The following is a 57053-nucleotide window of genomic DNA, read 5'->3' as shown; positions in this document are numbered from 1 at the left end:
GCAAATATTCTTCAGTTGTCATGGGAGTGCATGTACCTACGGTTGATTTCTGTAGATGCTCATCCTCATGACTTCAAATCCTTTGGTCAAACATTCACTGCAATTTCTAGAATACCAAGATGCTATATATTGACTTTTTTTGCAGGCACCGCCTGATCCGCTGAAAACCTAATTTCGGATAAAAATAAGCCTGAACAAGGGAAAACAGAAATACAACAAATCTTATTTCTGCCTGCGCACACATTTAACGAAAGCCAAATTGACATACTTTGGTCGTGCTCCCATAAGGTGTATTTGGGAGAACACAGCGCGTCTTGAGCAAAGTTATCAAACGGCAGACGATACCTCCCTATCAACTTATCAGTTAGGCAACCCCTCTTCCGAGTCGGTCCAACTTTGATACAAGATCCTCAGCCCGCAGGTGTGTGTATCGCCGCAACATTTGCATGGATTTGTGACCACTGATCGCAGCAACCTCCTGGTCTGAAAGGCCTTCTTCAACAAGTCGACTGATTGCCTCATGCCGTAGATCATGAAAATGTAGGTCCGCCATTCCGGAGTCGCGCTTGAGCTTCATCCAAGCTGGATTGAATTGGTAAGAGCGACGTTTACCGTCTCGCCCAGGCTCGCCATAGAACAGCAGATCGGTGTCGATAGGACGTACAGGGTTGGCCAACGCAACTCGCAACACTCGCACAGCCTCCTGGGTCAAGGGGACAGTCCGCGAACTTCCATTCTTTGTCTGCTGAAGACGGGCCACGCGGCGCACCAAGTCAACCTGGCTGCGGCGCAGGCTCACCAGTTCGGAAGCGCGCATTCCCGTTTCCAAGGCTAAGCGTACGATCCAACCGAGCATCGGATTTGAGTGGCCATCTGCTGCGCGAAGCAGGCGCTGCTCCTCGTGCGGAATCAAGCGGCGATCTCGCCCAGGGCCAGGTGGCGGGCGCCGAATGCCTAGCACCGGGCTGTGGATGAGCCCTAGGCCCCATTCCTTCAATGCCACCGTAAACATGTGTCCAAGCAACGCGAGTTCCAAGCGCACTGTGTTGTTACCGCGCGGCCGACGTTTACCCTGCGCATCCAGGTCTCCGGCCAAGCGCTCGTCGCGGAAGCGAGCAACGATCTCTGCGGTCACCGCCGCCAATGAATAACGGCCAAGATGTCTGATCAGAACTTCGGCACGGCGCACTTCACTGATCTGCGTGACAGGCCGCTTTCCTGGCGTGACTTCGGCCAGGTATCGCCGCATCGCAGCTTCAACGGTAGTGCGCTCGGAGCCGGCGCGGCGGATGTACACACCGCGCACCATCTCATCCTCGGTGCGCCTAGCCCAGTCCTCGGCATCACGCTTGGTGCGGAATGTCTTGATCGCAGGAGGCCATCCAGTCTTACGGATGACGGCCTTCCAAGAACCTGCGGGGGTTTTTACGAGTGTTGCCATAGGTTTCTACTTCCCGGACTGTACCGAAAATGTACCTTTGGCCTCTCTCTTAAGATGAGACGCGTCAGCAAATCATTGATTTTACTGGTGGGCCCACCAGGATTCGAACCTGGAACCAAAGGATTATGAGTTAGCGCTACTTAGCTTACAAATCAGCGACTAACGTCAATTATTTTTCCCGACGACTGGCGCCGGAGGCCTAGCGCGCTCTTGGGCGTCCTGCCAATTTTCCCGATCCTCGCGGTCACCGACCTCGCCCTAGATGGCTCAGAAACGCCGCCCAGTGGTGGCTACCTAGCTCCGATCCTGGCGCTCTGCCCACGCGCTATGCCCCCCCATGAGCGAGCTCCTATGAAAGCTGGATAAGGGTGCGAACGGTCTACCAGCGGCGCCGGCTTTGGAGCTCCCCGCACGACCACGTTCTGGGGCGCCACCATGAAGAAGCCCTGGCTTAACCCAGGGCTTCTTCATACACGTTTTGAGAATCGATGGCCTGCACAAAGCAGGAGCGGCATGGTGTTGTGCAATTGCTAGGCCGCGGCTGAGATGCCGACCTCAAGGTCAGCGCCAAGCGCTTGAATTGCGTCGGCCAGCGTATCGATTTTTGTGGTGTGGTGAAGATTGACCAGGCGGTTCACCGTTTGTGGGGTGGTTCCAAGTCTACGCGCGAGCTCGGCTGGCGTAGTTTTAGTCTCGATCATCCTATTCAGCAAAAGTGCTTTTGTTGCGATGCTGACAGGCAAGCTCACTAGAAACTCATCCTCAACGGGTGTTGATGGTGCCGGTACCGGCCGCCTGTCGTCGAAGTAAAAATCCATCGCGGTTACGAGACAGTCCAACGCAAGAGACTGAACCTCTTCAACAGTTGCGCCGCCAGTGATCGCCTCTGGGATGTCTCGAAACGTTAGTACGAAGTCGCCTTGTGTGCCCTCAATTCTTGCTGGAAATTTCATGGTGGGATCCCCTGCTGCCTACTCTCACTTTGTCGTTTGTCGTTTTGTCGTTTTGTCGTTTTGTCGTTTTGTCGTTTTGTCGTTTTCGTTTGGCTGTGAGGTGTTGCAAGCAGATCAGCTTCTTCACATGTCTGGTGTCGCGCCGACCACTTCAATAGTGACGATGCCGCCCCGACTAGCGGGGCGGTTCTTCCAGTTCCAACTGTTTCATGATGGCCTTCCTCGTCCGCTCGTTGATCTCTGCGGCGTGCCGGGGAAGTGTTGATTGCCGGCCCTTGAACGTCAGCTTTGTGTGCTTAGCACCCTCACTGAACTCAACACCTAGCTGTCTCAACCAACGCCGAAATTCTGATGTCTTCATGCCTCCCTGTTCCCTGGATCAGAGGATACAGCATACACAAAAACGTGTACCTGTAAACATTTTTGTGTATTTTCCACAGCTGGGTTTGTTAGTATTTTTGCTAACTTTTGATGCCGTCTCGACCTTTGAGACTTTGCCCCGCGAGAGTTCGCGCCATGTTGTCCCTCCCTCCACCCCATACCTACGCCCGCCTGCTCGGGCCGGCCGGTATTGATCCGGCGCCTTTGCGGCTGCCGGTCAGCGCGCTTCGTATCCAGCTCGGCTTCCCCTCGCCCGCCGAGGATTTCCAAGACGACGAGCTCGATCTGAACCAGGTACTGATCCGCAATCCGCCGGCTACGTTTCTGTATCGGGCCGAGGGCTGGAGCATGATCTTGGCCGGTGTCTGCGACGGGGACATCCTGGTCGTTGACCGCTCTGTGCGTCCGATCAACGGCGACATGGTGCTGGCCATCTGGGACGGCAATCAGCCGGTCTGCAAGATCCTGCAGGTCGCGTCTGACCACATCGAGCTGCATAGCCGCAGCCCGCATTGCGCGCCGATCGTCCTGGCGCCAGGCACAGAGGTTGAGGTGTTCGCGGTCGTGGGCGTGGTCCGCCAGGTCACGCGCGCTCATTCCCGCGCTGGCCGCTGATGTTCGCGTTAATCGACGGCAACAACTTCTACGCCAGCTGCGAGCGGGTGTTCCAGCCCGAGCTGCGCGGCAGGCCATTGGTCGTGCTGAGCAACAACGATGGCTGCGCCATTGCGCGATCGGACGAGGCCAAGGCGCTAGGCGTGACGATGGGACAGCCCATCCACAAGGTGCCCAAGCAGATCCGCCGGCGGCTGGCGTTGCGCTCCGCAAACTTCGGTCTGTACGGCGACATCGCCTCGCGCATCGGCGTGATCCTTCGCCAAGCCGCGCCGCGTGTGGAGGTGTACTCCATTGACGAGTCTTTCCTTGACCTGGCCGGGATCCGCGATCGCCGGCAGCTCGCGGTCGACCTACGCGAGCGCGTCTACCAATGGACAGGCATCCCGAACTGTATCGGCATCGCGCCCACTAAGACCCTGGCCAAGCTAGCCAACCGGGTCGCCAAAGAAGCGGCGCGTAAGCCGGGCAGCTACCCTGCCGGCCTGGCCGGCGTCTGTGACTTAGCCGCGCTCAGCGCCAGTGAGCTCGATGCCGTGCTGCGAACCACGTTAGTTGGCGACCTCTGGGGCGTTGGTAGGCGCTGGAGCGCCAGGCTGCAGGCACGCGGTGTGTATACGGCAGCGGATCTGCGGGATGCAGCTGCAGACGACCTGCTAGCGGAGTTCGGAGTGGTGATGGCGCGCACGCAGCGCGAGCTGCAGGGTCACGCCTGCCTCGAGCTTGAGGAGGTCGAGCCAGACCGGCAGCAAATCATGGTCAGCCGATCGTTCGGGACATGGGTAAGCGACCCGCAAGATATGTCAGAGGCGCTGGCCACCTTCGCCATGCGTGCCACCGAGAAGCTGCGCGCTCGCGGATTGACGTCGAGCGCGATTGGCATCTTTGCCGAAACGGATTCGTTCAAGCCGGGCGTACCGCAGCACAACCCATCAGGCACCGCCCCACTCGCCTCCGCCACTTCTGACAGCCGCATCGTACTCACGACTGTACGCCGGCTTTTCCAGGGCTTCATGCGAGAAGGCTTCGCCTACAAGAAGGCCGGCGTGTGCCTGATGGATCTAGCAAAGCCTGAAGACCTGCAGGGCGACCTATTCACTCCGGCTCGCATCGGCGACGAGAAGCTGATGAGCGCCTTGGACGCTATCAATCGACGCTTTGGGCGGGGTACGGCCGGCCTCGGTGCAAGCGGGTGGCAGAACTCTCCAGCATGGGCCTCGCGGCAAGAGCTCTTGTCGGGACGCTTCACTACCTCACTGGCAGATCTTCCGCGCGCCACGTGCTGACGGCGCGCCAGCAGGCCTGACTCAGGCAGCTCGGTCTAGTTCGAACTTCTGCGGCACCCTGCAGGCGTTGCCAATCACGCGAGGCGGGCGGTCAGTGCGCGAGTGCTCAAGCGTGGGCGCAAGGCGGTAGTTGGAGCCCCTTACAGGCCCCTGATGGGAAATTTCGGGATGACCATCGGAACAAGGTAATTTAGGTAATCCGCGCCAAGAAGCGCCACAATCTCCATATTTATCAATAACTTATTTAACAATAGCAAAGGTAATTAAAGGGTAATTGGGAGGTAATGGGATTACCTTTTGGGGAGGTAATCAACCTCCTAAAAAATACTCTTAAATTTCAATCACATAACTTTTTTATGGGAGGCTAATTACCTTAAATCACCCGAAAGGTAATCTGTAATTTCCCTGTTGCATCAATTGCTTAGACCCTGTTTCAGGTCGCCGATTACCGATTACCTGGTTCCGATGGTCATTTGCCGAAATGCACTGGGAGGCCCAGCCACGGAACGCATGGGCGCCCTGCCCGCAGAGCCCCCAAGGAGGCCCCCCTGAATCTCACGGATCCGTAGCTGCAGCGCGGCCTGGGCTGACCCCGCAGGGGTGCGGCGAAAACCATGCATGAAGACCGCAGGCGTGGCGGGTGACGATTGTGCGCGCCAAGAGCCAAGTGCCGAACTCTGACGAACGTGAGGGGACTCGCCGTAACCGAGACACTGTCGCCTTCTCCCGGTTGACAGGTCCGTCCCCGCATGGTCAGCGAAGGAAAGGCGAGTCAAAACTCGTGGCTACCTCTGAAAAATCGTGGTAAAGATGGCGTGTAGGCCGCAAGGGGGTGCCTACACCAAAACTAAACATCACGGAGCGACAAATGGTTAGCAATTGGATTGTGAAGTTAAGCACCCTATTCCTTCCTGTAGCAGCGGCATGCGCATTCGCATATACCCCAAACGCTGCAGCACAGAATTCTGAAGCAGCTATTACGTGTGAAGGTTGCGCCGTAGTCGCTATGGAAATAGCGGCACGTCGCTATGCGCAGGCACGTCCGTTACCCTCAACGACGGATATTTATGTCGTCAACTCGACTAACGACATCGCACTTAAGTGGAGGATGCAGAGAACTTGGGAAGGGGGATCACCTTGCTCTCCGAGTCCACAACCACGCCCTGAATGCATCCCTGTAATCTACAGCTCGTCACTGCCAGTAGAATCTAATGTGAGCGGCTTTATGGGAGCTATGCGTGTTGCTGCTGCCCAGCCTGAAGTGATTGCAGCGCCAGGCTTCCCAACGACGCCCTACGACGACATGTATAATCCCGGACGTCAAGTCGCCGTACATAACTGGCTTTATAGCCACCCAATCTATGGAGCTCTGCAGTATTCCATCAACGGAATTAATCCGGTTCTCGCGCGAGATATCAAGATCCCTATCATCGTTCGCTATGCAGATGGTGGTGTCGCTCGGTACTACTGGGATCGCGACACTCAAACCTTCAAGCCTATTCCCGGCTCATACAGGGATAACGCAAATAATCTCATCCCACAAAATAAAGACCAAATGGGCAAAAACCCTGGTGTCGCGACAGTTTATAACTTTGCGGGATCGAGCACTACTGATGTTGCAGCATTCGTCAATCAACTTTTCATCATCGGTGTAAACATGGAGAGAGGCGCACCGACTCGAAAAGTGACTGGCGTTGTATGTGTCGTTGGCACCGTTAATGGCCAGCCCGAATCAACCTGCAACTATAAGTATGACTAAGTTGAGGTCTTAAATGCAAAACCAGAGCCAGCCCAGCGGAATCGTTGCAGCGGTTTTTTTTATTTCTTTTTCCATCTGCATATATACCGGCACAATGGCGCCGCACCAAAATAGCTTCACGCCTATCGGTGCCGCCTTACAACCCTGGATGGTGGTTACCATTTTAATATCTGGCATAATTTGCATGCTAACTGTATTTTCTGCGTGGCGATGGCTTTACAATAAATTTTTTATTATAGCTACGCGTTCCAGAGCTAAGAAGCAACCTTAGGAATAGGCACCTGAAAGGCCTCCGGCAGACGCCGGAGGCCTTTTTACTGGCGAAATTTAGCTATTTATTGCCAAGCCTAGCATCAGCAACCTTTGCGTAATGGCTGGCCATCTCGATGCCCATCCAAGAATACCCCTCGTTTCCTGCGGCAACCAAGGTAGTTCCACTGCCTGCAAATGGATCAAGAATACGACCACCTGATTCACAGATCCGCACCAGCTGCCGCATCAGTTCGGTGGGCTTGCCGGTCAAGTGATGCTTATCCGCCTTGAGCACGGGGGTACACACTACACCAGGCAACACAGGCGCACGACGATCCAGCGGCATATTGCCGTTGCTGCCCCACACAATGTATTCGGCCTGGTTGCGGAAGCGGCCCAGCTGCGGCCGCACCCTCGGTCTTGTCCCAGACGGTGATGCCGCGCCAGGTAAAGCTCGCAACCTGTAGCGCATCGGTGGTCAGCGGCAGCTGCCGCCCATCGGCGAAAAGCAGCACCGGCGCGGCGTCCTTGAGCACGCGCGCGCACTCGGACAACCACAGGTGCATCCACTTCAGGTGCGAGCGCTGGTCGCGCTCGTCGCCAACGAAGTCGGCATGCCCACCATCCCGGCAATACCTTGTTGACGGCGGCCGGGCACGGGCAGCGGCGGTCAGGCCGCCACTCGCGTAAGGCGGACCAGTGATCAGTGCGTCGAACGAGTTGGCTTCAAGCGTGGGCAGGATGGTCAGGGCGTCGCCTTGGAGCAGCTGGTTTTCATGGTGAGAGCCTTCTTGGATTCGCTCGCGGCGATCAGAGGTGAGGCTCTCGGCCTTCAGGTGATTGAGCGTGCCGCAGCGCGGGCACTTGATCTGGATTTCATCGAAGGCGCCGGCCTTGCACAGCAGGCGGGCACATTCGCCACAACGGGGGTTCTTGAGCATTGCGTGGTCTTGCGGTGGGACGAGATTACGCGCTGCTCGTGGCGTAATTTGGTCAGGCTGGCACTGCTGGAACTGAGACATTGCTACATGGGACTACGGCACAATTCGCGCCGGCACGCGCTTATGTCGGCCAACACTGCCTTAAGGATCGCGGCACTCACCAATAGTTTCGGCACTGCCACAACTATGAAGTATGTTGCCTCAAGACTATTGCTACAGCGTTGCGGATTTTCCCGTTGACACGCTCCGAACGGCGGGGCGAGTATTCCAACGTCGCCGCACATTCGGCGACCGGGATTGGTCTCCCGAATCAAAAGGCGCACCAGCGCCCATAGATCGATGCACGGCGCTTTTTTATCGCCCGCATCGTCGCGGGTGCATGCCGGCCAGCTTTATGGCGGGCGGTGCGCGGGGGCCGCAAGGCCCACCGGTTCCTTTTGGCCGGCAGACCAACCGCGCACTGTCCGCCACCCCGATTGGTCTCGGCGTGGCGGATTCCAAAACACAAAAGGAGTCCAGCATGTCTTACAACACCCAAGTAGCGCCCGCGTCTGCGGCGCGCCAGATGCCCCAGAATGTGGGTCTGATCGCCAACACCCTCGAATGCAGCCATACCGCGTGGCTTAGCCTGAAGGCACGCCTCGGAAGTACAGGCAACACCACCCGAGCCATCACGATTGCCGACGCTGCTGCAGCGATCACTGCCGTCGATGCCTTAGATGCGCAGGTGCGGCGATGAGCACTAGCAAACAGTTCCACGTCTGCACAGACGTCACCCTCAGCTTCGAAATGATGCAGGGCTATGTGCTGGCCATGCTGCATTCCCACGCGCAACCCGGTCTGCCGCCGGTCCTGATCGCCTGCGAAGCCACCGGCTTTGATGACGTGTTGCCAGGCGGCGATGCGCAGAGCGTGGTGCTGGGCCGGTTGCATGTCTGCATGCATGAAGACCCGGCAGTTGATGTCCTCACTTGGCTGCGCAGGCAAGCGCACCGCAACGGAGCGGCACGATGAATACCGCACACGCAATTGCTTATCCATAAGACGCCAACTACGCGATCAGCGAAGAAGAAGACGTTTCCCGGTAGTTTCCGAACCACAAAAAAAGCACTTGGATGCGTGTCCAAGTGCTTTTTTCTATTGGTGGGCCCACCAGGATTCGAACCTGGAACCAAAGGATTATGAGTCCTCTGCTCTAACCGTTGAGCTATAGGCCCGGCAGGGTGGGTGGCGAGATGCGGGGCATGTCGGACCGTCCAGCTGAGGCGAAAGTTTACCTGTCTGCGCGCGTCGCTGTCTGCTGACATCCGGCGTCGATGAGGACAAGCGCCTGCACCCACCTGCGCTTGCCCGCACAAAAAAGCCCGGCGCAAGCCGGGCTCTTGAATCTGGACGCGGTCAGTGGGCGTTGCCCACCATTGGCAGTGCAAGATCCGGTAGCTACTGGCACCCAGCAATCAGCACCCCAGCACTCCCCGAATCCCCACTCCCCAATCTCAGCCTCTAAGCCACCTCAAGCTGCGCATCGACCAACTGCCGGCCCGCACGGAATCCCTGCGCGATGGCTTCCTGGTAGGTCTCCCAGCCCGCTTCCCGGCCACTGATGCGTGGCTGGCGTTTGCCGCCCAATGCATACACGTCGACCCACAGCGTCCACCTGGCGCCAGGGGACGCCTGCTCGGCGCGTACGCGAATCTCGTGCTCGCGGTATGTGGTGGTTTCAAACCGGCTTTGCCTGCTCATACGACGGCCTCGTTCCATTCGTCCATCAACTTAGAAGCCACGGCTAGAACGTCACGTGAGCCTGGAACAAACATCGGCTTCATGTTGCGCCGCTGTCTGGCTTCGTCGCCGAGGCGTGAACGTCAGCTGCGCCATCCCCGACGCATCTTGGTTCGGCAAACGTCCACCCAACAAGCATAGCCTGCGATACGTCCCACAACGCAACAGCCCCGCAAGTGCGGGGCTGTTGTGTGATCACTGCACCGGTACGACGACCGGATCAGTCGATGTCCAGGAACGAGCGCAGCTGCTCCGAACGGCTCGGGTGACGCAGCTTGCGCAACGCCTTGGCCTCTATCTGACGAATCCGCTCGCGGGTGACGTCGAACTGCTTGCCGACTTCTTCCAGCGTGTGATCGGTATTCATGTCGATACCGAAGCGCATCCGCAGCACCTTGGCCTCGCGCGGGGTCAGGCCTGCCAGCACGTCACGCACCGTCTCGGAGAGATTGATGTTGGTGGTATTGTCGATCGGGGACTCCACGTTGGTGTCCTCGATGAAGTCGCCCAGATGCGAATCCTCGTCGTCGCCGATCGGGGTTTCCATCGAGATCGGCTCCTTGGCGATCTTCATCACCTTGCGGATCTTGTCCTCGGGCATGTCCATTTCCTTGGCCAGCTCCTCCGGCGTGGCCTCGCGGCCGAACTGCTGGAGCATCTGGCGGGAAATGCGGTTCAACTTGTTGATCGTTTCGATCATGTGCACCGGAATACGGATGGTGCGCGCCTGATCGGCGATCGAACGGGTGATGGCCTGACGGATCCACCACGTTGCATACGTCGAGAACTTGTAACCGCGACGGTATTCGAACTTGTCCACAGCCTTCATCAGGCCGATGTTGCCTTCCTGGATCAGGTCGAGGAACTGCAGGCCACGGTTGGTGTACTTCTTGGCGATGGAGATGACCAGGCGCAGGTTGGCCTCGACCATTTCCTTCTTGGCCTTGCGTGCCTTGGCTTCGCCATAGGCCATCGCGCGGCTGATCTCCTTGATCTCGCCCAGGGTCAGGTAGTTGGCCTTCTCCATCTCGATCGAGCCCTGCTGCTCGGAGACGATCTGGTCCTTGACGTCGCGCAGCGCCGACGACCACTTCTGCTTGCGCTTGAGTGCGTCTTCCACCCATTCCAGGTTGGTCTGGTTGCCTTCCCAGGAGCGGATGAAATCCTTGCGCGGCATGCGTGCCACGGTGGTGGCCAGGTGCAGCACCTTGCGCTCGTGGTCCTTGATGCCGTTGACCACGCCACGCAGCTGGGTGACCAGCGCATCGGTCAGCGGCAGCGGCAGCTTGAGCGTGGTGAAGATGGCGGCCATGTCCTCGCGCGCCTTGACCACCAGCTTGTGCTCGGCGCCGTTCTTGGCATAGATCTTCTTGAACTTGGCGTATTCGTTGGCCAGGTTCTCCATGCGCGTGGCCACTTCCACCGGGTCCGGACCGGTCGGGCCGGCCTCTTCCTCGGCAGCGTCGTCATCGCCGTCTTCGTCGTCGTCTTCATCGACCGCGTCTTCGTCCACGGCGACGGGGCCGGCGGCGGCCAGCGCGGCAGCGGCGGCGTCGGCTTCCTCGATCAGGTCGTTGAAGCCGACCACGATCTCGGCCAGACGCTTCTTGCCTTCCTTGTGCGCTTCGTAATCGGCCAGCAGCATTTCGGTCGACAGCGGGAACACGCCCAGTGCTGCCTGGACCTGGCTCAGGCCTTCTTCGATACGCTTGGCGATGGCGATTTCGCCTTCGCGGGTCAGCAGCTCGACCGTGCCCATTTCGCGCATATACATGCGCACCGGGTCGGTGGTGCGGCCACCTTCGGTGTCGAGCGCGGTCAACGCGGCGGCGGCTTCTTCGGCGGCGGTGTCGTCAACCTCGCGGTTGCCGGTGTTGCCATCGTTGAGCAGCAGGGTTTCGGCATCGGGGGCAACTTCATGGACATCGATGCCCATGCCGTTGATCATGCTGATGATGTCTTCGATCTGCTCCGGGTCGACCAGGTCGTCGGGCAGGTGGTCATTGACTTCGGCGTAGGTCAGATAGCCCTGTTCCAGGCCCTTGCTGATCAGTAGCTTGATGTCGGATTGCTGGGCAGGACGTTCGTTGGCCATGAGTGCTCGCGCCACCGGCTTTGAGATTGGAAAGAGAACCTAGCATTATACCAGCGTGAAGCCCGGTCTGCCGGATTCAAGACAGGACCGCTGGTGGACGTGGGTTTCTAGGGTCTGAGAAGGAAAGTCACCGGGCCATCGTTGACCAGGTCGACAACCATATGGGCACCGAAGCGCCCGGTTTCCACCCCGCCGCGATGTTTTTGCCGGCAGATCGCCACCAATTGATTGAACGCCCGTTCAGCCTCCACAGGCGGCGCGGCCGTGCTGAAGCCGGGGCGATTGCCGGAACGGGTGTCCGCAGCCAGGGTGAACTGGCTGATCAGCAGCAGGCCGCCGCCGGTGTCGGCGAGTGAGTGGTTCATCTTGCCGGTGTCGTCGGCGAACACGCGGTAGCCGAGCAGGCGCTCGGCCAGGCGCCGGATCTGCGCGTCGCTGTCGCCGGGCTCGACCCCGACCAGCGCCAGCAGCCCGGGACCGATCTGCCCGACGGTCTGCGTATCGACCGTGACTGCGGCGCGGGTGACACGTTGGATCAGCGCAAGCATGGGCACTCTCAGGCAGCAAACCGTGCCGCGCAGCATGCCCAGCGCCGCCCGTGCTGTCACGCGCGGGCCTTGGCCGGCCGCGCTGTTTAGAATTGCGCAGATGAAACCCGATGTCCGTGCCCGCCTGCTCTACGCCACCGCCGCAACCGTGGGCCGCCTGCCGTGGCCGCTGCTCAAACGTGTGGCCGATGCGCTGGCCTGGAGCTGGCGCAAGCTCGATGCACGCGAGGCCCGCGTGACACGCCGCAACCTGGAGCTGGCGTACCCGGAACTGGATGCCGGCCAGCGCGCGCAGCTGCATGCGCAGGTGCTGCGGTCGACCGCGCGGCAGACGCTGGAAGTGCTGCGTACCTGGACCCGCCCGCCGGCCGAGAACCTGGCGCGGCTGCAGCGCAATGGCCAGGAACTCTACGACGCGGCGCTGGCCTCCGGGCGCGGCGTCATCGTGGCCGCGCCGCACTTCGGCAACTGGGAGCTGCTCAACCAGTGGCTGTCCGAACGCGGGCCGATCGCCATCGTGTACCGCCCGCCGGAATCGGACACGGTGGACGGCTTCCTGCAACTGGCCCGTGGCGGCGACAACGTGCGCCAGGTGCGCGCAGAAGGCCCGGCGGTGCGGCAGTTGTTCAAGGTGCTCAAGGACGGGGGTGCGGTCGGCATCCTGCCCGACCAGCAGCCGAAAATGGGCGATGGCGTGTTTGCGCCGTTCTTCGGCATCCCCGCCCTGACCATGACCCTGGTCAACCGGCTTGCCGAGCGCACCGGCGCGATCGTGCTGTATGGCTGGTGCGAACGCGCCGGCGGCGACCTGCAGTTTGCGTTGCATGTGCAGCCGGCCGACCCGGCAGTGGCCGACGCCGACCCGGTGCGCGCCGCCAGCGCGCTCAACGCAGGCATCGAACAGATCGCCCGGCGCGACCCGGCGCAATACCAATGGACCTACAAGCGCTACACGCTACGCCCGCCGGGCAGCGGCGAGGCCAATCCATATGCGACCGAGCGGCATCCGCACTGACCGCGGCGGGCTGCAGACAGATCCACTTGCGCAAAGCACCGCCGCCGTTGCGGCGTCGGCAACCACCGTCGCAGGCTCAATCGTCGTGCGGATCGGCCGGGGTGGCCAGGATGCGCTGATAGAACGCCAGGTCCAGCCAACGGCCGAACTTGAAACCGGCCTCGCGCACGGTGCCGGCGTGGGTGAAGCCGAATTGTTCGTGCAAGGCGATGCTGGCCTGATTGCTGGCATCGATACCGCCGACCAGCACATGCACGCCGCGCTGTTCTGCCGCCGCGATCACACCCTGCAACAGCAGGCGTCCCAGGCCCTTGCCGCGATGGTCGCGGTGCACGTAGACCGAATGCTCGACGCTGTACTTGAACGCCGGCCAGGCGCGGAAGGTGCCGTAGCTGGCAAAGCCCATCAGGCTGCCGTCGGCCGCTTCCACCCCGATCACCGGAAAGCCGCCTGCGCGCTTGGTGGCAAACCAGCCGATCATGCTTTCCGGCGGCCGCGGCCTGTAGTCGTACAACGCGGTGGAGGTGGCGATGGCGTCGTTGAAGATGTCCAGGATGGCGCTGGCGTGGCGGTCTTCGCTGCAGTCGATAAGAGACATGGGATCCGATACAGGCAGGGGGTCTTGGAATTAAAAGGCATTGCCCGGCGATGAACAACGCAGCCGGCATGCAACCAATCCCTGCCTGCCGTGCAACTCAAACGGCGGGCGCTGGATGCAGCGTTCCACCCGGCCGTGGCGACTGGCGATTGCGAACCACGCGACAATGGCTGCATGCGGCAGGCAGTGGCCGCGGCAGCGTCCGCCTTGAAGCGGGCGTGGCAATCCCCATCTGGAGTCGTGCATGAGCAGCCCCGTCCCCTCCCCCAGCGCACAGGCCTTCGGTGATCCGGCGGCGATCCGCTGCGAGCGCGCCGCCTCCGAGCTGCGCGCCGGCCGCCCGGTGCTGCTGACCGCGGCCAACGGGCAGGCACGCGCGGTACTGGCGTTGGACAGCAGCACCGCGCAGTCGTATGCGGCCTTCGCACGTGCGGCGCAGCGGCGGCACTATCTGTTCGTCACCCCGACCCGTGCCCAGGTGCTGGGCCTGAACGCCCCGCAGGGCGCACGCGTGGCGCTGGCCGAGCACGACTACGACCAGCTCGCGGCCCTGGCCTACCTGCGCGACACCCCGGTCCCGACGCAGTGGACCGCGGGCGATACGCTGGACGCAGGCGCGGTGGAGATCGCGCGGCTGGGACTGCTGCTGCCGGCGATGCTGGCGGTGGAGCTGCACGACGCGGATGACCAGGCCGCCTTCGCCGGCTGCCAGTCGCTGGCACTGGACGATCTGGCCAGCGGTTGCGCCACATCCGCCGCTGCCGGCTACGAGTTGGTCACCCGTACGCCGGTGCCGTTGCGCGGGCTGGGGATGAGCGAGTTCGTGGTGTTTCGCGGCGGGGTGGCGCAGCGCGACCAGGTGGCGATCGTGGTCGGCCAGCCCGACCTGTCGGCCGCAGTGCCGGTGCGCGTGCATTCCTCCTGCCTGACCGGCGATCTGTTCGGCTCGCTCAAATGCGATTGCGGCGACCAGCTGCGCCATGGCCTGGCCAAGCTGAAGGACCTCGGCGGCGGCGTGCTGCTGTACCTGGACCAGGAAGGCCGCGGCACCGGCATCGCCGCCAAGATGCGCGCGTACGGCTACCAGCATGCCGGCCTGGACACCATCGACGCCGACGCGCAACTGGGCTTTGGCCCGGACGAGCGCCGCTACGGCAGTGCGGTGGCGATGCTGCGCGGCCTGGGCATCGGCCGGATCCGGTTGCTGACCAACAATCCCGCCAAGGCCGAGCGCCTGCGCGCGGCCGGCATCGCGGTCGAAGACCGCATCCCGGTGACCGGCGACATCACTGCGGAAAACGAGCAGTACCTGCGCACCAAGGCCGCGCGCGCCGGGCATGCGCTGGATGTGGACGCGCTGATCCTGGCCGCGCAGTAAGCGCCGCCTGCGCCGGATGCGCCCGCCCTCGGCGCCCGGCTATGCTTGCGCACCGCTTCTGCAGGCCAGCCTTGTGCACGACGCTCCACCGCCGCACCCCGAGGTCATCGTCACCGCCGCGCCGGCAGAGGGTCCGGCCGTGGACCACACGCAGTGGCAACCGCTACCGCAGCGCGGGGCCTATGTGGCCGGCGTCAACGGCGCGCTGGGCGGCGGATGTGCCGGGCTGATCGCGGCCGGCGTGACCGCCACGGGGTTGCACGCCTGGCATCACTGGCCGCTGGTGCTGGGCCTGACCGCGGTTGCCGCGCTGCTGGGCGCGTGGTTCGCGGTCAAGCGGCATCGACTCACCCACTGGAAACTCGACCACCACGGGCTGGCGCTGCAACGCGGTCATCTCTGGCAGAGCGACACGCGCATTCCGATTTCGCGCGTGCAGCACGTGGACCTGCGCCGCGGCCCGATCGAACGCGCCACCGGGCTGACCACGCTGGTGGTGCATACCGCCGGCAGCAGGCTCAACGCGGTGGCGTTGTCCGGCCTGGATCAGGGCGATGCCGAACGCCTGCGCGACCGCCTCGCCCGCCAACTCGATCACGACGACGACGCGCTGTGAGTGCCATCGAACATCCCGGCCAGGACGAGCAGCGCCTGCATCCGTTGTCGTGGGTGTTCGTGCTGTTGCAGCAGATCCGCCAGTTCCTGATTCCGCTGGCGGCGTTGATCCTGTTCGGCAGCCGCGATGGCAGCCGCGACTCGGCCGACCACATCGCCACCGGCGTGGTGATGGCGGTGCTGGTGGCGATCTCGGTGCTGCGCTATTTCACCTACCGCTACCGCATCGGCATCGATGGCGTGGCGATCCGCAGCGGGCTGCTGGAACGCAGCCGGCGCGATATCCCGTTCGCGCGCATCCACAACGTGGTGGTGCATCAATCGCTGCTGCACCGGCTGGCCGGGGTGGCCGAAGTGCGGCTGGAATCGGCCGGTGGCCACAAGCCCGAAGCGGAAATGCGCGTGCTGCGGCTGGACCAGGCGCTGGCGCTGGAAGACCTGATCCGTCGCCGCACGCATGATGCCGACGCCAGTACGCCGCAGCCCGCGGCCGACAGCAACAGCTTGCTGCGCCTGCCGTTGGGCGAAGTGATCCGGCTGGGGCTGATCTCCAATCGCGGCATGGTGGTGGTGGCTGCCAGCTTCGGCGTGATCTACCAGATGATCCCGCGCCGCACGGTGTCCAACTTCGTCGAGCACAACGGCGAGCTGGCGTACCGCTATGTCAGCCAGGTCCATCCGGGGACGGCCGTCGCCGCGACCCTGGTGGTGCTCGGCACCCTGGCCGTGCTGATCGCGATGCGCGCCTTGTCGGTGGCCCTGGCGGTGGCGCAGTACCACGGCTTCCACCTCAGCCAATCCGAGCGCCGCCTGACCGTGGAGCGCGGCCTGCTGACGCGCATCCGCAGCAGCGTGGCGCTGCGGCGCATCCAGTCGTGGACGTTGTACGAAAGCCGCCTGCATCGCCTGTTCGGCCGTCGCCAGTTGCGGGTGGAGACCGCAGTGGCCGGCACCGCCGACAGCGAAGGCAGCGCATTGAAGGAGCTTGCGCCGATCGCCGAGCCGCAGCGCTGCGATGCCTTGTTGCAGCGCCTGCTGCCGGGGATTGCCTGGCCGCCTGCGCAGTGGCAGGCGATCGCCACGCATTGCTGGTGGCGATTGAGCCTGCCCACGCTGTTGGTGCTGCTGCCGCTGGTGGGCGGCCTGGCCTGGCAATTCGGCAACCAGGCGGCGTGGTTGCTGCTGTGGTTGCCGTGGAGTGCGTTCAAGGCGCATCGCCAGGTGCACCGCATGGGCTATGCGGTGGATGCGCGGTTTGTCGCCGTGCGCGGCGGCTGGTGGAAACGCTGGTGGCGGCTGGCCGAGCTGGACAAGCTGCAGGCGCTGCAACTGCAACGCTCGCCGCTGGATCGCCTGTCCGGCACCGCAACGCTGTGGCTGGACACCGCCGGCGCCAGCCCGACCGGCCCGGGGTTACGCCTGCGCTTTGTGCCGTTGGCGCAGGCGCAGGCGCTGCAGGCCCGGTTGGGTGCCGCGTTGACGCGGCGCAAGTTGCGTTGGTGAGTTGGGAATCGGGAATCGGGATTGGGCGAGGTGCTGATTGACAGCGGTATCTCGTCAACGCGCAACTAGCAGCGATCAGCGTTGTGCCGGGCCCCAGTATCCGAGTTCGCGGCGGATCTGCAGGCCGCGCCACACTGCGCCCAGCGGCTTGCGCCGCAGTGGACCGAGCTTGCCGGCGATGAAGTCCTCGGTCGCTGCAATCACCCGCTCCGACGATTGCCCGTCGCGGTACGGATGGATCGCGTCGGCATACCTGGCCAGCGCGCTGCGCAGCGCCGCATCCGGCGCCAACGCGCGCGCCAGCTGCTGCGGTAATTGCCCGGGCTGCTGGAAGTCCAGCATATGCGGCTGCGGCACGCGGTTGCGGAAGGTCACCACCGGTTTGTGCTGCACCACGAACTCGGACACGATCGATGAGGTATCCGACACCAGCACATCGGCCGCACGCTGCGCGGCCATGACCTGTTCGGGTTCGACAAAGCATGCATGCGGCCCGGCCAGCGCGCGATAGCGATCGAACAGCTCCGGCGCGCACTTCGGGTGCAGGGTCAGCAGCCAGTAATGCGCACCGCGCGCGATATCGGCGGCGATCTGCTCGTAGAGCGCGGGCGCGGCGCTCAAGCGCTCGGTAAACGTGGAGCCGAACAGGATCACCGGCCGCCCGTTGGCGGGCGCGCGCAGTGCCGCGCTGCGTCCGCCATCGTCGCGAAACACCGGGTCGAGCTTGGGCCAGCCGGTTTCGACCACCGCAAAATGCCCTTCGCGCGCGGCGAGTGCGCGAAACGGCGCCGTGGTGGCCGGGCCCTGGGTGCAATACAGATCGAACAGCCCACGCACGCGGAAGTGCCCACGGTTGTCTTCGCGTTTCTGCACGTTGAAACCATGGAACAGCTGCACCTTGGCGCCGGCAATGAACGGCGGCACCCAGTTGGCCGCGCTGAATACCGCCTGCGGGCGCAATGCCAGCGCCTCGCGCAGGCCGACCTGGCGCACATCCGGCAGCACCAGCCCGCGCGCGCCACCCTCGAACCAGGCCGACACGGCGTGCCCGCGGGCCTGTAATGCCTGCGCCAATGGCGCCAGAATAGGCAACGCGTAACGCTCCGTTGCGAACAGCAGGTATTGAGCCATCACATGTCCTCTTCGACCGCACCCGACGAACGGCCGCGCATCAGCGCCTGCATTATCGCGTTCAACGAGGCCGATCGCCTACGCGACTGCCTGCGCTCGCTGGCGTTCTGCGACGAGATCGTGGTGGTGGACTCCGGCTCCACCGATGCCACCGTGACGCTGGCCACCGCACATGGCGCACGCGTCCTGCAACGTACCTTCGATGGCTATCGCAGCCAGAAGGCGTTCTGCGTGGCGCAGGCCAGCCATGACTGGGTGCTGTGCCTGGATGCCGACGAACGCGTCAGCGATGGCTTGCGGGCATCGATCATTGCCGCGCGCGATGGCGGTTTTGCCGGTGCGGCCGGCTATCGCTTCGCACGGCTGTCGGATTATTTCGGCCGGTTCCTGCGCCATGGCAATGCCTATCCGGATCGGGTGCTGCGCCTGTTCGATCGACGCCGCGGCGGCTGGCGCGGCAAGCGCGAGATCCACGAAGCGGCCAGTGTCGACGGGGCGGTCATGACCCTGGCGGGCGACCTGATCCACTACCCCTACCGCTCGCTGGCGCAGCAACTGGCCAAGACCCAGCGCTACGCGCAGATGATGGCCGAACACGACTACGCGCGCGGCAAGCGTGCGACCTGGAGCAAGCTGGTGCTGGCACCGGCCTGGCGCTTCTGGCGCGGCTACCTGCTGCGTGGCGGGTTTCGCGATGGCTGGCACGGCTTGATCTACGCCTATGTCCGCGCCAACTACGTGCGCCAGAAGACCATCATGTTATGGCTGCTGCAGCACAACCAACCGGTGCAGGATCCGCCGCGCGTGGACGATCGCCGCGACGGCTGAACGCAGCGACCCGCATGCGACCGCCGCGACGGCTGCGCCCGCCGCCAGGTCGGCGCTTCGAGCCAACAGTCACCTATCCGATGATGGGGCCGAGCCCACCACCCACCGCAAGGCCGCTCGCTAGGCCTTGTCGGCCGCTCGCACCGAGTATGCCTGCGCCTGGCGCGCCGCCAGGCCGACCAGCACACCGACCATCGCCGTGTAGAAGCTGGCCGACACCTGGTGCGCAAACATCGACTGGGTCAGTCCGCACAGGGCATAGCTCACCACGATCATCACACCGGCCGCTGCCGGCCCGCGGAACTGGCGCTGGCCGCTGCGTCGATGCAGCCGCACGAAGATCCACAACGGCACGCCGTAGACCGCAAACAACAACAACAGCCCCGGTACTCCCTGGGTGGCGCCCCACTCGGCCAGATCGTTGTGCGCATGGCCCAGATGACAGCGCAGCAGCCAGGTGTCGCCGGCGCACACCGGCAGCTCGCGCATCGCATCGTCGAAGCGCCCGACGCCGATGCCGGTCAGCGGATGCGCGCGCAAGGTATCCCAGGCCACGTGCAGCCGTTCGATACGGGCACCGGCAGACGAGTCGCTGTCGCCGACCTCGTAGCGCTGCAGGTCGCTCTGCAACTCCCCCAGGCGCATCTGCTCGGTCAAGGCCGGCACGCTGAGCACCACGCCCACCGCCAGCACCGCACCGCCGACGAAGGTCAGCAAGCGCAGGCGTGCGCTCTGCCAGGGCGCGCCCCAGATCAGCACGCCCAGGGTCACCAGCAGCGACAACCACACCCCGCGACTGCCGCTGAGCACGATCACCACCACCGTGGCGATGGCCGCGCCCACCAGCCAGCGCACGTGGCCAACCGGACGGCAGAACACTGCCACCACCAGCAGCATCAGCGCGATATCGGCAAACACGATCGCATTGGTCCAGCCTTCGGCGCGGGGGGCCCCGTTCATCACCTGCAACATGGCGATCACCATTGCCGCGAACACGCCGGCCAACGCGCCGCGCCAGAGCCAGATCTGGCGCGGCTGCAGTGCGTACGCCCACACCGCCGCCCAGGGCAGCACCAGAAAGCGCGAGCGGTTGTCGACATCGCGCAGCCCGTGTTCGAACAGCACGATCGACAGCAGCGACATCGCGATCACCGCTGCGGCCAACCACCCCAGCGCGCGCAGCGACCAGGGGCGCATGGCAATGCCCGCGCGCAGGCTGCGCCAGCCCACCAGCGAGCCAAGCAGCAGGCACAGCCCGAAGGGCAGCAAGCCACTCGGCATGTTGACCACCAGCGCGGTCAACGCAAAGACACCCAGTTCGGCAATGCCCACACCTGCCGGTGATGCAATGGGGGCCGAGGAGGAAAGTGCAGCGGGCTGGGTGGGCAAGGAATTCATTCAGACATCGGTGGCGAATGGGGGTGAATCGGGCGGCACGCGTCAGCGACGCCGGCCAAGCTAACGATGTCCCGCATGAATCCATGCTAGACGACGGCCGGCGGCGGCGTTGACGCGCCGCCGATCGTGGCCGGAACCTGTGCTGCGCCGGCTCATTCGGTGTCCAGGTTGCCCTGCTCCTGCGCTTCCACTGCCCGCTGCTCGGCACTTGCCACGCAGCTGCCATGCACGGCATCGGCCGGTACCAGCCACCAGCGACGGCGGTTGGCCACGCCCACCATCTGGCTGCGGCTGCGGTCCACGCAGGCCAGCAGCGCGGTCTCCTGCGCCATCAGCCAGCGTTGCTCCGGGTCTTGTGCCTGCCAGGCCACCGCACGCTGCAGTTGCTGCTCCCACGGCACCTTGAAGCCGAAGGTCTGCGCGGGGCGGTCGGCCATCAGCAGGTTCTGCTCCTTCCAGGCCACCAGCCCGAGCTGCGCATCCGGGCCGATCCGGCGCCCGGCCTCGCGCATCACCGCGCCCGCCGAACTGGAATCGTTGAAGATCGGATAGCAGACCAACCCGAACGCCACCCACCACGCGCCCAGCAGCGATGCGGCGGCAAGCGCGGAACGGCGCACCCGCAGCAGCAACAGGCTGGCCACGCCCCACACGCCCACCGCCAGCAGCAGCCAGCCGAGCGGATCGGTGGCCTCGCTGCCGACTCCGCGGCTGTCCATGATCTTCTGCTCGAACCCCGGGTGCCCGATCAGCATCGCCGCACCGCCGGCAACGAAGGCCACCGTCAGCAGCACCACGAATCCGAACAGCAGCCGCTGCACCCCGGCACGGCGCAGCAGGCCTGCCGCCAGCGGCGCCAGGGCCAGGCAGAACATCGGCAGCGCCGGCAGGATGTACACATCGCGCTTGCCGCTGGGAATGGTGAAGAACACCAGCACCAGCAGCCACCAGGCCAGCGGCAACAGATAGCGCGCATCGCGTCGCTTGAGCCGGCGCCACCAGGCCGGGATCGCCCAGGGCAGCAACAGGATGGTCGGCAGCCACATCGTGGCCATGCCCTTGAAGTGGTACCAGACCGGCTGCGCGTGATCCCAGGAATTGGCATAACGCTTGGCGGTCTGGCGCAGCAGGATGTCGTTGAGATAGACGCGGTACTCGGGCTGGCCGGCAGTCAGCGCGGTCACCATCATCGGCACGAACCACAACAGGATCGCGATGAAGAAGAACAGCGGCCCCAGCCAGAAACGCCGATCGCGCACATGCACGCGCACGCCCGGCCAGCCGCGCGCCGCCGCAATGCCGGCCGGGATCAGCATCAGCAGGGCGATGATGCCGACCCCCTTGGTGATCACGCCCAGCCCGGCGGCGAACCAGCCCAGCGTCCACCAGCGCCAGGCCGGCCCCAGCAGCAGATGGCGCAGCAATCCGTAATTGGCCAGGGTGATCCAGAACACCACCAGCGGATCGATCTGTGCCTTCTTGGCCTGGAAGGTGAAGTGCAGCGTGAACAGCAGCATCCAGGCCGCATAGGCCCCCACGCGCCGCGTCCATAGCCGCCGCCCGAGGTCGTACACGCAGGCCAGCGTGCCCAGCGCCGCCAGCAGCGACGGCAGCAGGAACGCCACCCGCCAGTTGCCCAGCAGCGTGTAGAACAGCGCCTGCAGCCACATCAGCATCGGCGGCTTGTCCGAGTACAGCTCGTTGCCGCGATGCGGGAACAACCAATCGCCGCTCATCACCATCTGCTTGGCAACCAGCGCAAACCGCGGCTCGTCCGACGGCCAGGGGTCGCGCAGTCCCAGGCCGGCACCGATCACCAGCACAGCCGTGATGGCCAGCAGCCAGAAATCCTTGGAAGCACGAGTCTTGAGCATGACGGGTGGCGATGGGTGCGGAGGTGGAGCGCCGGGTTCGGCGCGCGGTCAGGACGCTTTTAGCAAAAGCGCGTAGAAAAAACCGTCGCAGTGCCGCTCGCCGGGGAAACGCTGCCGTCCGGCACCGGCCGCATGCCCGAATTGCGCACCCAGCGGCTGCGCCCGTGCGTCGGCAGTGCGTTGCAGGAAGGCATCCACCTGCATCTGGTTCTCGCGCGCAAGCAGGGAACAGGTGGTGTAGAGCAGCTGCCCGCCCGGTCGCAGCGTGCGCCAGCTGGCATCGAGCAGACGCGCCTGCAATGCGCACAAGGCGTCGATATCGTCGGCACGGCGATGCAGCAGCACGTCCGGCTGACGGCGCACCACGCCGGTGGCCGAACACGGCGCATCCAGCAGCACCGCATCGAACGGCTGGCCGTCCCACCATGCGTCGGTCTCGGCCGCATCGGCCGCGTGCAAGGTCACCTGCGCGCCCGGCACGGTGCGCTGCAGGGTCTGCTGCACCCGCTCCAGCCGGCGCGCATCCACATCCAGCGCGGTGAGCTGCAGGCCGGGGTGGCGCTCCAGCAGATGCGCGGCCTTGCCGCCGGGCGCGGCGCAGGCATCGAGCACACGCGCAGACGGCGCCAGCACCAACGCATCGGCGACCTGCTGCGCGGAGCCGTCCTGCACCGAGACATCGCCCTCGGCAAAGCCCGGCAACTGGCTCACCGGCACTGCGCCGTGCAGACGCACCGCATCCGGCAACACCGCGTCCGTTTCGGCGGCGATGCCCAGCGCGGCCAGGCCTGCGACATAGCCGGCCGGGTCGATCCGCGAGCGCTGCACGCGCAGCCACATCGGCGCCATCTGCGCGCTTGCCTCGAAAATGGTCTCGGCCTGGTCGCCCCAATCGGCGCGCAGTTGCTTGCGCAGCCAGGACGGCCAGCCCGCATCGGCGGATACCGCCGGAAACCCCTCGCGCTGGGCGCGCCGCAGGATCGCGTTGACCATGCCGGCCTGACGCGGCCGGCCCAACGCGCGGCACGCGTCCACGGTGGCCGACAAGGCCGCATGCGCGGGCAGCTGCAGCACGTCGAGCTGGGCGAAGCCGGCCATCAGCAGCGCCTTCAGTTCGGCATCGCGCGGCGGCAACGGGCGTTCCAGCCATTGCCGCAATGCCACGTCATAGGCCGGGCGGCGGCGCAGCACTGCAAAGCAGATCGCCTCCACCAGCGCGCGGTCGCGTGGATCATCAAGACCGGGCAGGGTCGCGGCCAATTCGGCCTTGAGCGAGCGGCCCTGGTCGAACACGGCCGTCAGCACCCGTGCCGCGGCCAGACGCGAGCCCACGCCCGCCATTGCGGTCTCTGCCGGCATCAGCGCAGCGCCGGCAGGTCGCGGCGTGCGTTGAGGTAGTCGGCAGCGGTGATCGCCTTGCCGCCCTCGCGCTGCAGCACGCGCACCCGCAGCGCGCCCTGCCCGCAGGCGATGTCGATGCCTTGCTTGCTGGCGGCGAGCAGGGTGCCCGGCGCCTGCTGATGCGCCAGGTCCAGCGCCACCGCGCCATGCAGGCGCACGCGCTCGCCGGCCAGCAGCGCTTCGGCCACCGGCCATGGATTGAACGCGCGCACGCGCCGCGCCAGTTCCTGCGCCGGCTGCGCCCAGTCCAGCCGCGCCTGCGCCTTGTCCAGCTTGTGCGCGTAGGTCACGCCCTCGTCCGGCTGCGGTTGCGCCACCGGACGGATGCCGGCACGCAGCAGGCCCAGGCCATCGGACAGCACCTGCGCGCCCAGCGCGGCCAGGCGGTCGTGCAGCTGCCCGCCGGTTTCCTGCTCGCCGATTGCGATGCGCTGCGACAGCAGCACCGGGCCGGTATCCAGCCCGGCTTCCATCTGCATCAGGCAGACGCCGGTTTCGGTATCGCCGGCCTCGATCGCGCGCTGGATCGGTGCGGCGCCACGCCAGCGCGGCAGCAACGAGGCATGCACGTTCCAGCAGCCGTGGGTCGGCGCGGCCAGCACCGCCTTGGGCAGGATCAGGCCGTAGGCCACCACCACCATCAGGTGGGCATTGAGCGCGCGCAGCGTGGCCAGTGCCTCGGGCGAACGTAATGTCTGTGGCTGCAACACCGGAATGCCGCGCGCAATCGCCTCCAGCTTGACCGGCGAGGGCGTCAACCCACGGCCCCGGCCGGCAGGCCGATCCGGCTGGGTATAGACCGCCACCACTTCATGCCGCTGCGCGGCGGCGCGCAACGAGGCGACGGCAAAATCCGGCGTACCGGCAAATACGATTCTCATAGGGTGGGGATTCGGGAGTGGGGATTGGGGAGTCGCAACGGCGGATTCGGCAATCGCTGAGAGAACCGGCTTTGCGAATCCCGACTCCCAAGTCCCAAATCCCGGCCGTCAGGCCACGTGTTTACGCTGCTTGGCCAGCTTCTTGCGCACCATCTCGCGCTTGAGCGGCGACAGGTAATCGACGAACAGCTTGCCGTCCAGATGGTCCATCTCGTGCTGGATGCACACCGCCAGCAGGCCATCGGTGCTCAGTTCCTGCGCCTTGCCCTGGCGGTCGAGATAGCACACGGTGATCGCATCGGCGCGGGCGACATCGGCATAGATGCCCGGTACCGACAGGCAACCTTCCTGATACACCTGCTCGCCCTGCCTGCTCACGATTTCTGGGTTGACGAACACCTGCGGGAGATTCTTCTCCTCGCTGACGTCGATCACCATGAAACGCTTGTGCACGTCCACCTGACTGGCGGCCAGGCCGATGCCGGGCGCCTCGTACATGGTCTGGAACATGTCGTCGAGCAGGGTCTGGAATGCCGGGCTGGTGAGCTCGGCAGCATCGACCGGCACGGCCTTGGTGCGCAGCCGCGGGTCGGGGAATTCGAGGATAGGGAGCAAAGCCATGGGATTACCCGTCTGGGAACACCGGCGCTGCGCCGGCAAGACGCTGTCATTCTAGCGCAATGCTTGCGTGACGCCCCGGTTTCTGGACTATAGTGCGCGGACCTGTTGGGGAATCAGGCAAGAAGGCACTCATGTTGAACCGACTTCGTACGGTCGTCGCTGCGGCGATGCTGACCGTCGCGACCTACGCTGCCGCGCAAGCGGTGGGCGAACATCCAGACACCTACGTGGTCCGCAAGGGCGATACCCTGTGGGACATTGCTGGACGTTTCCTGCAGAAGCCGTGGTTGTGGCCGGAAATCTGGCAGGCCAACCCGCAGATCCAGAATCCGCACCTGATCTACCCCGGCGACGTGATCAGCCTGGCCTACCTGGAGCGCGTCGCCAAGGGCACCGTCCAGCCCGGCCCGCGCCAGGAAGCGCCGATCAACGCGATTCCGCTGGCGGAGGTCGAGCCGTTCCTGAAGAACCTGCGCGTCACCGATGACTTCGACCAGCTGCCGTACGTGGTGGGCCTGGAAGGCGGCCGCGCGCGCGCCACCACCGGCCAGGTGGCCTATGTGGTCGGCCTGGACGATGCACAGCCGGGCCAGCGCTTTGCGGTGGTGCGCCCGACCGTGAAGTTCAGCCTGCCCAAGCACAACGAAGACCTCGATGCGGCCGGCAACATCACCGCGGGCGCCGGCAACATCTGGAAGAACTACATCGCGCCGAGCACGCGCCGCGAGTTCCTGGGCTACGAACTGGCGCAGGTCAACGTCGGCACCATCACGCGCAGCGCGGCGGGCGGCAATTCCAAGGCGGCCACCCTGCTGCTGCAGGACAGCGGCCGCGAAGTGCGCGCCGGCGATCGCATCGTTGCCGTCGAAGCGCAGCCGTACGACCTGCAGTTCATCCCGCATCCGCCGTCGGAACAGGCGCTGCAGACCGAATTGCGGGTGCTGGCCATCTCCGATGCCTTCATCGTCGGCGGTACCCGCGATGTGATCGCCATCTCCGGCGGCGCCCGCGAAGGCATCAACAACGGCACGGTGTTCTCGATCTGGCGCAAGGGCCGCACGGTCAGCGACCGCGTCAAGCATTCGCGCTTCTCGCGGACCGACGACGACTTCAGCGGCCCGGCCGGCTCCACCGTCGGCCTGCCCGACGAATACGCCTCGCACGCGATGGTGTTCCGCACCTTCGACAAGGTCAGCTATGCGCTGGTGATGGAAAGCGTCAAGCCGACCGGCCTGGGCTACTTCGTCAAGCATCCCGACGCGCAGTAAGCGAAAATTCCGATGCGGTAATGCGACGGCGCCCGAAGGCGCCGTCGTCGTTTGCGGTTCAGGCTTGAGGCATGGCTCTCACCACTCCCGACCTGCGCGCATTCCTGATCCTGCTCATGGCGGGTGGCCGCAGCCCGCCGCGCAGCGCACTGCTGCGCTGTCTTGGCAGCCCGGCAGAGATACTGGTCGCCGGGCACGAAGCCTGGCGTGCCGCCGGCTGCGACGATCTGCAAGCGGCTCGCCTGCAGGCGCCCGATGCGCGCGTCCTGGACGCCGCCCTGCACTGGTGCGAGCAGCCCGGCCATCACCTGATCGGCCTGAACGACCCCGACTACCCCGCCCTGCTGCGCCACATCGTCAACCCGCCGCTGGCCCTGTTCGTGGACGGCGACCCGAACGCGCTCTGGCACCCGGGCGTGGCCGTGGTCGGCAGCCGCTCCGCCACCGCCGGCGGCCGCGACCACACCCGTGCATTCGCCTCCAGCCTGGCCGGCGCCGGCCTGGCCATCGTCAGCGGCATGGCCGCCGGCGTGGATGCGATCGCACACGAGGCCGCGCTTGCCCGCAGCGACGCCATCACCGTGGCGGTGGTGGGCACCGGCACGGATGTGGCCTATCCCGCGCATCACCAGTGCCTGCGCGATCGCATCGCCGCGCGTGGTGCGGTGGTCAGCGAGTACCTGCCCGGCACCGGGGCGGTCGCGGGACACTTCCCGGCCCGCAACCGGATCATCGCCGGGCTGGCCCTGGGCACCCTGGTGGTGGAAGCAGCCATGCGCTCGGGTGCGCTGATCACCGCGCGACTGGCGGCGGAGGCCGGGCGCGAGGTGTTCGCCCTGCCCGGCTCGCTGCACAATCCGCTCGCGCGCGGCTGCCATCACCTGATCCGGCAGGGCGCCACCCTGGCGCAGGAGCCGGCCCAGATCATCGACGGCCTGCGCCTGCTGTCGGGCGAACTGGCAGACGCCTTGCGCCAGCGCCTGGCCGCCCCCACTGATCAGGCCAGGACACCACCGCAGGCCGGCACGGCGCGCTCGGATCCGGACTACCAGCGGTTGTGGCAGGCGCTGGGCCACGACCCAACCCCTATGGATTCCCTGGTCGAACGCACCGGATTGACGGCCGCCGCGCTGTCCTCCATGCTGCTCATCATGGAACTGGAGGGAGACGTGGTCGCCGAGCACGGTCGCTATACCCGCAATCCCTAGTTTCTTCACCTCCACAGCGTCGCGCGACGCAGGCCGAGGGGCAATGAAAGAGAGCATTCTTGATGTACTGCTGTACCTGTTCGAACATTATTTCAGCGAAGATGCGGACCTGGTCCGCGACCGTGACTCGCTTCAGAATGGCCTGATCCAGGCCGGTTTCAGTCCCGCAGAAATCAGCAAAGCCTTCGACTGGCTGGACGCGCTCTCCGAGCAGCGGCCCAGTGTCGCGCGCCCGCATGTCGATGGACCGGTACGCATCTATCACGGCCCGGAGCTGGACAAGCTCGATGTGGACTGCCGTGGATTTCTGCTGTTCCTGGAACAACACCGCATCCTGGACGCCGACCAGCGCGAGCTGGTGCTGGACCGCGCCATGGCGCTGGATCAGGACGAACTGGACCTGGACGACCTCAAATGGGTGGTCTTGATGGTGCTGTTCAACCAGCCGGGCGCCGAAGCGGCCTATGCCTGGATGGAAACGCAGATGTTCCTGGACGAGCCTGAACCCGTACACTGAAGCGGAAGCCGCAACGGAAGCGTGCGAGGGGACGGCAATGAGCAGTTGGTATTACGCCGAGGGCAACCGCCATCGGCGTGGCCCGGTGGCCGGCGAGGCCTTGCTGGCGCTGTATCGCGATCACGCGATCGCACTGGACACCCTGGTCTGGCGCGCAGGATTTGCCCGATGGGTACCGCTGTCAGCATGCGCCGACGAGCTCGGCCCCCCGATTTCCACCGCCATGCGCACCGCAGTGCTGCCGCCGCCGCTGCCGCCGGTTCCGCCTGCGGCTGTTCACGCCGCTGCCGCCAGTTCGTCCCCGTCGTCAGCGCAGCGCCTGCCCGGCAACGGGCCGGGTTGGCCGCTGGCGCTGGTGCTGGGCGCGGTGGTGGGCCTGTTCGTGCTGGTGGCGGTGATCGGCATCCTGGCTGCGATCGCGCTGCCGGCGTATCAGGACTACACCGCGCGTAGCAAGGTCACCCGGGCGATTACGGCACTGGCGCCCTTGAAGCCGCAGATCGCCGGGTTTCTCGCCCAGCAAGGCCGTTGCCCGGTCAATGGCGATGCCGGCTTCCTCGCGCCCGAGCGGTATGCAAACGAGGTGCTGACCAGCGTGCAGATCGGCCGTTTCGACACCACCGAATGCGGCGTCGAGGCACTGCTGCATGCGCCGACAATGACCAGGATCGACGGCAAGGCGCTGTGGCTGGATTTCGACGCGGATGCCGGCACCTGGCAGTGCAGCTCCGAGATCGACGACGACCAACTGCCGCCGGACTGCCGCGGCTAGTCAATCGCTTTACCCAAGGGGACTTCAATGACGCAGTGGTACTACGCCGACGCACAACGCGAGCGCCAGGGGCCGGTGGACACGGATACGCTTCGCGCGCGCCTGTCCGACGGCCTGATCGATGCATCCAGCCTGGTCTGGCGCGAAGGCTTGCCGCAGTGGGTGACACTTGGCGAGGTCGCGGCCGAGCTGGACGTCGCCACCGCGGTGCCGATGCCTCCCGCGCCGACCGCCGATGCGGACCTGGACGTTCCGCGCAGCGTGCCGCAGGCGACGGTTGACCCGGCCAGCGGCGCGGCGGGCGGTACGCCTGCCGCAGCCGCGTCATTTGCCGCCCCCACTGCAGACGCTGCGCCTGGGCAGACCGAACCCGGCCTTGCCGATCAGCATGCGGTGGCCGATCACCAGCAGCTTCCGGCGCGCGAGCACGCTGCACCGGCAGATGCTGCACCGGTCGATCCAGTGGCGTGGGCCACCACGCCGGCAGACGCGGCCACAACTCCAGCGGCCCCAGACCCGATCCTGACCACCACCGCTAACGCGCCTACGCCGGCCTCTACCTCGTCGCATCCATCCGCCGGCGTGCCGGTTCCGGATGCCTGGGGCTCTGCCGCCGCGCCTGCAGCCACCGTTGCCTTGCATGAGGCCCCGGTTGTCTACGCCGGACTGTGGCGGCGCGTGGCCGCCAGCATCCTGGACAGCCTGATCACCAGCTTTGCGGTGTACCTGATCGTGATTCCGTTCGTGTTCGTCGTGGCGCTGGCTACCACCCGGGGCGATTCCGGCTCGGCGCTGGACGACGGCAGCGCACTCGGCACCGCCATCCTGGTGCTGTCCTATGGCATCGGCTTGGCGATCCCGACGCTGTATTTCGCCTGGATGCAGTCCAGCCGGCATCAGGCCAGCCTGGGCAAGCTCGCCTGCGGCATCAAGCTGGTGCGTGCCGACAGCAACGGCGGCCGGGTCGGTTTCTGGCGCAACGTGCTGCGCTATCTGGCCTACATCCTGATCAGCGTGCTCACCCTGGGCATCGGCGCGATCGTGGCGGCGTTCATGGCCGGCATGACCGCGCGCAAGCAGGCCCCGCACGACAAGGTCTGCGACACCCTGGTGGTGGACCGCTGGGCCTTCACCGATCATCCGGAGCGGCAATCCAGGGGTCTGGATACGGTCACCATCGTGGTCCTGGCCATTTATGCGGTGCTGCTGGTGTTCTCGGTCGTGGCGCTGGCCTTCCTGCTGACCGCCATAGGAATGAGCCAGAACTAGCAGTTCGCGGCACTGGCCGCTTGACACGGCGGCGTCCGCCGTGATCTTTCTAATAAGAGAACTGAACGCCCGGGCTCGTTTCCCGGGCGTTGACGTGTGGGAAACAGGCGATCTGCTTCCCTCCACCGGCCAATTAGGCCACGCTACCCGCCCCCCGGGCCCTGCCCAAAGAATTCGCCACCATGCCCAAGCACCTGCTCATCGTCGAATCGCCTGCCAAGGCCAAGACGATCAATAAATACCTCGGCAAGGACTTCACCGTCCTGGCCTCGTATGGGCACGTGCGCGATCTCGTCCCCAAGGAGGGCGCGGTCGATCCGGACAATGGCTTTGCGATGCGCTACGACCTGATCGAGAAGAACGAGAAGCATGTCGAAGCCATTGCGCGCGCCGCCAAGAGCGCCGACGACATCTATCTGGCCACCGACCCGGACCGCGAGGGCGAGGCGATCAGCTGGCACATCGCCGAGATCCTGAAAGAGCGCGGGCTGCTCAAGGACAAGACGATGCAGCGGGTGGTGTTCACCGAAATCACCCCGCGCGCGATCAAGGAAGCCATGCTCAAGCCGCGCGCGATCGCGGCCGATCTGGTCGATGCGCAGCAGGCCCGCCGCGCGCTCGACTATCTGGTCGGCTTCAACCTGTCGCCGGTGCTGTGGCGCAAGGTGCAGCGCGGGCTGTCGGCCGGCCGCGTGCAGTCGCCGGCGCTGCGCATGATCGTGGAGCGCGAGGAAGAGATCGAAGCCTTCATCGCGCGCGAATACTGGTCCATCGATGCGCATTGCCGGCATCCGTCGCAGCCGTTCAATGCGCGCCTGATCAAGCTGGACGGGCAGAAGTTCGAGCAGTTCACCGTCACCGACGGCGATACCGCCGAAGCGGCGCGGCTGCGCATCCAGCAGGCCGCCCAAGGCGTGCTGCATGTCACCGATGTGGCCAGCAAGGAGCGCAAGCGCCGCCCTGCCCCGCCATTCACCACCTCCACGCTGCAACAGGAAGCCTCGCGCAAGCTCGGCTTCACCACCCGCAAGACCATGCAGGTGGCGCAGAAACTGTATGAAGGCGTGGCGCTGGGCGACGAAGGCTCGGTCGGTCTGATCAGCTATATGCGTACCGACTCGGTGAACCTGTCGCAGGACGCGCTGGCGGAAATCCGCGATGTGATCGCGCGCGATTTCGGCACCGCCTCGTTGCCGGACCAGCCCAACGCCTACACCACCAAATCCAAGAACGCGCAGGAAGCGCATGAGGCGGTGCGTCCGACCTCGGCGCTGCGCACCCCGGCGCAGGTGGCGCGCTTCCTGTCCGACGACGAGCGTCGCCTGTACGAGTTGATCTGGCGCCGCGCAGTGGCCTGCCAGATGATCCCGGCCACGCTCAACACCGTCAGCGTCGATCTGTCGGCCGGCAGCGAGCACGTGTTCCGCGCCAGCGGCACCACCGTGGTGGTGGCAGGCTTCCTGGCGGTCTACGAAGAAGGCAAGGACACCAAGAGCAGCGAAGACGAGGACGAAGGCCGCAAGCTGCCGCTGATGAAGGCCGGCGACAACATCCCGCTGGACCGCATCGTCACCGACCAGCACTTCACCCAGCCGCCGCCGCGCTTCACCGAAGCGGCGCTGGTCAAGGCGCTGGAGGAATACGGCATCGGCCGGCCGTCGACCTACGCCTCGATCATCCAGACCCTGCAGTTCCGCAAGTACGTGGAAATGGAAGGCCGCAGCTTCCGTCCCACCGACGTGGGCCGCGCCGTGTCCAAGTTCCTGTCCGGGCATTTCACCCGCTACGTGGATTACGACTTCACCGCCAAGCTCGAAGACGACCTGGATGCGGTCTCGCGCGGCGAGGAAGAGTGGATCCCGTTGATGGAGAAGTTCTGGGGCCCGTTCAAGGAACTGGTCGAGGACAAGAAGGATTCGCTGGACAAGACCGACGCCGGCAGCGTGCGCGTGCTGGGCACCGACCCGGTCAGCGGCAAGGAAGTCAGCGCGCGCATCGGCCGGTTCGGCCCGATGGTGCAGATCGGCACCGTCGAAGACGAGGAGAAACCCACCTTCGCCTCGCTGCGGCCGGGCCAGAGCATCTATTCGATCTCCATCGAGGACGCGCTGGAACTGTTCAAGATGCCGCGCGCGCTGGGCCAGGACAAGGACCAGGACGTCAGCGTCGGCATCGGCCGCTTCGGCCCGTTTGCGCGCCGCGGCAGCGTCTATGCCTCGCTGAAGAAGGAAGACGACCCGTACACCATCGACCTGGCGCGCGCGGTGTTCCTGATCGAGGAGAAGGAAGAGATCGCGCGCAACCGCGTGATCAAGGACTTCGAAGGCAGCGACATCCAGGTGCTCAATGGCCGCTTCGGCCCGTACATCAGCGATGGCAAGCTCAATGGCAAGATCCCCAAGGATCGCGAGCCGGCCACGCTGACGTTCGAAGAAGTGCAGCAGTTGCTGGCCGATACCGGCAAGCCGGTGCGCAAGGGCTTCGGCGCCAAGAAGGCCACGCTCAAGAAGAACGCGGTGAAGGATTCGGCCAAGGAGGCCAAGGACGCCGCCAAGAAGACCGCGGTCAAGAAAACCGCCACCAAGACGGCGGCGAAGAAGGCGCCGGCCGAGAAGGCCGCTGCCAAGAAGGCCACAAAGCGCGTGGTCAAGAAGACCGTGAGCAAGGCCGCAGGCTAAGGGCGCCGCATGCAGCACATGCTCAGCCTGGACAGCGCCGTCGCCACCCTGACCCAGGGCGGCGTGATCGCCTATCCCACCGAAGCGGTGTGGGGACTGGGCTGCGACCCGCGCCAGCAGGCCGCGGTGCTGCGGCTGCTGGAGATCAAGCGTCGTCCGGTCGACAAGGGCGTGATCGTGGTCGCTGCCAGCGTGGATGTGCTGCACCCGTGGGTGGACATGGACGCGCTGGCGCCGGCCCGCAGGCAGGAGGTGCTGGCCAGCTGGCCGGGCCCGCATACATGGATCCTGCCGATCACCGCCCAGCCGCCACGCTGGGTCACGGGCATGCACGACGGGCTGGCGGTGCGCATCAGCGCACACCCTCTGGTCGCCGCGCTCTGTGCGGCCTGGGGCGGCCCGTTGGTCTCCACCAGCGCCAACCTGGCCGGCGAACCACCCGCGCGCAGCCGCCAGGCGCTGGACCCGGCCCTGCTGGCCAGCATCGACGGGGTGGTGGATGGCGAGGTGGGCGCGTTGGCGCAACCGACCCAGATCCGCGATGCCCGCAGCGGACAGATCCTGCGCGACTGAGCAGTGACCACGCGCCGCCTGTCGGCGCGCTTGCCTGCACACCGCCTCCCCCTTTGCCCATAGGCCGGCAGACGCGCACACTGCGGCCATGCGTACCGTCCTGACCCTTCTGTTGCTGGCCACCTCGCTGCCTGCGTCGGCGGCCAGCACCGCCAGCAAACCGGATCCGAATGTGCGGATCTACCGCTGCGTCAGCAGCACCGGCACCGTCGCCCTGCAGGATGCGCCGTGCAGCAGCGGGCGCCAGCAGGTAATGGACCTGCAGCGCCCGCAGGATCCACCGCCGCGACCGCAGCGCGCCGACGCCGCCCCGGCCGCCGTCGCCACGCAGCCGGCGCGCGAGGTGCGCATCATCACCGTGCAGCCGCCGCAGCCGATGTACGAGTGCACCACCGAAGAGGGCGAGCGCTATACCAGCGACAGCCCGGAAGGCAATCCGCGCTGGGTGCCGACCTGGGGCCCGGCCTATGTGGGCAATGGCATTGGCCCGCCGGTCAGCGGCGGCGGCATCCAGCGTCCGCCGATCTCGGTCAGCCCACGCCCGGCGGGTGCGGTGCAGGGAAGCTCCGGACGGGGGGGAAGCCTGCGCGGCAGCGCAAGCTTCGGAGGCGGCGGCTACCACGGCGGCACGGTGATCGTGCCCTACGGCAACGTGCAGATCCGCGACGAATGCCATGCCCTGCCCGAACAGGAAGTCTGCGCGCGCCTGGCCGACCGTCGCTGGGAACTGATCCGCCGCTACAACAACGCCCTGCAGAGCGAACGCCAGGATCTGAGCCGCGAGCAGCGCGGCATCGACGCGCGCCTGCAGCGCGACTGCGGCGGCGCATGAGGCGCTGGCTGTGGGTGGCACTGCTGGCGAGCGCCGAGTTGGCCAACGCACAGGAAGTGGCGATCTACCGTTGCACCGATCCGGCCGGCGCGCTCACCGTGCAGAACATGCCGTGCCCGAAAGGCATGCAGCAGCAGAAGAAGCTGATGACGGTACCGGCCGCAGTGCCGTTCACGCAGGGTGGATCGGGCGCAGCGGCGCCGGCGCGTACAGCGCCCGCTGCGCAGCCGCAGGCCACCCCAAAGACCGAGGCCCCTGCCTCCGCCCCGGCTGCGACGCCAGCACCGGTGGCAGCGACGCCACCTGCCGCGCCCTCGACATCCACGCTGCCACCGCCGCCCCTGTTCGAATGCACCGCGCACGACAACGGGCGCTATTTCACCGAAGACCGCGAGCCGGCCACGCGCTGCCTGCCGATGCAGACCACCAACCTGGCCGGCGGGCCGGCGACCGGCGGCGGCAGCGCCTGCGAGGTGGTCACCGACCGCTGCGCGCCGGTGCCGGACCAGCGCCTGTGCGAGGCCTGGCGCCAGCGTGCCGAGCAGGCCGAATCCACCTGGCGTTTCTCCGACGAGGCACAATCGGCCGAGCGCAAGCAGCGCTACGTGCAGATGCGCCGAGTGCTGGACGAAAGCCGCTGCGCGCATCCATCCGCCACGCCGTGATGCCGGCAGCGGCGCTCCGGCGCAGGTCAGTCGGTGTACCGGCACCGCGCTGACCGGGCTGATTCTTCAAGCCACCGGCAGCCGTCACCATCACCAGTTGGCAGGCGCGGTGCATTGCGCCGCGGCGCACGCGGGCAACCTCGCTGTCGCCAGCCTAGCGTGCAGGCGCAGCTGGCAAGAATCTAGAGGAGTGGCGCGCCGATGGGCCGGCGCATGTCTGCGCATCTTCCGATGCCATGCATGGGCACTGTCCGCGTGACCATGCATGCATGGCGTGTCAGAACCCGTAGCGCAGGAAGCCACCATCCACTGCGATGCATTCGCCGGTGATGTAGCTGGCTGCCGGCAGGCAGAGGAAGCCGACGGCGGCGGCCACTTCTTCCGGTTCGCCGATGCGGCGCATCGGGGTGCGTTCGATGACCTGCTCGTAGTAATCCGGGTCCGACAACGGCCCGGAGGTGCGACGGGTGCGGATGTACCACGGCGCCACCGCGTTGACGCGGATGCCGTCTTCGGCCCATTCCACCGCCAGGTTGCGGGTCATCTGCTGCAACGCGGCCTTGGTCATGCCGTACGGCGCGCCGCTGCGCACATGGGTGATGCCGGAGACGCTGCCGACGTTGACGATCGCCGATGCTGCGTGGCGGGTCAGCAACGGGTGCGCATAACGCGACAACTCGAACGCGGCGAACACGTTGGTTTCGAAGATGCCGCGCCATTGGTCCTCGGTGTAATCGATCGCCGCGCGGGTGATGTTGCCGCCGGCATTGTTGATCAACAGATGCAGGCCATCGGCGTGGTCTTCCACCCAGTCCAGAATCGCGCGACGCTCTTCATCGTCGGCCACATCGGCGGCCAGCCCATGCAGCTCGCGCTCGGGAAATTCCTCGGCCAACTCGTCGCGTGCCTGCGCCAGGGCATCGGCATCGCGCGCCACCATCAGCAGATCCGCGCCGAAGCCCAGCAATTCGCGCGCGATGGCAAAGCCAATGCCGGCGCTGGCACCGGTGATGAGCGCGGTCTGTCCATCCAGCCGCCAACGATGGGTTGTCACGTGGGTGATCCTCTTTCAAGACGCAGGAAACGGCCGCCGCAGCGCAGTTGACGCGCTACGATGGCCCCGGCGTTAGGATACCGCCACCCCGAGCGAGGTCACGACGATGAAACGGCATTGGATTCTTGCCACCAGCCTGATGCTGCTGCTGGGCGCGTGTCAGCGACCGCAACCTGCGCCTACCGAGCAGAAGCCCGAGCCACAGGCCACTGCCCTGCGCGACCACATCCAGCAGCCGTTGAACAAGGCACATGCGGTGCAGGCAGCAAGCGACCAGGCCGCAGACGATCAACGCAAGGCGATCGACGCGGCCACGCAGTAACCGAAGCCTGCTGCCTGACACGCGCGCGTTTGTGTCCAGGCAGCAATGCACGTGCGCGCAGGCGATTGCGCGCCAGGCGAGCAGTGCATCTGTGCGCACGGCCAACACGCATAAGTTCGCTCGACCGTGGCGCCATGGTTCTGCCATCTGTTTTTTGCGTCGTTGGCGCGCCCGCATCGCGGCGTCGCCTGAGCGCTGACACGACAACGCCGGCACGTGGCCGGCGTTGTCGATCCCTCACCCTGGCATCGTGCCGCGTCAGAACCCGCAGAAGCAGTACGCCAGCGACTTGACCGGGGTGCCGCCCGCCTTGCTGTCGTGCACGGCGTCTTCGACGAAGCGCAGCTGCGTGTCCACTTCCGGCAGCGAGCGCGCCAGCAATGCACGTGCCATGCCCGAATCGCCCAGCATCCAGGCACCCATGCGGCTGCCGGCAAATCCGCTCATGAACTGCGAGAACGGCGTGGCCGGCTTTTCCACGTAGCGCACGCGGAACTTGCCGCGGCTCAGCTTGGCGCGGTTGGCCGCATCGGCCACCGCTTCGGACATGCCGCCGAACGCGTCCACCAGACCATGCTGCCTGGCCTGCGCACCGCTCCACACACGGCCGCGTGCGACCTTGTCGATGGCGTCCACCGACTGGTGGCGCGCCTGCGCCACCTTGCCGGTGAAGTCGGCGTAGCCCTTGTTGATCACCGCCTGGATCACCTGGCCGGCGGCCGGGTCCAGCGGACGGGTGATGTCGAAGGCGCCGGCAAACCGCGTGGTGCCCACGCCATCGGTGTGCACGCCGATCTTGTCCAGCGCGCGGGTCAGGTTGGGCACCATGCCGAAGATGCCGATCGAGCCGCTGATGGTCGACGGATCGGCATAGATGCGATCGGCGTTCATGCTGATCCAGTAGCCGCCCGAGGCGGCCAGATCGCCCATCGACACCACCACCGGCTTGCCGGACTGCTTGAGCGCGACCACCTCGCGGCGGATCTGCTCGGAGGCAAACACCTCGCCGCCGGGCGAATCCACGCGTAGCACCACCGCCTTGACCTCGTCGTCGTCGCGCGCCTGGCGCAGCAACGCGGCGGTGGACTCGCCACCGATGCGGCCGGCCGGCTGCTCGCCGCCGCTGATCTCGCCGGCGGCCACCACCACGGCCACCTGCGGGCGGCTGTCCATCGCCGAACGCTGCGCCTGCAGCTGGCTCAGATAGTCGTTGAAGCCGATGTTGCGGAAGCCGCTGTCGGCATCGCTGTCGGCCACGCCGCGCTTGGTCAGCAGCGCATCGACTTCCTCACGGGTCTTGAGCCCGTCGACCAGCTTCTGCTGCAGCGCGAACTTGGCCAGGTCGCCACCGGCGGCGGTCACGCCCTCGGGCAGGGTGTCGATGCCGGCGCTCAGCTGCGCCGGGCTGAGCTTGCGTGCGGTGCCGACATCGGCCAGGTAGCGCTGCCAGACGTCGTTCATCCAGAACAGGTCGGCTTCCTTGGCGTCGGCCGACGCGGCATCGAGAATGTACGGCTCGGCGGCGGACTTGTACTCGCCCACACGGAACAGATGCACGTCCACGCCGAGCTTGTCCTGCAGGCCTTCGCGGAAGTACTGCCGGTAGCGGCCAAGTCCTTCCAGCAGCACGCTGCCCATCGGGTCGAGATAGACCTCGTTGGCCTGCGCGGCCAGCAGGTACTGGCCCTGGCTCATGCTCTCGCTGAAGGCGACGATCTGCTTGCCGGAGGTGCGCAGCTTCTGCAGCGCCGCGGCCACTTCGCGCTGTGAGGCGAAACCGGCCGGCTGGAACTTGTCCAGGTTCAACACCACCCGCTCGATCTTGCGGTCCTTGCCGGCCGCCTCGATCACCCGCACCAGATCGCGCAGCTGCACTTCCTCGGCGCTCTTGTCGCCGACCGCCTTGGCCAGCGAGCGGCTCACCGGATCGGCGCTGAACTGCTCGACCAGCGTGCCCTCGGGGTTGATCACCAGGGTGGTGCGCTCGGCCAGCGGCTTGGTGCCGTCGCCCCGCGCGATCGCCACCACGAACAGCAGCAGCATCAGGAACAGAAAACCGAAGAACACCAGGTTGAAGATCAGGCGCCGGGTGAAATTCATCACATCCCAAAGGCCGACGAAGAAACTGGCGATGGGACTGCGACGCACGGGGTGGTTCATGGAAAACTCCGTCGAAAGACGCTGCATGCAATTCAATGGTGTCCAGCATACCGGCTGCGTGGCGCGCGCGGCATGCGCTGGAAGTCAGGGGGTCGTGCCGGCAGTCAGTCGCCGGCTGGTCTGCCGGAAGCGCAAGCCCATCAGGACCGACGCCACGGTCAGGCCCAGGATCAGGCCGATCCACATGCCTTGCGGGCCCCAGCCCAGCCCCAGGCCGAGCCCGGCGCCGATCGGCATGCCGACACCCCAGTACGAGAACATCGCCAGGAACATCGGCACGCGGGTGTCCTTGAGCCCGCGCAGCGCGCCGCTGGACAGCACCTGGATGCCATCGGGAAACTGGAACGTGGCGGCAAACAGCAGCAGCACCGACGCCAGCGCCGCCACCGCCACGTCATCGGTATAGACGCTCACGATGGCATCGTGGCCCAGCAACAGCACGCTGGCCGACAAGGCCTGGGTGCCCAGCACGATGGCGTAGCCGGCCCAGGCCGCGCGCCGCATGCCGAGCGGATCGCCGCGCCCGACCGCATGCCCGACCCGCACGGTGGTGGCCTCGGCCACGCCCATCGGAATCATGAAACACAGCTGCGCGACGTTGATCGCAATCTGGTGCGCGGCCGCTTCGGTGGAGCCGAGCCGGCCGATCAACAGGGCGGTGACGATGAACAGGCCGCCCTCCATCAGCACGGTGATGCCGATCGGCAGACCGGTGCGCAACAGGTCGCCAATCGCACGCCAGCGCGGCCCCTCGAGATGGGCGAACAACTGCAGATGCGCAAAGCGGCGCGAGCGCCACAGATACAGCGCAAACACGCTGGCCTGCACCCACATGGTGATCGCCGAGGCCATGCCCAGGCCTTGCGCACCGTGCTCGGCGAAGCCGAATCTGCCATAGGTCAATGCATAGCCCAGCGGCGCCAGCACCAGCAGGCCGCCAAAGCCCAGCAGCATGGTCGGCAGGGTCCAGTGCATGCCCTCGCTGAGGTAGCGCATGCAGAAGTAGAACGTCAGCGCCGGCCCGCCCCAGCGCACCGCGTGCAGGAAGTCGGTCGCGCCCGGCACGATGTCCGGCGCAATCCCGAAGGTGGGCAGCAGCGGCGGCACCGCGCTCAGGAACGCGAACATCACCGCACCCAGTCCCAGCGACAGCCACAGGGCCTGGCGGAACAGCGGGCCGATCTCGTGCTCGCGGCCGGCACCGCGCAGCTGCGAGACCGAGGCGGTCAACGAGATCAGCGTGCCGATCGGCACCAGCATCGGCAGCCACAGCAGCGAGGTGCCGATGGTGACCGCCGCCAGCGTGGCGGTGCCGTGGTGGCCGGCGATGACGTTGTCGACAAACCCGATCAGGCCGGTGGAGACGTGGCCGAGCACCAGCGGCAATGCGAGCAGGCCGGTGGTGCGCACTTCCGCGGCGAAGCGCGGCGCCGCGGAGGTGGGTGCAGAAGAGACAGACATGAAAACCGATCGCTGCGCGGACTACGGCCGTGCCGGGAGGCGCTGGCACCGGGTCGCGTGGGGCCGCTATCTTACCCGGACTTCCGGGATGGGCAGTTGGGTCGCCGGAGAGACCACGCCAGGCCGGGAACACGCGGTGCGGCAGATGCGCCACGTCAGGCGGCCGTGATGGCTGGTCCCCGGGCCCGGATGCCTGGGGAACGAGCGGAGTCGATGTCCTGCGGCGTGACGATCGCGCCCTGGGCAACTGCACTGCCGAAGACGGCAGCCCTGCATGCCCTCCACGCCGTGTCCGCCTCGGTGCGCGGCATCAAGGATGGACACCGGGCACGCGTGGAGACGACGCCAGCGCGGGGGCCGGTGCACCGGCGCCGTCCCGCCGCTGCCGCTTAGCGCGCCAGCTGGCGCTTCAACCAGGCGCTGCGCGTTGCCGGTGCCTGCGCAAGCAGGGCGTCGCGCAGGGCATCGCGCTCCTGCGGCGGCGTGCGTTGTGCCAGCACCGCCAACTGCTCCAGCTGCCCGGCATCCAGGCTGCGCAGCGCCGCCAGCAACGTGTCGCGCTGCGCTGGTGGCACATAGCCGATCAAGGGCTGCAATTGCGGATAGAACGCGCCCAGCTGCGAGCCCAGGCGCCAGCCATCGCGATGCAGGCGATCCATCGCGGTGAACTGCGTGCGCAGCGCGCGCTGCTGGTCGTCGGGCAAGCCATGCAGACGCTCGCGTGCCTGCCGCACTACCACCCGGTCGGTGGCGGTGAGCCCCTTCCAGGCCGCATAGCGGGCGCGCAACTCGGACCGCTGCGCAGGCGTCAATGCGTCCCAGCGCGCGCGTTGCTGCGCGGCGCTCGGGGTTGCGGGCGTGGAGGCCGCGGGCGCCGGCGCGCGCGCGCTGCCTTCTTCCAACGGCGCCGGCAGGGTTTGCGCCGTGGCCATGCCGACCGCGGCCAACGCCAGCAGGCCGCACCACTTAATTGTCGGCATCGACGGTCTCCAGGGCGGCGGCGGCAGGCTGGGCAGTGGCGGCAGTGGCATGCGCGCCGGATTCGTCGGCCGGCACCGGATGCCCGGCCGCATACCAGGCGTAGAAATCGGCCGAACGCGCCAGCTCCAGGTCCGGGTCGGCCAGCATCGCCTGGTCGCGCGGATCCAGGCCGGGGTTTGCCACCGCGTCCGGCAGGTCGGCGGCGGGAAGGTCTTCCACCAGCACCGGCGCGGCATCGGTGACGTGCAGCACGCCGGCCGGGGCCTGCGAGACCGGCTCGGGCGGCAGCGCCGGCCGGCGATGCGTCCACCACCAGCCCAGCGCCGCGAGAAGCAGCGCCAATGCCAGCACAGCCAGCACGATGCCGGCGTGGCGGCGGTCGATCCGCGGCCAGTGCCACTGGCGGGCAGGCCGGACGCGCGGAGCGGCCGGGCGCCGCGCCTCGGCGGCGGCAGCCACGGGCGCGGCCGCGGCAGGCTGCAACGGCATGCCGGCCAGGGCCGACTCGCGCAGCTGTGCCAGCCGGCTCACCTGGGCCGGGCCGAGGTCGCGCAACTCCTGCTGCGCCGCCTCGGCCAGCACGCGCCAGGCCTGCGCGTCCGGGTTGCCGGCCGCATCGCGCGGGCAGGCGCGGGCCAGGGACTGCCGATAGGCCCCCACCTCGATGCCTTGCACCTCGCTGGCGGGTTCTTCTTCCAGCCCGGCCACGATACGCAGCAGGAGCGCCAGGCGGTCGGCGGTCTGCATCCGCCCCAGTGCGGTGAACGGAGGCAACCAGGTCCCCGGCATGGGCTCGCGTCGCAGCGGCGGGGCGGTTGCCAGCAGGCTCCAGAAGCGCATTGGCCAGCCGGCCATCGGGCGACCCGCCGCCTGGCTGCTGAACGCCCGCAACGCGGCCGCCAAGGCCCGCTCGGCCGCCGTGCCATCGCCACATTGCAGTTGTGCGAGCACCAGACCCCGGCGTTCGACACCGCGCAAAAACGCTGACAACGCGGCAGGGGTGACAGGGGCGTCGGGGACTACGGTCATGAGAACTCCAGCATCGGCCGGCATGATACCGACGCAATCGGCCCCCGCCGATGGCTTGACAGATCGACCCGGCTACGCTGCGCTCCGCTGCCGCCGACCGCCGTCATCGACGCGGGTTGTGCACAGCGGCAGACATGCCGATACGCAGGCGTCTGTCAACTGTTGATTTTTCTTTGTTGCATTCGTGTTTCACGCCTAAGTGATTGATCCTGATAGCTTTAAGCCGATTGGCTAAAAAATGTCCAACAGGTTGCAGAGGCTAGTGAATCCGCCTTCACAGCGTGGAGCACGAGACTAATTCACAGGCTTATCCACAGGCAGTGTGGATAAACCCGTTTCCTTAACCCTCACATAGGTTTACGTCGGATTTATCACTTCGGTCACACAAACACGTCGTAAGCCCGCGCACCGATCCGGCGGCATCGGCAGGCCCGTGCCGGGTACTGGACAGGGTCGGTAGACTGGCCGGATGTCCTCGACCGTCGCCACCCTGCGCGTCGCCTTGCCGGTGCCGCTGCCCCAACTGTTCGACTATCTGCCCCCGGCCGAGGCCCCGCTGACCGAGCCGGCGCGGGTCGGCTGCCGGGTGCGGGTGCCGTTCGGACCACGCGAGCTGGTCGGGGTGGTGGTGGAGATCGGGCAGTTGGCCTCCGCCGAGGGGCTGCGCGCGGCGCTGGCATGGTGCGACGACGCCCCGCTGCTGGTTGACGAGCTGGCCCGTTCACTGCAATGGCTGGCGCGCTATACCCACGCCCCGCTGGGCGAGGCCCAGTCCAGCGCCCTGCCCGGCCCGTTGCGCCGCGGCGAGCCGCTGGCCGAGACCCATGCCTGGGCCTGGCAACTGACCGAGGCCGGGCGCACCGGCGCCGCCAGCCTGCGCGCCGGCAGCCGCCCCGCCTTGCTGGCCGCCCTGCTGCTGCCCGGTGCGCTGGGCGAAGAACAGCTGGACCCGTTGCTGCCGCAATGGCGCGAGGCCGCACGCAGCCTGGCCAAACGCGACTATGCCGCGCGCGTGGCGGTGCCGGCCGACAGCATCCCGCCCCGCCCCGGCAGCGGCCCGCAGCTCAACGACGAACAACAGGCCGCCGCCGACGCCATCCGTGCGCAGCGCGGTTTTGCCACCTATCTGCTCGACGGCGTCACCGGCAGCGGCAAGACCGAGGTCTACCTGCAGGCAATCGCCGACTGCCTGGCGGCCGGTCGCCAGGCGCTGGTGCTGGTGCCGGAGATCGGCCTGACCCCGCAGACGCTGGGCCGCTTCCGCGCCCGCCTGGGCGTGCCGGTGCACGCGCTGCATTCGGGGCTGTCCGATGGCGAGCGCGCGCGGGTGTGGGCGGCAGCCTGGCGCGGCGAAGCCAAGCTGATCGTCGGCACGCGCTCGGCGGTGTTCACCCCGCTGCCCAATGCCGGGCTGATCGTGATCGACGAAGAACACGACGGCAGCTACAAGCAGCAGGACGGCATTCGCTATCACGCCCGCGACTTCGCGCTGGTACGCGGCAAGGCGCTGGATGTGCCGGTGATCCTGGGCAGCGCCACGCCGTCGCTGGAAAGCCTGCATAACGCCTATTCCGGCCGCTATCAGCATCTGCGCCTGTCGCGCCGGGCCGGCGAGGCGCGTCCGCCGCGCGTGCGCGTGCTCGACGTGCGCAAGCGCCCGCTCAAGGACGGCCTGTCGCCGGAAGTGCTGACCGGCATTGGCGCCACCCTGGCGCGCGGCGAGCAGGTGCTGGTGTTCAAGAACCGCCGCGGCTATGCGCCGGTGCTGCTATGCCACGACTGCGGCTGGACCGCCGCCTGCCAGCGCTGCAGCACGCCGCTGCACCAGACCCCGATGACCGTGCACGCCGGTGGCCGGCGCCTGCAATGCCACCACTGCGGCGCGCGCCAGCCCGCACCGCTGGCCTGCCCGGCCTGCGCCAGCCTGGCGCTGCAGCCGCAAGGCATCGGCACCGAGCGGCTGGAAGAACGCCTGACCGAGGCGTTCCCGGACTTTCCGGTGGTGCGCATCGACCGCAGCACCACCCAGCGCCGCGACGCGCTGGAAACCCAGCTGGCGCGCCTGGGCAGCGCCGCCGGCATCATGGTCGGCACCCAGATCCTGGCCAAGGGCCACGACCTGCCACGGCTGACCATGGTGGTGGTGGTCGGCATCGACGAAGGCTTGTTCTCGGCCGACTTCCGTGCCGCCGAGAAACTCTCCCAGCAGCTGATCCAGGTGGCCGGACGCGCCGGACGCGCCGACCGTCCCGGCGAGGTCTGGCTGCAAACCCACCACCCCGAACATCCCTTGCTGCAGACCCTGGTCAACGGCGGCTACCACGCCTTTGCCGATGCCGAACTGCAGCAGCGCCAGGCTGCGGGATTTCCGCCATTCGCGCATCTGGCGCTGTTCCGCGCCGAAGCCAAGGATGTGGCAGCGGCCAACCAGTTCCTGCTGGCGGTGCGTGGCCTGACCACGGCGGATACCACCACGCAGTCGCCCGCGTTTGCCGCAGTGGAATGCTACGGCCCGATGCCGGCACCGATGCCGCGCCGCGCCGGTTTCCAGCGCACCCAGTTGCTGTGGTCCGCGCAACAGCGTTCGGCGCTGCATCGTCTGCTGGACGCGCAGCTGCCGGCGATCCATGCGCTACCGCAGGCGCGGCGCGTGCGCTGGTCGCTGGATGTGGATCCGATCGATCTTTACTAGTGCCGGCGTATCGCGCACGCGCTGCCACCAGACTCACGTTCTAGCCAATGCGCCCACGCTCCGTAGGAGCGCACCCGGGCGCGACGGCGTTACCGGCAATGCCCTCGCGCCCAGGTGCGCTCCTACACACAACGCGAGGCCAGCAAGCCGCGCGGTGGGATCGTGCGTTGTAGGAGCGCACCCGGGCGCGACGCGGCATTACCGGCAATGCCCTCGCGCCCAGGTGCGCTCCTACAGGCAACGTGAGCTGCCGGGATGCGCGGTGCACGGGGCCGACTGCCTTGCAGCAGTGTATGCGGTCGGCGGCACGCGTGCTGCCTGCCATGCACCGCGCTGGCTTGCGCGCAAACCCGACACTCAGGTCAGCGCGGTCATCACGCCACGCTGGTAGGCAGGCCGCGCGCGCAAGCGCTGATACCACGCCTGCAGATGCGGCAGCGCGGGGCGCTCGATCGGCATTTCGAACCAGGCGTAGATGAAGCTGCCGAGCGGAATATCGCCCATCGCAAACTGCGCGCCGGACAGATACGGCTGCTGCGCCAAGGCCGCATCGGCGCGTGCCAGCAGTTCGCCCGAGCGCGTCAGCGCCGCGGCGATGCGCGCAGGATCACGCTCGGCCTCCGGTGTGCGCAGCACGCCCCAGAACAGGTCGCGAAACACGCCGGCAAACGTCGAGGTGGTCCAGTCCATCCAGCGATCGCCCAGCGCGCGTTCGGCCGGCGCCTGCGGATACAGGGCCGGCGCATATTGCGCGGCCAGGTAACGCACGATCGCGTTGGATTCCCACAGCACCAACTCACCATCCTGCAGCGTCGGCACCAGGCCGTTGGGATTCAACGCGCGATAGGCGGGCGTGTCGTTATGACCAAACGCACCGCCGACTTCGATCGAGGTATACGACAGCCCGGCTTCTTCGGCGCACCACAGCACCTTGCGCACATTGCTGGAATTACGCCGCCCCCATAGCGTGATCGGGCCGTTCCCTGCAGCCGATGGCGTTGCAGCGTCAGCCATGGTCATTTCCCCGCTGCCGGCTTGGGCGCGGTGCGCGCCGGGCGCTTTGTGGAAGTCGCCTGCGTGGCGAGAGCGGCCGCTGGCTGCGCTGTTTTCGCCCGTCCGCCCTTGGGCGCATCGCGCACCCACAGGGCCTGCTCGTCCTGCTTGATCTCGAACAGGCCGATCGCGCGCACCAGGTCGCTGAGCTTGCGATAGCCGTAATTGCGTGGGTCGAACGAGGCCTGGTTGGCCACCTGCTTGCCCACCGCACCCAGATGCGCCCAGCCATCGTCTTCGCAGGCACTGTCGATCGCATTGCGCAGCATCTGCACCAGCCGGGTGTCGCCGCGCAGCGCAGTGGCGTCCTTGCGGCCGGCGGCGGTGTCGCTGGCCGCTGCCGCCTGCTCGCCCAGCGCTTCGACATAGGTGAACTTGGAACAGGCATTGACGAACGGCGCCGGGGTTTTCTTTTCGCCGAAGCCATACACCTTCATGCCATCGGTGAGCAGCCGCATCACCAGCGGAGTGAAGTCCGCATCGCTGGAGACGATCGCAAAGCCATCCAGGTTGCGCGCATACAACAGGTCCATCGCATCGATCACCATCGCCATGTCCGAGGCGTTCTTGCCCGAGCTGTAGGCAAATTGCTGGATCGGCCGGATCGCATATTCGTGCAGCGCCGCTTCCCAATTTTTCAGGTGCGGGCTCTTCCAGTTGCCGTAGGCGCGGCGCACGTTGGCCACCCCATAGCGCGCCACTTCGGCCAGCACCACGTCGATCTTGCCGGCCGGCGCGTTGTCGGCATCGATCAGCAGGGCGATGCGTTTGTCGGGATTGTCGATCATGGTCATTCCTCGAAGGTGTCGGCAGAGTCGGTGTCGCTGGCGGTGTCGCTTGCGTCGTCCGTTTCGGTGGCGTCGGCATCGGCCGATGGCAGCGTGTATTGGCTGCCATCGTGCATGGTCAGTACGCCATCGCTCAGGATCTCGCGCTCGGCCCCGCCGCTGACCCAGGTGGCATGCACGCGGCCGCGGCCGCGATCGCCCTCCACCGTGAACACGAAATCGTCGGCGCCCGGCGCCAGACCGGTGCGCACCAGATCCACCCGCATTGTGTGGATCCGGCCGATCTGTTCCTGCACCACCGCATCGTCCTGCAACGCGGCGCGTGCCTGATCGGCGAACAGCGACCAGCCGAAGACGATCAGCCAGCCCAGCGCGCCCAGCACCACCATGCCGAACAGCACCACGCAGGCCCCCAGCCCGATCAGCCCGATCGTGACGCCACTGACCTGCTTTCCGGGCGTCCGCGCGGCAGCCGCTGCCTTCGCGGGCGAAGAAGGTGGTGGTGGCAACGGTGGGGGCAATGCCGGCATGCGGTCACCAGGTCGATGGGATGCGACATGATGCCGCAGGCGGGACGCCTTCAGGCGTCATGTTCATTGCCGATGCGGCATGCTGATGTGCCCGCGTCGCATTCCATCAGACCTGACGATGACTACTTCCCCCTCCCAAGCTCCGCTGCACCTGGTGGTGGTCGGTGGCGGTTTTGCCGGCTTATGGGCCACCCGCGCGCTCGACGATCCCGGCATCCGCATCACCCTGATCGACCGCCAGAACCACCATTTGTTCCAGCCGCTGTTGTATCAGGTCGCCACCGCCGGCCTGTCGGCACCGGATATTGCCGCGCCGCTGCGCCACATCCTGCGCGAACAGCGCAACGTCGAGGTGCTGCTCGGCGACGTTGCCGAAATCGCACCGGCCCGCCGCGAAGTGGTGCTCGCCGATGGCAACGCGCTCGGCTACGACATGCTGCTGCTGGCTACCGGCGCCACCCATGCCTACTTCGGCAACGATCAATGGGCCGAGCACGCGCCCGGCCTGAAGACGCTGTACGACGCGCTGGTGCTGCGGCGCAAGTTGCTGCTCGCCTTCGAGCGTGCCGAAGCCGAATCCGACCCGGCCGCACGCGCGGCCTGGCTGAGTTTTGCCGTGGTCGGCGGCGGCCCGACCGGCGTCGAGCTGGCCGGCACGCTGGCCGAAATCGCCCGCCACACGCTCAAGAACGAGTTCCGCCATATCGACCCGCAACAGGCGCGCGTGCGCCTGGTCGAAGCCGGCCCACGCGTGCTGCCCTCGTTCCCGGACGATCTCACCGCCAAGGCGCGCAAGCAGCTCGAGCGCCTGGGGGTGGAAGTGCACACCGGCACGCCGGTCACCCATATCGATGCGCTGGGCTACCAGTTGGGCGACACCTTCGTGCCTGCACGCACGGTGGTGTGGGCCGCCGGCGTGGCGGCATCGCCGCTGGCGCGCACGCTCGGCGTGCCGCTGGACCGCGCCGGCCGCGTGCTGGTGCAGCCGGACCTGAGCGTGCCCGGCCACCCGGAGATCTTTGTCGGCGGCGACCTGGCCGCGGTCCAGCAGGACGGCCGTCCGGTGCCGGGCGTGGCACCGGCGGCAAAGCAGATGGGCAAGCACATCGCCAAGGCGATCCGCGCCCGCCATCGCGGCCAGCCTGCACCGGCCTTCCGCTATCAGGACTACGGCAACCTGGCCACGATCGGCCGCATGGCCGCCATCGTGCATGTCGGCAAGCTCAAGCTCTCCGGCATCGTGGCCTGGTGGTTCTGGCTGGCCGCGCATGTGTACTTCCTGATCGGCTTCCGCAACCGCTTCGTGGTGCTGGTGAACTGGGCGATGGCGTACTGGAGCTACCAGCGTGCCGCGCGCATCATCTTCGGCGGCGCCACCGACGACCCGCCGCCCAGCAGCAGGGACGGATGACAGCGTCGCAGGCCGTACGCGATGCTGTGCGGCCTGATGCGACGGTCTGATCGTGGCCACTCTCCTGTTCCTGCTGGATCTGCTCGGTACCTTCGTGTTCGCCCTCAGCGGCGCCACCGTGGCGGTGCGCAATCGCCTGGATCTGTTCGGCGTGCTGGTGCTGTCGTGCGCGGCGGCGGTGTCCGGCGGTATCGTGCGCGATGTGCTGATCGGCGCCACCCCGCCAGCGGCACTGGTGCATCCGCAGTATCTGCTGGTCGCCTGCCTGGCCGGCGTGGCTGGTTTCTACTGGCATGCGGCGGTGGAGCGGCTGCGCAACCCGGTGCAGCTGTTCGACGCGGCCGGGCTGGCGCTGTTTGCGGTCTACGGCACCAGCAAGGCGCTCAACTACCAGCTCAGCCCGCTCAGCGCGACCTTGCTCGGCATGCTCAGCGGCATCGGCGGCGGCATCGCCCGCGACCTGCTGGTGGCGCGTACGCCGGTGGTGCTGCAAGCCGAGCTGTACGCCGTCGCCGCGCTGGCCGGCGGCGGCCTGGTCGCGATCGGGCACGTGCTCGCGGTGCCACAGGCCTGGTCGCTGGCGACCGGCGCGCTGGTCTGTTTCGGGCTGCGTTTCATGGCCATCCGCTACGGCTGGCATCTGCCGGTGGCGCGCCTGCCGGAATAGCGCGGGCGGCCGCAGTGCGTGGTCGATCAGCAGTGGATAGCCCAGCGTCTTCGCACGCGACGTATCGCCAGCACTACACATGCAAACGGCCCGAAAGACCGGGCCGTTTGTGCAACACCTGGGGCATGATCGAAGGATCAGGCCACGAACAGTGCCTTCATCTTCTTCAGCGCATTCGCCTCGATCTGGCGGATACGCTCGGCCGACACGCCATACTCGTCGGCCAGCTCCTGCAGCGTCACCTTGGAGTCGGAATCCAGCCAGCGACGCTTGACGATGTCGCGCGAGCGCGTGTCCAGACCGGCCATGCCTTCGCGCAGCAACTGCAGCTGATTGTCTTCGCTGTCGTGACGCTCATAGGCCTGCGACGGATCTTCGTCGTTGGCCACCAGGTAGCTCACCGGCGACGGCGGGCCGTGATCGTCGTCTTCGTCGGACGAGGCATCGAAGCCGATATCGCGACCGGACAGACGCGACTCCATCTCCATCACTTCGCGCTCGGAGACGTTCAGGTCCTTGGCGACGGCCGTCACTTCCGAGGCATTAAGCCAGCCCAGGCGGGTCTTGGACTTGCGCAGGTTGAAGAACAGCTTGCGCTGCGCCTTGGTCGTGGCGACCTTGACGATGCGCCAGTTCTTCAGGATGAACTCGTGCATCTCGGCACGGATCCAGTGCACCGCGAAGCTGACTAGGCGCACGCCCATTTCCGGGTCGAAGCGCTTGACCGCCTTCATCAGGCCGATATTGCCTTCCTGGATCAGGTCGCCCAGCGGCAGGCCGTAGCCGTTGTAGCCGCGAGCGACGTGCACCACGAAGCGCAGGTGGGAATGGACCAGTTCGCGCGCGGCATCCAGATCCAGCTCGTCACGGAAGCGACGGGCGAGATTCTGTTCCTCATCGACCGACAGCACCGGGATCTGGTGCACGGCACCGATGTAGGCGTCCAGCGAACCGAGCGCACTGGGAATCGGGAGATTGTTTGCCACAAGGGCAGTCGAGGTAATCTGGTTCATAGGGCACCATCTTAGCAGTCGAACTATTGGACTGCCGGGTACAGGAAGAGTTCCCAGCGTTCCATTTATAGGACGTTCGGGCTTTTGGCATCGCCGTCGTTCTACGGCGCAGTTTCCGAATTCTGGCTCCTACGCTACCACCGCCGCCCTGCGCAGACCGTGACAACCACGTCGCGAAATGCAACGGCGCCAGCGCCGTTCAGCCGCTGGCCGAAGTGGTGTCCAGCGTGTTGCGCGGCGGCAGCGACCAGTCGATCGGACCCAGCCCGCGACGCTGCAGGTGTTCGTTGGTCTTGGAAAAGTGCTGGCAGCCCAGAAAGCCGCGATGCGCCGACAACGGCGACGGATGTGGGGCCTTGAACACGCGATGGCGCGCCTGGTCGATGACCTTGCCCTTGGACTGCGCATAGCTGCCCCAGAGCAGGAACACCAGGCCTTCGCGCTCGCGGTTGAGGGTTTCCACGACATGGTCGGTAAAGCCTTCCCAGCCCTTGTTCTGGTGCGCGCCGGCCCGGCCCTGCTCCACCGTCAGCACCGCATTGAGCAGCAGCACGCCCTGGCGCGCCCACGGCATCAGATAGCCATGGTCCGGCCGCGCAATCCCCAGGTCGTCCTGGATCTCCTTGTAGATGTTGAGCAGCGACGGCGGCACCGGCACGCCAGGCAGCACCGAAAAGCACAGCCCATGCGCCTGGCCTTCGCCGTGATACGGGTCCTGGCCCAGGATCACCACCTTGACCTGCTCGAACGGGGTGGCGTCGAAGGCGGCGAAGATCTGCGGACCCGGCGGGAACACCCGCGCCCCGGCCGCCTTGCGCTGGCGCAGGAATGCAGACAGCGCCTGCATCTCCGGGCGCAACAGCCAATCGCCCACCCGCGCCTTCCATGACGGTTCCAGCTGGATACGCGCTTCCACTTCAGCCACTTCGGTCATAGCGTGACGGCCTGGTCCTCGAGCCGTGCCAGGCGCAGCTGGAACAGCACCTTGGTCACCAGCAGACGTTCTTCGATGGGTTTTTGCACCAGATCGTTGGCGCCGGCGCGCAGCAGTTCGGACTGGTTGCGCGGATTGGTGTCGCCGGTCATCACCAGCACCGGCAGGCGGCGCTTGCCGTAGGCGAAATCGATGCGGATGCGCTCGACCACGTCACGGCCGTTGAGCTCGCCCTTCAGGGTGACGTCGGTCAGCACCACGTCGATGCGGCGTTCGGTGCGGCCCAGCGATTCGGCGGTCAGCAGCGCAAAGGCGTCCTCGGCGGTGAGTACGTGGATGACCTTCAGGCTCTGCCGCTCGAGCATGCGCTTGGTCGCCTCGGCCACCACACGGCTGTCCTCGATGTACAGCACGGTCGCGCCGACCACCGGCTCGGGCTGCACATAGCCGCGGATGAAGGTCGCCAGGGCTTCGTGGCCCAGCGCCTTGTCGAAGTAGTCGGTGACGTACTCGGTGAAGCGACGCTCCACCAGATGCTGCTGGGCATCGCCGGAGACCACGATCACCGGCACATAGGCCTGGCCGGCCGCCTCGCGCACGCTGCGCGCCAGCGTCAGGCCGTCACCGTCGGGCAGCGACAGCGAGGTGGTGACCAGATCCACCGCACCGGCTTCCAGCGCCTGGCGCGCTTCGGCGATGCTGGAGCAGCCGATCACCTGCACGTTGGGCAGATCCCGCTGCAGCACATCGGCGATCAGCTTGCGCACCAGCTTGGAGCCATCAACCACCATCACGCGCGGCGCGTCGCTGATCAGATGCTTGAGATCTGGTGGATGCATGGCAGGCCTCAGGTCTCGGTGGGACGGGTCTGGCGAAGGAAATGGCCGGTCACCAGCCAGGCGCCCAGCCAGCCCAGGACCAGGGTGCCGACCAGCACCATCGCAGAATGCAGCAGATCCAGCCCGTGCAGGGTAAAGGAGCTGCCGTAACTGTCGGCCAGGCTCGCCAACGGCGCGCGCAGCGCCAGCCCGGAGGCGGCGATCAGCGCCAGCGCCACGGCGCCGGCACCGAGCCCGTACCAGGCACCCAGATACAGGAACGGGCGCCGGATGAAGCCATCGCTGGCGCCCAGCAACTGCAGCACGCCGATCTCCTCGCGCCGCGACTGGATATCCAGCCGCACCGTGTTGCCGACCACCAGCACCGCGCCGATCCCGAGCAGTGCCGACAGCACCTGCACCAGCCGCTCGCCGAAATGCAGCCAGCCATCCAGGCGCTTGCGCCACAGCGCGTCGTGCTGCACCTGATCGGCCTGCGGCAAGGCCTGCAGTGCGCCGGCCAGTTGCGCATCGTCGGCCGTCTCGGTGGGCGTGACGATCAACAGCGTGGGCAGCGGGTTGTCGCCGAGTGCGTCGATCGCCTCGTCGAGCTTGGCGCTCTCGCGCAGCTCGGCCAGCCCCTGCCCCGGCGTGCGCAACGTGACCTGGGCAACGTCCGGGCGGGCACGCAGTTCACCGGCCAGCGCCTGCGCGGCCTCGGCACCGATCTGGACCTTCAGGAACAGATTGATCTCGCGCGACTGCTGCACGCTGCCTGCCAGCAACTTGACGTTGTCCAGCGCGATCGACAACCCCAGCGGCAAGGCCAGCGCCAGCGCCATCACCACGATGGTCAGCAAGGTGGCCCAGGGCTTGCGCATGGCCCGCCCCAGGCTGAAGGCGATGCTGTGCAGATGGTGGTCGATCCACACGCCGAACCGCGAGGGGGCGACGGCTTCGGTATTGGCGGGCTTGCTCATTCGGCCAGATCCTGCGGCGAGATGTCGTCGACCAGCCGGCCGTGGTCCAGGATCAGCACGCGCTTGCGCATCTGCTTGAGCAGGGCCAGATCGTGACTGACCACCAGCACGCTGGTACCGCGTGCCGGCAGCTCGGCGAACAACTGCATGATTTCGGCAGCCAGTGCCGGGTCGAGATTGCCGGTGGGCTCATCGGCCACCAGCAGGCGCGGCTCGCCGACGATGGCGCGGGCAATGCCCACGCGTTGCTGCTCGCCGGCCGACAACTGCGACGGCAGCGCCTTCTCGCGATGGGCCAGCCCGATCCGCTCCAATGCCGAACGCACGCGCTTGCCGATCTCGGCACGGCGGGTGCCGCGCAGGATCAACGGCAAGGCCACGTTCTCGGCGATGCTGCGGTCGTTGAGCAGGCGATGGTCCTGGTAGACCGCACCCACCTGACGACGATGCAGCGGAATCTGCCGGCCGCGCACCTTGAGCAGGTTGCGCTCGCCCAGCAGCACCGTGCCCTGGCTGGGCCGCTCGCTGAGATGGATCAATTTGAGCAGGGTACTTTTGCCGGCGCCGGAGTGGCCGGTCACGAACAGCATCTCGCCATCGGCCACTTCGAAGCTGACATCGGTCAGCGCCTGGTGGCCACCGGCGTAGTGCTTGCTGACGTTGTCGAAACGCAGAACGGTCATCCAGCGATTATGCCGGAGCGCCAGCGCTTGCGTCGCATCGCCGGAGCCCGGCGATGCGATTGGCATTGCGTGCGATCAGCTGCCCGAGACCAGCGAACGCAGGCGACGACCGATACGGCTCAGCAGCGACGGGCTGCCGGACGGCTTGGCGGCGCTGCGCACCGGCTTGGCGACCACCTGGGTGGGCTTGCGCGGTGCGGCAGGTGCGGCGACCGGCGTGGAGGCCACTGCCGGCTCGGCCCCTTCGACCGGGCGGCCGTTGCGGCGACGACGACGCTTGCGCGGTGCGCGCTCGGCATCGGCCACGACGGTGGACGGTGCCTCGACCGACGCGGCGGCAACCACCGGCGTTTCGCCCGGCGCGGCCGCTGCCGGGGCTTCGCCCTCCACCCGCGGCTTGCGACGCGGACGCGGCTTGCCATCGGCACTGCCGCCGTCGCGACGACCGCCGCCACTGCCGCTGCGCGCTGCGCCGCCCGGGCCGCTGCGACCACCGCCGCGACGCTGCTCTTCGGCGGCCCGCTGCTCGCGCGCCTCGCGGAAGATCGTACCCACGCTGTCGCCAGCGTCGTCATCGGCCTCCTCGCCTTCCACCGGCGCGCGCGGGGTGCGCGGCAGCGGCGTCAGCAGCTCGGCGGTCACCGGCTCGACCGGGATCTTCTGCTCGATATAGGCCTCGATGTCCGGCAGGCTCATCGCATAGCGCTCGCAGGCGAAGCTGATCGCATCGCCTTCTTCGCCCAGCCGCGCGGTGCGGCCGATGCGGTGCACGTAATCTTCCGCATCGAACGGCAGGTCGTAGTTGTAGACGTACTTGACGCCGTCGATATGCAGGCCGCGCGCGGCCACGTCGGTGGCGACCAGGATTTCGAGCTGGCCCTTCTGGAAGCGGTTGAGCAGCGACTCGCGCTTCTTCTGCGGCACATCGCCCGACAACACGCCGACCCGGTAGCCATGCCGCTCCAGCGTGCGCGCCACGCGCTCGACGAACGCCTTGGTATTGACGAACACCATGGTGCGCGCGCCTTCGCTACGCGACAGCAAGCCCAGCAGCAAGGTCTGCTTTTCTTCGTCGGACGGGAAATAGATGCGCTGGCGCACCCGTGCGGCGGTGATGGTCTCGGTTTCGACCACCAGCTTTTCCGGCTCGTTCATGTGCTCGTATGCGAGCTCGAGCACGCGATGGCTGAGCGTGGCCGAGAACAGCAGGGTCTGCCGGGTGCCGCGCTCGGGCATTCGCCGCAGCAGGAAGCGGATGTCCTTGATGAAGCCCAGGTCGAACATGCGGTCGGCTTCGTCCAGCACGCAGATCTCGCAGGCGTGCAGCGAGACCACCTTGTGCTGCTTGACGTAGTCGATCAGCCGGCCCGGGGTGGCGATGATCACGTCCACGCCCTGCTGCAGCAGCTCGCGCTGCTTGTCGTAGTCCACTCCGCCGTAGACCAGTGCAAAGCGCAGGCCCAGGTCGGCGCCGAACTTGACCGCATCCTTGTGGATCTGGATCGCCAGCTCGCGGGTGGGCGCCAGGATCAGCGCGCGCGGGTCTTCCGGCTTGCGGTCGGCCAGCGCCGGGCGGATCAGCAGGCGGTTCATCACCGCCACCAGGAACGCCAGGGTCTTGCCGGTGCCGGTCTGGGCCTGGCCGGCGACATCGCCGCCCGGCAGGGCGACCGGCAGGGTCAGCGCCTGGATCGGGGTACAGCGGGTGAACCCGGCGCTCTCCAGCCCGGTGATCAGCGCCGGATGCAGGTCGAACGTGGAAAAAGTCAAATCGGTCAGCGGTTTGTCGCTCATTATTCCGTCTTCGTGAGGCGCCCTGGGCAGCCCGGGCGCGGCTTGCATCGATGCCGACAGCGTCGCAAACTGCGGCTGTTGTGGCGGACAGCGCGGCTTCAGGACTGACACTTGATTCAGTCGCGCAATGCCCCAGTTTAACGCAATGTAGCGGCCTGCCCGTTCGGGCGGGCCGTTTTGGTTTCCAGGAGACCCAACGTGAGCGACAAGGTTCAACATGTCGGCGATGCCGACTTCGATACAGCTGTACTGCAATCCGGCGAACCGGTACTGGTGGATTTCTGGGCCGAGTGGTGCGGACCCTGCAAGATGATCGCCCCGGTGCTGGACGATCTGGCCGATACATACCAGGGCAGACTGAAGGTTGCCAAGGTCAATGTGGATCAGAACCGCGCCCTGGCCATCAAGTACCACGTGCGCTCGATCCCGATGCTGTTGCTGTTCAAGGACGGGCAGGTGCAGGCCACCCAGATCGGTGCGGTTGGCAAGGGCCAGCTGACCCAGATGATCGACAAGACCCTGGGCGGCGCGGCCGCCTGAGCGAGTGGGCGTCCAGCGATGGGCGCCCCGTGATGCGCCAGCAGTTAAATCCTGCTGAGGCAGGCGCTTGCGCGGTTGCGCGCAGCGGTGATAGTGTCAGTTGATCCGGAGCACGTTCGTGCGCCGACGTACCCCTCTAGAAACCTCTTCTAGACTCCCATCACCTAAAGTTCGCCCCCCAGCCGGGCGCTCGCACTCTTAGCGAGGAATCACGCACTTGTCCGATCATCCTTCCTCCGATACCGGGAGCAGCGTCGACGCTCCTGTCGAGAAGCGCGTGCGCAAGCCGCGCGTGAGCAAGACCGCCGCTGCCACCGACGATGGTGGCGCGCAGCAGCCCAACCTGCCCTTGCCCGCCAGCCCCGCACCCGAGACCCCACGTGCCCCGCAGGCACCGTCGCACGCTGCCGACCCGGCACCGGCGCAGACGTCCAGCGATGGCGCCTCCTACGCCGGTAACGCCCCCAGCGCCAGCCAGGGCAACCAGGGCAACGACAACACCCATGGCGACTCCCGCGAGGGTGGCCAGACGCAGCAGCAGCGCTTCAATCAGGCGCAGCAGCAGCAGAACCAGAATCAGGCACAACACCGGGGCCAGGGCCAGAACCAGGGTCAGCCCCAGGCGCAAAGTCAGGGCCAGGACCAGGGCCAGAATGGCGGCCAGAACCCGCAAGGCCAGGGCCAGAACCAGCAGGGCAACCGCCGTGACCGCTTCCGCAACCGCCGTGACCGTGGGCGCGACCGCTTCGGCAACGAAGGTGGCGGCGGCATGCCGTCGTCGGATGGCAGCAACGAGCCGTTCGTCGCGCGCCCGCACCCGGCGGTGCCGGAAGGCTTCCCGGTCTATTCGCTGAGCGATCTCAAGCGGATGCCGGCGCAGAAGCTGCTGGATATCGCCGACCAGCTCAACATCCAGGAAGGCGTGGCGCGCGCGCGCAAGCAGGACGTGATCTTTGCCCTGCTCAAGGTGCTGACCCGCCACGGCGAGGGCGTTGCCGCCGACGGCGTGCTGGAAATCCTCCCCGACGGCTTCGGCTTCCTGCGTGCCGCAGAAGCCAGCTACCT

General features: G+C 66.4%; 51 protein-coding genes, 1 tRNA gene and 3 pseudogenes (1 of these 55 only partly in view). 25 read left to right on the top strand and 30 right to left on the bottom strand.

The features are described 5' to 3' along the window. Positions 1 to 364: 364 nt before the first annotated feature. Entirely contained in the window at positions 365 to 1441 is a 1077-nt protein-coding gene (locus EO139_RS19095) for a site-specific integrase (RefSeq protein ID WP_126971989.1), read from the bottom strand. Positions 1442 to 1971: 530 nt separating this feature from the next. Next, positions 1972 to 2394, bottom strand: coding sequence for a type II toxin-antitoxin system HicB family antitoxin (locus EO139_RS19090; RefSeq protein WP_126971987.1), 423 nt, complete (start codon positions 2392 to 2394; stop codon positions 1972 to 1974). 516 nt (positions 2395 to 2910) lie between these two features. Here EO139_RS19090 and EO139_RS19080 point away from each other — a divergent pair. The 3 genes from EO139_RS19080 to EO139_RS19070 all read left to right on the top strand — a co-directional run bounded on the left by EO139_RS19080 (position 2911) and on the right by EO139_RS19070 (position 6435). Continuing rightward, the gene (locus EO139_RS19080) at positions 2911 to 3390 is read left to right on the top strand and encodes a S24 family peptidase (RefSeq protein ID WP_126971983.1); all 480 of its coding nucleotides are present in this window, start codon (positions 2911 to 2913) and stop codon (positions 3388 to 3390) included. After that, positions 3390 to 4676 carry a Y-family DNA polymerase gene (locus tag EO139_RS19075; protein WP_126971981.1) on the top strand — a complete coding sequence of 429 codons (1287 nt, stop codon included), beginning with the start codon at positions 3390 to 3392 and terminating at the stop codon, positions 4674 to 4676. Before EO139_RS19080 ends, EO139_RS19075 begins: the two co-directional genes overlap by 1 nt. A gap of 1213 nt (positions 4677 to 5889) precedes the next feature. After that, on the top strand, positions 5890 to 6435 hold the full coding sequence (locus EO139_RS19070) for a hypothetical protein (protein ID WP_126971979.1): 546 nt from the start codon (positions 5890 to 5892) through the stop codon (positions 6433 to 6435). A 9-nt stretch (positions 6436 to 6444) separates the two neighbouring features. On the opposite strand, the gene EO139_RS21480 is transcribed toward EO139_RS19070, so the two are convergent. From EO139_RS21480 to EO139_RS21735, 3 genes and pseudogenes are all read right to left on the bottom strand, one after another. Further along, on the bottom strand, positions 6445 to 6597 hold the full coding sequence (locus EO139_RS21480) for a hypothetical protein (protein WP_164739924.1): 153 nt from the start codon (positions 6595 to 6597) through the stop codon (positions 6445 to 6447). Positions 6598 to 6766: 169 nt separating this feature from the next. Continuing rightward, a pseudogene (locus EO139_RS21475) lies at positions 6767 to 7484 on the bottom strand (site-specific DNA-methyltransferase). Positions 7485 to 7535: 51 nt separating this feature from the next. Next, positions 7536 to 7628: pseudogene (locus EO139_RS21735) on the bottom strand (Com family DNA-binding transcriptional regulator); the annotation flags it as partial. Positions 7629 to 8148: 520 nt separating this feature from the next. Here EO139_RS21735 and EO139_RS19055 point away from each other — a divergent pair. Continuing rightward, a complete protein-coding gene (locus EO139_RS19055; protein WP_126971975.1) occupies positions 8149 to 8367 on the top strand; it encodes a hypothetical protein in 219 nt (72 codons plus the stop codon). Next, a complete protein-coding gene (locus tag EO139_RS19050; protein WP_164739923.1) occupies positions 8364 to 8642 on the top strand; it encodes a hypothetical protein in 279 nt (92 codons plus the stop codon). The genes EO139_RS19055 and EO139_RS19050 overlap by 4 nt, the downstream gene beginning before the upstream one ends. Before the next feature lie 127 nt (positions 8643 to 8769). Here the strand turns inward: EO139_RS19050 and EO139_RS19045 are convergent. The 4 genes and pseudogenes from EO139_RS19045 to dtd all read right to left on the bottom strand — a co-directional run bounded on the left by EO139_RS19045 (position 8770) and on the right by dtd (position 12053). Further along, a tRNA-Ile gene (locus tag EO139_RS19045) sits at positions 8770 to 8845 on the bottom strand. 286 nt (positions 8846 to 9131) lie between these two features. Continuing rightward, positions 9132 to 9445 (bottom strand): annotated as a pseudogene (locus EO139_RS19040) (hypothetical protein). A gap of 185 nt (positions 9446 to 9630) precedes the next feature. Then, positions 9631 to 11505 carry an RNA polymerase sigma factor RpoD gene (gene rpoD / locus EO139_RS19035; RefSeq protein WP_016902493.1) on the bottom strand — a complete coding sequence of 625 codons (1875 nt, stop codon included), beginning with the start codon at positions 11503 to 11505 and terminating at the stop codon, positions 9631 to 9633. A 107-nt stretch (positions 11506 to 11612) separates the two neighbouring features. Beyond that, complete coding sequence (gene dtd, locus EO139_RS19030; RefSeq protein WP_126971973.1) at positions 11613 to 12053, bottom strand: D-aminoacyl-tRNA deacylase; 441 nt, start codon at positions 12051 to 12053, stop codon at positions 11613 to 11615. Between dtd and EO139_RS19025 the strand changes: the two genes are divergently transcribed. Continuing rightward, positions 12052 to 13068, top strand: coding sequence for a lauroyl acyltransferase (locus tag EO139_RS19025; RefSeq protein ID WP_181901282.1), 1017 nt, complete (start codon positions 12052 to 12054; stop codon positions 13066 to 13068). The genes dtd and EO139_RS19025 overlap by 2 nt on opposite strands. A 76-nt stretch (positions 13069 to 13144) precedes the next feature. On the opposite strand, the gene EO139_RS19020 is transcribed toward EO139_RS19025, so the two are convergent. Beyond that, positions 13145 to 13666 carry a GNAT family N-acetyltransferase gene (locus EO139_RS19020; RefSeq protein ID WP_104650062.1) on the bottom strand — a complete coding sequence of 174 codons (522 nt, stop codon included), beginning with the start codon at positions 13664 to 13666 and terminating at the stop codon, positions 13145 to 13147. A gap of 244 nt (positions 13667 to 13910) precedes the next feature. Here EO139_RS19020 and ribA point away from each other — a divergent pair, with 244 nt between their 5' ends. The 3 genes from ribA (at position 13911) to EO139_RS19005 (ending at position 17162) form a co-directional block, all read left to right on the top strand. Further along, positions 13911 to 15044, top strand: coding sequence for a GTP cyclohydrolase II RibA (gene ribA / locus EO139_RS19015; RefSeq protein ID WP_104650061.1), 1134 nt, complete (start codon positions 13911 to 13913; stop codon positions 15042 to 15044). Between the two features lie 139 nt (positions 15045 to 15183). Continuing rightward, a complete protein-coding gene (locus tag EO139_RS19010) occupies positions 15184 to 15660 on the top strand; it encodes a PH domain-containing protein (RefSeq protein WP_104650080.1) in 477 nt (158 codons plus the stop codon). Further along, a complete protein-coding gene (locus EO139_RS19005; RefSeq protein WP_126971971.1) occupies positions 15657 to 17162 on the top strand; it encodes a PH domain-containing protein in 1506 nt (501 codons plus the stop codon). Before EO139_RS19010 ends, EO139_RS19005 begins: the two co-directional genes overlap by 4 nt. A 75-nt stretch (positions 17163 to 17237) precedes the next feature. On the opposite strand, the gene EO139_RS19000 is transcribed toward EO139_RS19005, so the two are convergent. After that, complete coding sequence (locus EO139_RS19000) at positions 17238 to 18296, bottom strand: CDP-glycerol glycerophosphotransferase family protein (protein WP_126971969.1); 1059 nt, start codon at positions 18294 to 18296, stop codon at positions 17238 to 17240. Between EO139_RS19000 and EO139_RS18995 the strand changes: the two genes are divergently transcribed. Beyond that, positions 18297 to 19121, top strand: coding sequence for a glycosyltransferase family 2 protein (locus EO139_RS18995; RefSeq protein ID WP_104584075.1), 825 nt, complete (start codon positions 18297 to 18299; stop codon positions 19119 to 19121). It abuts the gene before it with no gap. 120 nt (positions 19122 to 19241) lie between these two features. On the opposite strand, the gene EO139_RS18990 is transcribed toward EO139_RS18995, so the two are convergent. The 5 genes from EO139_RS18990 to def form a co-directional block, all read right to left on the bottom strand. After that, entirely contained in the window at positions 19242 to 20519 is a 1278-nt protein-coding gene (locus EO139_RS18990; RefSeq protein ID WP_126971967.1) for an O-antigen ligase, read from the bottom strand. 152 nt (positions 20520 to 20671) lie between these two features. Beyond that, positions 20672 to 22393 carry a glycosyltransferase family 39 protein gene (locus tag EO139_RS18985; protein ID WP_126971965.1) on the bottom strand — a complete coding sequence of 574 codons (1722 nt, stop codon included), beginning with the start codon at positions 22391 to 22393 and terminating at the stop codon, positions 20672 to 20674. Positions 22394 to 22441: 48 nt separating this feature from the next. Continuing rightward, positions 22442 to 23752 (bottom strand): 16S rRNA (cytosine(967)-C(5))-methyltransferase RsmB, encoded by a 1311-nt coding sequence (rsmB, locus tag EO139_RS18980; protein ID WP_126971963.1) that lies wholly within the window; start codon positions 23750 to 23752, stop codon positions 22442 to 22444. Next, positions 23752 to 24675, bottom strand: a complete 924-nt coding sequence (gene fmt / locus EO139_RS18975) for a methionyl-tRNA formyltransferase (protein WP_126971961.1) — start codon at positions 24673 to 24675, stop codon at positions 23752 to 23754. Before fmt ends, rsmB begins: the two co-directional genes overlap by 1 nt. A gap of 108 nt (positions 24676 to 24783) precedes the next feature. Next, a complete protein-coding gene (def, locus tag EO139_RS18970) occupies positions 24784 to 25296 on the bottom strand; it encodes a peptide deformylase (RefSeq protein WP_126971959.1) in 513 nt (170 codons plus the stop codon). Positions 25297 to 25427: 131 nt separating this feature from the next. Here def and EO139_RS18965 point away from each other — a divergent pair, with 131 nt between their 5' ends. From EO139_RS18965 to EO139_RS18925, 9 genes are all read left to right on the top strand, one after another. After that, positions 25428 to 26564 carry a LysM peptidoglycan-binding domain-containing protein gene (locus EO139_RS18965; RefSeq protein WP_126971957.1) on the top strand — a complete coding sequence of 379 codons (1137 nt, stop codon included), beginning with the start codon at positions 25428 to 25430 and terminating at the stop codon, positions 26562 to 26564. Positions 26565 to 26635: 71 nt separating this feature from the next. After that, positions 26636 to 27772 carry a DNA-processing protein DprA gene (dprA, locus tag EO139_RS18960; RefSeq protein WP_126971955.1) on the top strand — a complete coding sequence of 379 codons (1137 nt, stop codon included), beginning with the start codon at positions 26636 to 26638 and terminating at the stop codon, positions 27770 to 27772. Between the two features lie 43 nt (positions 27773 to 27815). Beyond that, positions 27816 to 28289 carry a DUF494 family protein gene (locus EO139_RS18955; protein ID WP_003484452.1) on the top strand — a complete coding sequence of 158 codons (474 nt, stop codon included), beginning with the start codon at positions 27816 to 27818 and terminating at the stop codon, positions 28287 to 28289. A gap of 37 nt (positions 28290 to 28326) precedes the next feature. Then, complete coding sequence (locus EO139_RS18950) at positions 28327 to 29061, top strand: pilin (RefSeq protein WP_119128105.1); 735 nt, start codon at positions 28327 to 28329, stop codon at positions 29059 to 29061. 27 nt (positions 29062 to 29088) lie between these two features. Next, positions 29089 to 30330, top strand: a complete 1242-nt coding sequence (locus EO139_RS18945; RefSeq protein WP_126971953.1) for an RDD family protein — start codon at positions 29089 to 29091, stop codon at positions 30328 to 30330. 182 nt (positions 30331 to 30512) lie between these two features. Then, a complete protein-coding gene (locus EO139_RS18940) occupies positions 30513 to 33008 on the top strand; it encodes a DNA topoisomerase I (protein WP_126971951.1) in 2496 nt (831 codons plus the stop codon). 9 nt (positions 33009 to 33017) lie between these two features. Then, positions 33018 to 33581, top strand: a complete 564-nt coding sequence (locus EO139_RS18935; protein WP_104584083.1) for a Sua5/YciO/YrdC/YwlC family protein — start codon at positions 33018 to 33020, stop codon at positions 33579 to 33581. Between the two features lie 88 nt (positions 33582 to 33669). After that, the gene (locus EO139_RS18930; RefSeq protein WP_126971949.1) at positions 33670 to 34413 is read left to right on the top strand and encodes a DUF4124 domain-containing protein; all 744 of its coding nucleotides are present in this window, start codon (positions 33670 to 33672) and stop codon (positions 34411 to 34413) included. Continuing rightward, positions 34410 to 35078, top strand: a complete 669-nt coding sequence (locus EO139_RS18925; protein ID WP_119128098.1) for a DUF4124 domain-containing protein — start codon at positions 34410 to 34412, stop codon at positions 35076 to 35078. The genes EO139_RS18930 and EO139_RS18925 overlap by 4 nt, the downstream gene beginning before the upstream one ends. Positions 35079 to 35355: 277 nt before the next feature. On the opposite strand, the gene EO139_RS18920 is transcribed toward EO139_RS18925, so the two are convergent. Continuing rightward, positions 35356 to 36132 carry an SDR family oxidoreductase gene (locus EO139_RS18920; protein WP_104650048.1) on the bottom strand — a complete coding sequence of 259 codons (777 nt, stop codon included), beginning with the start codon at positions 36130 to 36132 and terminating at the stop codon, positions 35356 to 35358. Between the two features lie 106 nt (positions 36133 to 36238). Here EO139_RS18920 and EO139_RS18915 point away from each other — a divergent pair, with 106 nt between their 5' ends. After that, on the top strand, positions 36239 to 36454 hold the full coding sequence (locus tag EO139_RS18915; protein ID WP_047127474.1) for a hypothetical protein: 216 nt from the start codon (positions 36239 to 36241) through the stop codon (positions 36452 to 36454). 258 nt (positions 36455 to 36712) lie between these two features. On the opposite strand, the gene sppA is transcribed toward EO139_RS18915, so the two are convergent. The 4 genes from sppA to EO139_RS18895 form a co-directional block, all read right to left on the bottom strand. Continuing rightward, positions 36713 to 38614, bottom strand: coding sequence for a signal peptide peptidase SppA (sppA, locus tag EO139_RS18910; RefSeq protein WP_104650047.1), 1902 nt, complete (start codon positions 38612 to 38614; stop codon positions 36713 to 36715). Between the two features lie 84 nt (positions 38615 to 38698). Then, positions 38699 to 40075, bottom strand: a complete 1377-nt coding sequence (locus tag EO139_RS18905; protein ID WP_126971947.1) for an MATE family efflux transporter — start codon at positions 40073 to 40075, stop codon at positions 38699 to 38701. Positions 40076 to 40464: 389 nt separating this feature from the next. Further along, entirely contained in the window at positions 40465 to 41055 is a 591-nt protein-coding gene (locus tag EO139_RS18900) for a DUF3106 domain-containing protein (protein ID WP_164739921.1), read from the bottom strand. Continuing rightward, positions 41042 to 42085, bottom strand: a complete 1044-nt coding sequence (locus EO139_RS18895) for a hypothetical protein (RefSeq protein WP_126971945.1) — start codon at positions 42083 to 42085, stop codon at positions 41042 to 41044. Before EO139_RS18895 ends, EO139_RS18900 begins: the two co-directional genes overlap by 14 nt. A gap of 469 nt (positions 42086 to 42554) precedes the next feature. On the opposite strand from EO139_RS18895, the gene EO139_RS18890 reads away from it, so the two are divergent. Continuing rightward, a complete protein-coding gene (locus EO139_RS18890; RefSeq protein WP_126971943.1) occupies positions 42555 to 44777 on the top strand; it encodes a primosomal protein N' in 2223 nt (740 codons plus the stop codon). A 357-nt stretch (positions 44778 to 45134) separates the two neighbouring features. On the opposite strand, the gene EO139_RS18885 is transcribed toward EO139_RS18890, so the two are convergent. The 3 genes from EO139_RS18885 to EO139_RS18875 are packed head-to-tail and all read right to left on the bottom strand — an operon-like array spanning position 45135 to position 47148. Next, positions 45135 to 45797 carry a glutathione S-transferase gene (locus EO139_RS18885; protein WP_126947702.1) on the bottom strand — a complete coding sequence of 221 codons (663 nt, stop codon included), beginning with the start codon at positions 45795 to 45797 and terminating at the stop codon, positions 45135 to 45137. After that, on the bottom strand, positions 45794 to 46624 hold the full coding sequence (locus EO139_RS18880; protein ID WP_164739920.1) for an NYN domain-containing protein: 831 nt from the start codon (positions 46622 to 46624) through the stop codon (positions 45794 to 45796). The genes EO139_RS18885 and EO139_RS18880 overlap by 4 nt, the downstream gene beginning before the upstream one ends. Beyond that, positions 46621 to 47148 (bottom strand): hypothetical protein, encoded by a 528-nt coding sequence (locus tag EO139_RS18875; RefSeq protein WP_126971939.1) that lies wholly within the window; start codon positions 47146 to 47148, stop codon positions 46621 to 46623. The genes EO139_RS18880 and EO139_RS18875 overlap by 4 nt, the downstream gene beginning before the upstream one ends. Positions 47149 to 47266: 118 nt before the next feature. Between EO139_RS18875 and EO139_RS18870 the strand changes: the two genes are divergently transcribed. Together EO139_RS18870 and EO139_RS18865 are read left to right on the top strand one after the other, a co-directional pair. Then, positions 47267 to 48559, top strand: a complete 1293-nt coding sequence (locus tag EO139_RS18870) for an NAD(P)/FAD-dependent oxidoreductase (protein WP_126971937.1) — start codon at positions 47267 to 47269, stop codon at positions 48557 to 48559. A gap of 52 nt (positions 48560 to 48611) precedes the next feature. Then, positions 48612 to 49226, top strand: coding sequence for a trimeric intracellular cation channel family protein (locus tag EO139_RS18865; protein WP_126971935.1), 615 nt, complete (start codon positions 48612 to 48614; stop codon positions 49224 to 49226). Positions 49227 to 49363: 137 nt separating this feature from the next. Here EO139_RS18865 and rpoH read toward each other — a convergent pair whose 3' ends face one another. From rpoH to rhlB, 6 genes are all read right to left on the bottom strand, one after another. Further along, positions 49364 to 50239 (bottom strand): RNA polymerase sigma factor RpoH, encoded by an 876-nt coding sequence (rpoH, locus tag EO139_RS18860; protein ID WP_024938885.1) that lies wholly within the window; start codon positions 50237 to 50239, stop codon positions 49364 to 49366. Positions 50240 to 50438: 199 nt separating this feature from the next. Beyond that, the gene (gene ung, locus EO139_RS18855) at positions 50439 to 51164 is read right to left on the bottom strand and encodes a uracil-DNA glycosylase (RefSeq protein ID WP_115677953.1); all 726 of its coding nucleotides are present in this window, start codon (positions 51162 to 51164) and stop codon (positions 50439 to 50441) included. A 5-nt stretch (positions 51165 to 51169) separates the two neighbouring features. Further along, entirely contained in the window at positions 51170 to 52012 is an 843-nt protein-coding gene (locus EO139_RS18850) for a response regulator (RefSeq protein WP_164739090.1), read from the bottom strand. Positions 52013 to 52020: 8 nt separating this feature from the next. Further along, the gene (gene ftsX / locus EO139_RS18845) at positions 52021 to 52971 is read right to left on the bottom strand and encodes a permease-like cell division protein FtsX (protein WP_126946431.1); all 951 of its coding nucleotides are present in this window, start codon (positions 52969 to 52971) and stop codon (positions 52021 to 52023) included. Next, on the bottom strand, positions 52968 to 53654 hold the full coding sequence (gene ftsE / locus EO139_RS18840; protein ID WP_104584147.1) for a cell division ATP-binding protein FtsE: 687 nt from the start codon (positions 53652 to 53654) through the stop codon (positions 52968 to 52970). The genes ftsX and ftsE overlap by 4 nt, the downstream gene beginning before the upstream one ends. A gap of 75 nt (positions 53655 to 53729) precedes the next feature. Further along, positions 53730 to 55448 carry an ATP-dependent RNA helicase RhlB gene (gene rhlB, locus EO139_RS18835; protein ID WP_126946434.1) on the bottom strand — a complete coding sequence of 573 codons (1719 nt, stop codon included), beginning with the start codon at positions 55446 to 55448 and terminating at the stop codon, positions 53730 to 53732. Positions 55449 to 55646: 198 nt separating this feature from the next. On the opposite strand from rhlB, the gene trxA reads away from it, so the two are divergent. Both trxA and rho read left to right on the top strand, forming a co-directional pair. Continuing rightward, positions 55647 to 55988, top strand: coding sequence for a thioredoxin TrxA (gene trxA / locus EO139_RS18830; protein ID WP_005923050.1), 342 nt, complete (start codon positions 55647 to 55649; stop codon positions 55986 to 55988). A gap of 217 nt (positions 55989 to 56205) precedes the next feature. Beyond that, positions 56206 to 57053, top strand: partial view of a transcription termination factor Rho gene (rho, locus tag EO139_RS18820; protein WP_164739919.1) — the start only. It continues 1039 nt past the right edge of the window; only the first 848 of its 1887 coding nucleotides appear in the window; its start codon is at positions 56206 to 56208; its stop codon lies off the right edge, out of view.

Origin of the sequence: Xanthomonas sp. BRIP62411, from assembly GCF_003993525.1 — a bacterium.
GTDB classification, from domain to species: Bacteria; Pseudomonadota; Gammaproteobacteria; order Xanthomonadales; family Xanthomonadaceae; genus Xanthomonas; species Xanthomonas euroxanthea.
The sequence above is the reverse complement of the archived record's forward strand: the minus strand, read 5'-3'. Positions and strand labels throughout refer to the sequence as shown.

Bases quoted from the DNA above. Each gene is read 5' to 3' on its own strand.
- EO139_RS18950 (WP_119128105.1), top strand. From the start codon at position 28,327: ATGAGCAGTTGGTATTACGCCGAGGGCAACCGCCATCGGCGTGGCCCG.
- EO139_RS18940 (WP_126971951.1), top strand. From the start codon at position 30,513: ATGCCCAAGCACCTGCTCATCGTCGAATCGCCTGCCAAGGCCAAGACG.
- EO139_RS18925 (WP_119128098.1), top strand. From the start codon at position 34,410: ATGAGGCGCTGGCTGTGGGTGGCACTGCTGGCGAGCGCCGAGTTGGCC.
- EO139_RS19055 (WP_126971975.1), top strand. From the start codon at position 8,149: ATGTCTTACAACACCCAAGTAGCGCCCGCGTCTGCGGCGCGCCAGATG.
- EO139_RS18995 (WP_104584075.1), top strand. From the start codon at position 18,297: ATGTCCTCTTCGACCGCACCCGACGAACGGCCGCGCATCAGCGCCTGC.
- dprA (WP_126971955.1), top strand. From the start codon at position 26,636: ATGGCTCTCACCACTCCCGACCTGCGCGCATTCCTGATCCTGCTCATG.
- dtd (WP_126971973.1), bottom strand. From the start codon at position 12,053: ATGCTTGCGCTGATCCAACGTGTCACCCGCGCCGCAGTCACGGTCGAT.
- EO139_RS19025 (WP_181901282.1), top strand. From the start codon at position 12,052: ATGGGCACTCTCAGGCAGCAAACCGTGCCGCGCAGCATGCCCAGCGCC.
- fmt (WP_126971961.1), bottom strand. From the start codon at position 24,675: ATGAGAATCGTATTTGCCGGTACGCCGGATTTTGCCGTCGCCTCGTTG.
- rpoH (WP_024938885.1), bottom strand. From the start codon at position 50,239: ATGAACCAGATTACCTCGACTGCCCTTGTGGCAAACAATCTCCCGATT.
- EO139_RS18900 (WP_164739921.1), bottom strand. From the start codon at position 41,055: ATGCCGACAATTAAGTGGTGCGGCCTGCTGGCGTTGGCCGCGGTCGGC.
- ribA (WP_104650061.1), top strand. From the start codon at position 13,911: ATGAGCAGCCCCGTCCCCTCCCCCAGCGCACAGGCCTTCGGTGATCCG.
- rsmB (WP_126971963.1), bottom strand. From the start codon at position 23,752: ATGCCGGCAGAGACCGCAATGGCGGGCGTGGGCTCGCGTCTGGCCGCG.
- EO139_RS21480 (WP_164739924.1), bottom strand. From the start codon at position 6,597: ATGGTAACCACCATCCAGGGTTGTAAGGCGGCACCGATAGGCGTGAAG.
- EO139_RS18880 (WP_164739920.1), bottom strand. From the start codon at position 46,624: ATGACCATGATCGACAATCCCGACAAACGCATCGCCCTGCTGATCGAT.
- EO139_RS19095 (WP_126971989.1), bottom strand. From the start codon at position 1,441: ATGGCAACACTCGTAAAAACCCCCGCAGGTTCTTGGAAGGCCGTCATC.
- rpoD (WP_016902493.1), bottom strand. From the start codon at position 11,505: ATGGCCAACGAACGTCCTGCCCAGCAATCCGACATCAAGCTACTGATC.
- EO139_RS18965 (WP_126971957.1), top strand. From the start codon at position 25,428: ATGTTGAACCGACTTCGTACGGTCGTCGCTGCGGCGATGCTGACCGTC.
- EO139_RS18885 (WP_126947702.1), bottom strand. From the start codon at position 45,797: ATGACCATGGCTGACGCTGCAACGCCATCGGCTGCAGGGAACGGCCCG.
- ftsX (WP_126946431.1), bottom strand. From the start codon at position 52,971: ATGAGCAAGCCCGCCAATACCGAAGCCGTCGCCCCCTCGCGGTTCGGC.
- EO139_RS18990 (WP_126971967.1), bottom strand. From the start codon at position 20,519: ATGAATTCCTTGCCCACCCAGCCCGCTGCACTTTCCTCCTCGGCCCCC.
- EO139_RS18915 (WP_047127474.1), top strand. From the start codon at position 36,239: ATGAAACGGCATTGGATTCTTGCCACCAGCCTGATGCTGCTGCTGGGC.
- EO139_RS18870 (WP_126971937.1), top strand. From the start codon at position 47,267: ATGACTACTTCCCCCTCCCAAGCTCCGCTGCACCTGGTGGTGGTCGGT.
- sppA (WP_104650047.1), bottom strand. From the start codon at position 38,614: ATGAACCACCCCGTGCGTCGCAGTCCCATCGCCAGTTTCTTCGTCGGC.
- EO139_RS18905 (WP_126971947.1), bottom strand. From the start codon at position 40,075: ATGTCTGTCTCTTCTGCACCCACCTCCGCGGCGCCGCGCTTCGCCGCG.
- EO139_RS18935 (WP_104584083.1), top strand. From the start codon at position 33,018: ATGCAGCACATGCTCAGCCTGGACAGCGCCGTCGCCACCCTGACCCAG.
- EO139_RS18890 (WP_126971943.1), top strand. From the start codon at position 42,555: ATGTCCTCGACCGTCGCCACCCTGCGCGTCGCCTTGCCGGTGCCGCTG.
- EO139_RS19090 (WP_126971987.1), bottom strand. From the start codon at position 2,394: ATGAAATTTCCAGCAAGAATTGAGGGCACACAAGGCGACTTCGTACTA.
- rhlB (WP_126946434.1), bottom strand. From the start codon at position 55,448: ATGAGCGACAAACCGCTGACCGATTTGACTTTTTCCACGTTCGACCTG.
- ftsE (WP_104584147.1), bottom strand. From the start codon at position 53,654: ATGACCGTTCTGCGTTTCGACAACGTCAGCAAGCACTACGCCGGTGGC.
- EO139_RS18955 (WP_003484452.1), top strand. From the start codon at position 27,816: ATGAAAGAGAGCATTCTTGATGTACTGCTGTACCTGTTCGAACATTAT.
- EO139_RS18985 (WP_126971965.1), bottom strand. From the start codon at position 22,393: ATGCTCAAGACTCGTGCTTCCAAGGATTTCTGGCTGCTGGCCATCACG.
- EO139_RS19020 (WP_104650062.1), bottom strand. From the start codon at position 13,666: ATGTCTCTTATCGACTGCAGCGAAGACCGCCACGCCAGCGCCATCCTG.
- EO139_RS19075 (WP_126971981.1), top strand. From the start codon at position 3,390: ATGTTCGCGTTAATCGACGGCAACAACTTCTACGCCAGCTGCGAGCGG.
- EO139_RS18850 (WP_164739090.1), bottom strand. From the start codon at position 52,012: ATGCATCCACCAGATCTCAAGCATCTGATCAGCGACGCGCCGCGCGTG.
- def (WP_126971959.1), bottom strand. From the start codon at position 25,296: ATGGCTTTGCTCCCTATCCTCGAATTCCCCGACCCGCGGCTGCGCACC.
- EO139_RS18945 (WP_126971953.1), top strand. From the start codon at position 29,089: ATGACGCAGTGGTACTACGCCGACGCACAACGCGAGCGCCAGGGGCCG.
- EO139_RS18895 (WP_126971945.1), bottom strand. From the start codon at position 42,085: ATGACCGTAGTCCCCGACGCCCCTGTCACCCCTGCCGCGTTGTCAGCG.
- EO139_RS18875 (WP_126971939.1), bottom strand. From the start codon at position 47,148: ATGCCGGCATTGCCCCCACCGTTGCCACCACCACCTTCTTCGCCCGCG.
- EO139_RS19050 (WP_164739923.1), top strand. From the start codon at position 8,364: ATGAGCACTAGCAAACAGTTCCACGTCTGCACAGACGTCACCCTCAGC.
- EO139_RS19080 (WP_126971983.1), top strand. From the start codon at position 2,911: ATGTTGTCCCTCCCTCCACCCCATACCTACGCCCGCCTGCTCGGGCCG.
- EO139_RS18930 (WP_126971949.1), top strand. From the start codon at position 33,670: ATGCGTACCGTCCTGACCCTTCTGTTGCTGGCCACCTCGCTGCCTGCG.